41 protein-coding genes are annotated in these 45,982 nt (G+C 57.2%); 20 read left to right on the top strand and 21 right to left on the bottom strand.

Annotated features, from left to right (window positions below; translation table 11 throughout):
• The 20 genes from QEP11_RS09700 to QEP11_RS09605 form a co-directional block, all read right to left on the bottom strand.
• A partial coding sequence (locus QEP11_RS09700; RefSeq protein WP_284336446.1) for an electron transfer flavoprotein subunit beta/FixA family protein occupies positions 1-657 on the bottom strand: 657 nt, incomplete at its 3' end.
• A gap of 41 nt (positions 658-698) precedes the next feature.
• Positions 699-1,889 (bottom strand): CaiB/BaiF CoA transferase family protein, encoded by a 1,191-nt coding sequence (locus QEP11_RS09695; protein ID WP_284336445.1) that lies wholly within the window; start codon positions 1,887-1,889, stop codon positions 699-701.
• Positions 1,890-1,904: 15 nt separating this feature from the next.
• Positions 1,905-2,990, bottom strand: coding sequence for an acyl-CoA dehydrogenase (locus QEP11_RS09690; protein WP_284336444.1), 1,086 nt, complete (start codon positions 2,988-2,990; stop codon positions 1,905-1,907).
• A 12-nt stretch (positions 2,991-3,002) separates the two neighbouring features.
• Positions 3,003-4,181: an acyl-CoA dehydrogenase family protein gene (locus QEP11_RS09685; protein ID WP_284336443.1), complete on the bottom strand. Its 1,179-nt coding sequence runs from the start codon at positions 4,179-4,181 to the stop codon at positions 3,003-3,005.
• 12 nt (positions 4,182-4,193) lie between these two features.
• Positions 4,194-5,387 (bottom strand): acetyl-CoA C-acyltransferase, encoded by a 1,194-nt coding sequence (locus QEP11_RS09680; RefSeq protein WP_284336442.1) that lies wholly within the window; start codon positions 5,385-5,387, stop codon positions 4,194-4,196.
• A gap of 159 nt (positions 5,388-5,546) precedes the next feature.
• On the bottom strand, positions 5,547-6,533 hold the full coding sequence (locus tag QEP11_RS09675; RefSeq protein WP_284336441.1) for a Bug family tripartite tricarboxylate transporter substrate binding protein: 987 nt from the start codon (positions 6,531-6,533) through the stop codon (positions 5,547-5,549).
• A gap of 46 nt (positions 6,534-6,579) precedes the next feature.
• Positions 6,580-8,079, bottom strand: a complete 1,500-nt coding sequence (locus QEP11_RS09670) for an AMP-binding protein (protein WP_284336440.1) — start codon at positions 8,077-8,079, stop codon at positions 6,580-6,582.
• 161 nt (positions 8,080-8,240) lie between these two features.
• Positions 8,241-9,413, bottom strand: a complete 1,173-nt coding sequence (locus tag QEP11_RS09665; RefSeq protein ID WP_284336439.1) for an acyl-CoA dehydrogenase family protein — start codon at positions 9,411-9,413, stop codon at positions 8,241-8,243.
• A 60-nt stretch (positions 9,414-9,473) separates the two neighbouring features.
• A complete protein-coding gene (locus QEP11_RS09660) occupies positions 9,474-10,451 on the bottom strand; it encodes a Bug family tripartite tricarboxylate transporter substrate binding protein (protein WP_284336438.1) in 978 nt (325 codons plus the stop codon).
• A gap of 84 nt (positions 10,452-10,535) precedes the next feature.
• A complete protein-coding gene (gene lpdA / locus QEP11_RS09655) occupies positions 10,536-11,936 on the bottom strand; it encodes a dihydrolipoyl dehydrogenase (protein ID WP_284336437.1) in 1,401 nt (466 codons plus the stop codon).
• A 9-nt stretch (positions 11,937-11,945) separates the two neighbouring features.
• Positions 11,946-13,211, bottom strand: coding sequence for a dihydrolipoamide acetyltransferase family protein (locus tag QEP11_RS09650; protein WP_284336436.1), 1,266 nt, complete (start codon positions 13,209-13,211; stop codon positions 11,946-11,948).
• Between the two features lie 3 nt (positions 13,212-13,214).
• Positions 13,215-14,003 (bottom strand): enoyl-CoA hydratase/isomerase family protein, encoded by a 789-nt coding sequence (locus tag QEP11_RS09645; RefSeq protein ID WP_284336435.1) that lies wholly within the window; start codon positions 14,001-14,003, stop codon positions 13,215-13,217.
• Between the two features lie 36 nt (positions 14,004-14,039).
• Entirely contained in the window at positions 14,040-15,017 is a 978-nt protein-coding gene (locus QEP11_RS09640; RefSeq protein WP_284336434.1) for an alpha-ketoacid dehydrogenase subunit beta, read from the bottom strand.
• A complete protein-coding gene (locus QEP11_RS09635) occupies positions 15,014-16,000 on the bottom strand; it encodes a thiamine pyrophosphate-dependent dehydrogenase E1 component subunit alpha (RefSeq protein WP_284336433.1) in 987 nt (328 codons plus the stop codon). The genes QEP11_RS09640 and QEP11_RS09635 overlap by 4 nt, the downstream gene beginning before the upstream one ends.
• A gap of 37 nt (positions 16,001-16,037) precedes the next feature.
• Positions 16,038-16,997, bottom strand: coding sequence for a Bug family tripartite tricarboxylate transporter substrate binding protein (locus QEP11_RS09630; RefSeq protein WP_284336432.1), 960 nt, complete (start codon positions 16,995-16,997; stop codon positions 16,038-16,040).
• A gap of 12 nt (positions 16,998-17,009) precedes the next feature.
• Positions 17,010-17,411 carry a MaoC family dehydratase gene (locus QEP11_RS09625; RefSeq protein ID WP_284336431.1) on the bottom strand — a complete coding sequence of 134 codons (402 nt, stop codon included), beginning with the start codon at positions 17,409-17,411 and terminating at the stop codon, positions 17,010-17,012.
• Complete coding sequence (locus QEP11_RS09620; RefSeq protein ID WP_284336430.1) at positions 17,408-17,815, bottom strand: hypothetical protein; 408 nt, start codon at positions 17,813-17,815, stop codon at positions 17,408-17,410. The genes QEP11_RS09625 and QEP11_RS09620 overlap by 4 nt, the downstream gene beginning before the upstream one ends.
• Positions 17,812-18,231: a Zn-ribbon domain-containing OB-fold protein gene (locus QEP11_RS09615; RefSeq protein ID WP_284336429.1), complete on the bottom strand. Its 420-nt coding sequence runs from the start codon at positions 18,229-18,231 to the stop codon at positions 17,812-17,814. The genes QEP11_RS09620 and QEP11_RS09615 overlap by 4 nt, the downstream gene beginning before the upstream one ends.
• A gap of 1 nt (position 18,232) precedes the next feature.
• Entirely contained in the window at positions 18,233-19,384 is a 1,152-nt protein-coding gene (locus QEP11_RS09610) for a thiolase family protein (RefSeq protein ID WP_284336428.1), read from the bottom strand.
• A gap of 12 nt (positions 19,385-19,396) precedes the next feature.
• On the bottom strand, positions 19,397-20,545 hold the full coding sequence (locus QEP11_RS09605) for an acyl-CoA dehydrogenase family protein (protein WP_284336427.1): 1,149 nt from the start codon (positions 20,543-20,545) through the stop codon (positions 19,397-19,399).
• A gap of 147 nt (positions 20,546-20,692) precedes the next feature.
• Between QEP11_RS09605 and QEP11_RS09600 the strand changes: the two genes are divergently transcribed.
• From QEP11_RS09600 to QEP11_RS09520, 17 genes are all read left to right on the top strand, one after another.
• A complete protein-coding gene (locus QEP11_RS09600) occupies positions 20,693-22,798 on the top strand; it encodes an acetate--CoA ligase family protein (RefSeq protein WP_284336426.1) in 2,106 nt (701 codons plus the stop codon).
• A gap of 132 nt (positions 22,799-22,930) precedes the next feature.
• A complete protein-coding gene (locus QEP11_RS09595; RefSeq protein WP_284336425.1) occupies positions 22,931-23,719 on the top strand; it encodes an IclR family transcriptional regulator in 789 nt (262 codons plus the stop codon).
• Between the two features lie 130 nt (positions 23,720-23,849).
• Complete coding sequence (gene gcvT / locus QEP11_RS09590) at positions 23,850-24,989, top strand: glycine cleavage system aminomethyltransferase GcvT (RefSeq protein WP_284336424.1); 1,140 nt, start codon at positions 23,850-23,852, stop codon at positions 24,987-24,989.
• A 116-nt stretch (positions 24,990-25,105) separates the two neighbouring features.
• Positions 25,106-25,480 carry a glycine cleavage system protein GcvH gene (gcvH, locus tag QEP11_RS09585; RefSeq protein ID WP_284336423.1) on the top strand — a complete coding sequence of 125 codons (375 nt, stop codon included), beginning with the start codon at positions 25,106-25,108 and terminating at the stop codon, positions 25,478-25,480.
• A gap of 131 nt (positions 25,481-25,611) precedes the next feature.
• Positions 25,612-28,482, top strand: a complete 2,871-nt coding sequence (gene gcvP / locus QEP11_RS09580; RefSeq protein ID WP_284336448.1) for an aminomethyl-transferring glycine dehydrogenase — start codon at positions 25,612-25,614, stop codon at positions 28,480-28,482.
• A gap of 84 nt (positions 28,483-28,566) precedes the next feature.
• A complete protein-coding gene (locus QEP11_RS09575) occupies positions 28,567-30,759 on the top strand; it encodes a PAS domain-containing hybrid sensor histidine kinase/response regulator (protein ID WP_284336422.1) in 2,193 nt (730 codons plus the stop codon).
• 53 nt (positions 30,760-30,812) lie between these two features.
• The gene (locus QEP11_RS09570) at positions 30,813-31,412 is read left to right on the top strand and encodes an RluA family pseudouridine synthase (protein ID WP_349816767.1); all 600 of its coding nucleotides are present in this window, start codon (positions 30,813-30,815) and stop codon (positions 31,410-31,412) included.
• Positions 31,413-31,668: 256 nt separating this feature from the next.
• Positions 31,669-32,790, top strand: a complete 1,122-nt coding sequence (locus QEP11_RS09565) for a high-affinity branched-chain amino acid ABC transporter substrate-binding protein (RefSeq protein WP_284336420.1) — start codon at positions 31,669-31,671, stop codon at positions 32,788-32,790.
• Between the two features lie 106 nt (positions 32,791-32,896).
• Entirely contained in the window at positions 32,897-33,823 is a 927-nt protein-coding gene (gene livH / locus QEP11_RS09560) for a high-affinity branched-chain amino acid ABC transporter permease LivH (RefSeq protein ID WP_284336419.1), read from the top strand.
• On the top strand, positions 33,823-35,070 hold the full coding sequence (locus QEP11_RS09555) for a high-affinity branched-chain amino acid ABC transporter permease LivM (RefSeq protein WP_284336418.1): 1,248 nt from the start codon (positions 33,823-33,825) through the stop codon (positions 35,068-35,070). The genes livH and QEP11_RS09555 overlap by 1 nt, the downstream gene beginning before the upstream one ends.
• Positions 35,071-35,109: 39 nt before the next feature.
• Entirely contained in the window at positions 35,110-35,880 is a 771-nt protein-coding gene (livG, locus tag QEP11_RS09550; RefSeq protein ID WP_284336417.1) for a high-affinity branched-chain amino acid ABC transporter ATP-binding protein LivG, read from the top strand.
• 17 nt (positions 35,881-35,897) lie between these two features.
• Positions 35,898-36,599, top strand: coding sequence for an ABC transporter ATP-binding protein (locus tag QEP11_RS09545; protein ID WP_284336447.1), 702 nt, complete (start codon positions 35,898-35,900; stop codon positions 36,597-36,599).
• 64 nt (positions 36,600-36,663) lie between these two features.
• Entirely contained in the window at positions 36,664-37,422 is a 759-nt protein-coding gene (locus QEP11_RS09540; RefSeq protein ID WP_284336416.1) for an SDR family NAD(P)-dependent oxidoreductase, read from the top strand.
• Between the two features lie 331 nt (positions 37,423-37,753).
• Positions 37,754-38,734 carry a Bug family tripartite tricarboxylate transporter substrate binding protein gene (locus QEP11_RS09535; RefSeq protein ID WP_284336415.1) on the top strand — a complete coding sequence of 327 codons (981 nt, stop codon included), beginning with the start codon at positions 37,754-37,756 and terminating at the stop codon, positions 38,732-38,734.
• 282 nt (positions 38,735-39,016) lie between these two features.
• Positions 39,017-39,160: a hypothetical protein gene (locus tag QEP11_RS09530; RefSeq protein WP_284336414.1), complete on the top strand. Its 144-nt coding sequence runs from the start codon at positions 39,017-39,019 to the stop codon at positions 39,158-39,160.
• A gap of 536 nt (positions 39,161-39,696) precedes the next feature.
• Positions 39,697-40,053, top strand: coding sequence for a PRC-barrel domain-containing protein (locus tag QEP11_RS09525; protein WP_284336413.1), 357 nt, complete (start codon positions 39,697-39,699; stop codon positions 40,051-40,053).
• A 391-nt stretch (positions 40,054-40,444) separates the two neighbouring features.
• Entirely contained in the window at positions 40,445-41,650 is a 1,206-nt protein-coding gene (locus QEP11_RS09520; protein ID WP_284336412.1) for a serine hydrolase domain-containing protein, read from the top strand.
• A gap of 124 nt (positions 41,651-41,774) precedes the next feature.
• Here the strand turns inward: QEP11_RS09520 and QEP11_RS09515 are convergent, their stop codons facing one another.
• The gene (locus tag QEP11_RS09515) at positions 41,775-43,409 is read right to left on the bottom strand and encodes an ABC-F family ATP-binding cassette domain-containing protein (protein ID WP_284336411.1); all 1,635 of its coding nucleotides are present in this window, start codon (positions 43,407-43,409) and stop codon (positions 41,775-41,777) included.
• On the opposite strand from QEP11_RS09515, the gene QEP11_RS09510 reads away from it, so the two are divergent.
• From QEP11_RS09510 to QEP11_RS09500, 3 genes are read left to right on the top strand one after another with little or no spacing between them, the layout of a single operon-like run.
• Complete coding sequence (locus QEP11_RS09510; protein ID WP_284336449.1) at positions 43,311-43,637, top strand: hypothetical protein; 327 nt, start codon at positions 43,311-43,313, stop codon at positions 43,635-43,637. The two genes, QEP11_RS09515 and QEP11_RS09510, sit on opposite strands and share 99 nt — an antisense overlap.
• Before the next feature lie 53 nt (positions 43,638-43,690).
• Entirely contained in the window at positions 43,691-44,296 is a 606-nt protein-coding gene (locus QEP11_RS09505; RefSeq protein ID WP_284336410.1) for an SRPBCC family protein, read from the top strand.
• Between the two features lie 60 nt (positions 44,297-44,356).
• A complete protein-coding gene (locus tag QEP11_RS09500; protein ID WP_284336409.1) occupies positions 44,357-45,580 on the top strand; it encodes an MFS transporter in 1,224 nt (407 codons plus the stop codon).
• The last annotated feature ends 402 nt before the right edge of the window (positions 45,581-45,982 follow it).

Raw genomic sequence — 45,982 nt, 5'->3', positions numbered from 1 at the left:
CTTCAAGGTCTTGATGCGCGGCGCCACATCCACGCCCAACTCTTCAGGCTTGATGGTGTCCAGCTGCTTTTTCTTGGCCTTCATGATGTTGGGCAAGGTCACGTAGCGGGGCTCGTTCAGGCGCAGGTCGGTGGTGATGATGGCGGGGGTAGAAAGGCTCAAGGTTTCCAGGCCGCCATCCACTTCACGCGTCACGTTCACCTTGTCGCCCGCCACTTCCACCTTGGAAGCGAAGGTGGCCTGAGGCAGATCTGCCAGCGCCGCCAGCATCTGGCCAGTCTGGTTGTTGTCGCCGTCAATGGCTTGCTTGCCCAGAATCACCAGAGCGGGCTGCTCCTTGTCAACCACCGCCTTGAGCAGCTTGGCAATGGCCAGGGGCTGCAGCTCGGCATCAGTCTCCACCAGGATGGCACGATCCGCACCAATGGCCATGGAGGTGCGCAGCGTCTCCTGGCACTGGCTCACGCCGCAGGAGACGGCGATCACCTCGGTGACCACGCCTTTTTCCTTCAGGCGCACAGCCTCTTCAACGGCGATTTCGTCAAAGGGGTTCATGCTCATCTTGACGTTGGCGATGTCCACGCCTGTGCCGTCGCTCTTCACACGGACTTTGACGTTGTAGTCCACCACGCGCTTGACTGGAACTAATACTTTCATGTCATATCTCCTGAATATGGGCTGCAACAAAAGGGTCGCAGTTAAATAATTTTTTGATTGCGCAGCGCGTGTACCGCTTCGGCATCCATCGCCAGCAACTCGCCCAGCACCTGCTCGCTGTGACCACCCAAAGTAGGCGGGATATGGCGCACCGGCAGGCGTTGCCCATCCACACGCAGCGGTGGTGCGAACACATGCACCTCACCCGCCTTGGGGTGCGGCAAGGTCTGCAGCAAGCCAGCTTTTTCCACCCGCTCGGAGCGAATGGCCTCCAGGATGCCGAGCACCTCGCCGCAGGGAATACCATGCGCCGCCATACGTTCCAGCAACACAGTTTTGGGGTGACGGCGGATTTCCTCGATCAGCAGCGGCAAAAGCACCTGGCGGTTTTCACGGCGCTGCAAATTCGTGGCAAAGCGCGGGTCATCCACCAGATCGTTGCGCAGCACAACATGACGGCAGAATTTTTCGTACTGGCTGTTGTTACCCACTGTGATGATCAAGCGACCATCGGCAGCCTCAAACATGCCGTAGGGCACGATGGAGGGGTGGGCGTTGCCGTACTTTTCCGGTTCATGTCCCATTTGCAGGGCTTCCAGCCCGTAGTAGGCGCTGACCAGCAGGCCACAATCGAACAAGGCCACTTCCAGCTTGCGTGGCTGGTTGTCGATCTGTCGCTTGAACAATGCTGCCAAAATCAGTTGCGCGGTGTACATGCCTGTGAACATGTCCACCACCGCCACACCGAACTTCAGTGGGGGCGTGTCTTTCTCGCCGTTGAGCGACATCAGGCCGGACTCGCCCTGCACCACCAGGTCATACCCTGGACGCGTACGCTCGGGGCCGTGCTGGTCGTAACCCGCAATATGGCAGTAAATGATGCGCGGATTAACAGCCAGAAAATCCTCATAGGCAATGCCCATGCGTTCAGCATCACCGCCCTTGAAGTTATGCACCACCACATCAGATTGCCGAGCCAGCTCCATCAGAATCTGGCGTGCTTCTGGGCGTTTGAGGTCCAAAGTCAGTGAGCGCTTGTTGCGATTGACGCTGTTGTAGTACGGGGTTTCCGTGTCGCCTATCTTGATCCCCCAATCGCGGGTGTCATCACCGCGGACCGGATGTTCGATCTTGATGACGTCCGCGCCCATGTCTCCCAGCACCTGGCCGCTCAAGGGGCCAGCAAAAACACGGGTCAGATCCAGCACGCGGATTCCTGGCAGCAATTGCATGGTGTGCTCCTTGGCTTAAAGGGCCGCCATGACCTGAGACAGGCTTTGATCCGCATTGTCAAAATAGTGATCCAGCATCACCAGGCGCTTGGCGTAATGCGCGGTATCAAGCTCCCAGGTCATGCCGATACCACCGTGCAGCTGCACGCACTCCTCTGCTACTTTTTGACCATTCACACCCACGGCATACTTGGCGGCACTCAGTCGCATGTGCTGGTCTGCTGCGCCAGCAAGCGTGGCTTCCAGCGCCAGGTCTGCGGCAGAGCGAGTCTGCTCAAGCAACAGCAAGATGCCGACCATACGATGCTGCAAGGCCTGAAACGTGCCAATTGTCTTGCCAAACTGCTTGCGGATTTGCAGATACTCCGTGGTCTTCTTGAGCAGTTGCTCCATGAGTCCCACTGCCTCGAAACACAGCAGCAAGGTGGCATGTCGCTGGCCTTGAGCCAAAGATGCCGCCACGCTTTTGCCATCCAGCAAGGCGTCTGCGGGCAACAACACATCGCGCAGTTGCAATGCAGATACCGAGCTGCCATCCAGGCCTGTACGCTGCTGCGCCTGAACACCTGGGGCACCCAGAGGTAGCAAGGCATAACGCTGATCGCTTCCCGCCTCCACAGCCAGCAGCACATGCGTAGACTCGGCGGCATAGGGCACCACAGGCACCTGCCCCTGAAGCACCCACTGCCCAGCAGCATTGGCCTTTGCTCGCACCACGCTGGCCATCGGATCGTTGTCCAGCGGGACGGTCACAGACCAGTCTCCTGCGACCAGAGACTCGGCGCTCAGGCCTTGCGGCAACTGGGCAAGCTGGCTCACCACATAGCCACCCACCACGTCCTGAAACAGACTGGCACCATGAAAAAGATGGCGACCGAATCGCTGCGCCAGCACCGTCTGAGCACGCAGATCCACACCACCATTGGCCACAGGATTGAACAGAAAGCGCACGCCCAGCTGAGCCAGCTGCGCTTCAGCTTTTTGGCGCAGCACTCCGGGGTTCTTAAGCGCCTGCAAAGAGGCCATACCCGCAGGGTAGTTGACCAGCAGCTTGTCGACCGAGTCTCCCAGCGCCAGCACGTCTTCCATATCGATTTGCATGCGGTGACCTCCTTACAGCCCAAGCACGAACTTGGACAAAATGTTTTTCTGCACTTCGTTGGAGCCGCCAAAAATGGACAGCTTGCGATGGTTGAAATAGTTCTCTGCAGCCGTCAGCAACGCGGTCGGAGCCTCTTCCAGGCCCACAGTTTCTGCGTCGTACAGCGCCAAGGCACGCGAGCCGGCCGCCTGACGCAGCAAGACAAACAGCTCCTGGCGAATTTCCGTACCCAGGATCTTGAGCACCGAACTCTCGGGCCCAGGCACGCCGCCGGAAGCACGCATCAAGATGCGCAAGTTGGTTTCTTTGAGGTTGTCGATGTCCATCCACACCTTCGCCAACTTCTGACGGAATAACATATCCTCAATAAGCGGCTTTCCATTGCGCTGTGCTTGCGCAGCCAAGGCGCGCAGCTTGTTGAACAAGGAGATGCAGATGCCTACGCCGGCAATGCCGGTACGCTCATACGTGAGCAAATACTTGGCACAGTCCCAGCCCCTGTTCTCCACGCCCACGAGGTTCTCCACGGGCACGCGCACATCCTGCAGGAACACTTCGTTGACCTCGTGCTCACCGTTGTACAGATAAAGAGGACGCACCTCAATGCCGGGCGTGTTCATATCGATCAGCAAAAAGCTGATCCCTTCCTGCGCCTTGGCCTGGGTGTCGGTGCGCACCAGACAGAACATCATGTTGGCGTGCTGCCCCAGCGTGGTCCAGGTCTTTTGACCATTCACGACATAGTGATCACCATCGCGCACGGCCGTCGTTTTCAGGGATGCCAGGTCCGAGCCGGCACCGGGCTCGGAATAGCCCTGGCACCACCAGTCTTCACCACTGCGAATGCGCGGCAACCAATGCTCTTTTTGCGCCTGGGTGCCAAACTTCAGGATCACCGGCGCCAGCATGCTCACGCCAAACGGCAGAATGCGCGGCGCGTTCGCAACGGCGGTCTCATAGTCGAACACATAGCGTTCCAGCGGCGACCAGCCCGGGCCACCCCACTCCTGCGGCCAGTGATTGACCAGCCAGCCTTCGGCATCGAGCAGGCAATGCCAGTGCACTTGCTCCTGCTTGCTCAGACCAAGACCGTTGCGGGTGCGCTCAATATATTCATGCGGCACCTTGTTCTGCATAAAGTCACGCACGCGCTGACGCAGAATCTCCGCTTGGGCAGATGTATCGCTCATGGGTACTTACCTTCAGTAGATTTCAAACAGGCCTGCAGCGCCCATGCCACCGCCCACGCACATCGACACCACACCCCACTTGGCTTTACGGCGTCTGCCTTCCATCAGAAGGTGACCGGCCATGCGTGTGCCGCTGATACCAAATGGATGGCCGATGGCAATCGAGCCACCATTGACGTTCAGGCGCTCCAGCGGGATTTCCAGCTTCTGCTGGCAATACAGGGCTTGTGAGGCAAATGCCTCATTGATTTCCCACAGATCAATGTCATGCACACTCAGGCCAAAGCGCTTGAGCAGTTTGGGAATGGCAAACACCGGACCAATCCCCATTTCATCGGGTTCGCAACCAGCCACCGCAAAGCCACGGAATGCGCCCATGACATTCAGGCCACGACGCTGCGCCTCTTTGGCCTCCATCATCACCACCGCAGCCGAGCCATCGGCCAACTGCGATGCATTGCCCGCCGTCACAAAGTTGCCCTCGCCACGCACGGGTTTGAGGGCAGCCAGGCTTTCCAGTGTGGTGTCTGCACGGTTGCAGGTATCCAGCGCCACATCCACCGCACGGCGCGAGGCTTCACCGGTCTCCTTGTTGAGCACTTCCATCTCGGTTTTGACGCGGATGATTTCATCGATAAACACACCGCTGGCCTGGGCCTTGGCAATCAGTTGCTGGCTGCGCAGCGAGAAAGCATCCTGCGCTTCACGGCTGATTGCATAACGTTGGGCCACGATGTCGGCGGTCTCGATCATGGGCATGTACACCGATGGCTTGTGCGCCAGCAGCCATGCATCCAGATCCTTGGCTTCTTCTGCAGGGCTGCGCACCATGCTGCGCGTACCTGTCACGCTTTCCACACCACCTGCAACGGCTACGTCCACACCGTCCAGCACAATGCGGCCCGCCACCATGGCGATTGATTGAAGACCAGACGAGCAAAAACGATTGATAGTGGCGCCACTGACAGTTACGGGCAGACCCGCACGGTGTGCAGACAGGTGGGCCACATTCTTGCCATTGCGTCCATAGGGGTTGGCACAGCCCATGATCACATCATCCACCGCGCTGCCTTCGACGCCGGCACGCTCTACGGCAGCCGCAATCGACAGCGCTCCAAGCTCTGGGCCTGACATGAGATTGAACTCGCCGCGCAGGGCTTTGGTCAGTGGTGTACGGGCATAGGAAACAATAACGGCTTCACGCATAGTATTTTCTCTATTAACAAATTAATTCTTGATAGTGAATTTATTCATCGAATTTTCATGACAAAACCGTATAAACCCTGACAAACTGTCCAAAACAATCACTAGATAGAGAATAAAAAAGCCACCCCAAGGTGGCTTTGACTGCTGCAATGCCCCCTGTCAGTGATCCAAAGAAATATTGGCCTTGCGCGCAATGGATTCATAGGCCTTGATGTCCTGATCAATCAAGGACTGGAACTCGGCGGGCTTGCTGCCTACCGCATCAAAGCCCATGGTTTCAAGACGCCTGGTGAAATCGGGGTTGCGCATGGCCTTGGCAATTTCATCGGACATGCGCTGCACAACGGGCTGGGGCGTTCCCTTGGGAGCCATCAGACCCAGCCATGAGCCCTGCACCATCTCGGGGTAGCCCGATTCAGCCATGGTGGGCACATCCGGCGCACAAGTGCAGCGCTGCGGTAGCGAAACGCCCAGCACTTTCAACTTGCCCGCCTTCACATGCGGCATGCCGCCAGTGGCGGGGTCAAAAATATAGGCCACCAGCCCCGACATCAAATCCGGCATGACCTGCGCGCTGCCGTTGTAGCCAACGTGCGTGCCTTCAAACTTGGCATTCATGGCAAACATGGCTCCCAGCAAGTGGCCGGTCGAGCCGGGGCCTGTCGAGGCATAGCTGGGCTTTTCCTTGCGCGCCCACTCCACAAACTCCGCCACATTGTTGGCGGGATTGCTGGCACTGGCGAACAAGAACAAAGGAATGTTCACCATATGACTCACTGCGACAAAGTCGCCAGGCTTGTAGGGCAACTTTTTTGCCAGCACCTGATTGGTGGTGTAGGCCGCAGGAATGATGCCGAAGGTGTAGCCGTCCGCTGGTGAACGGGCCAGTTGGCCAGTAGCCACCTGGGTATTGGCGCCCGGACGGTTCTCAATGATGATGGTTTGACCCAATGATTTCGCCACGTTTTCCATCAGAACCCGCGTCACTGTGTCTACGGGGCCACCTGCCGTGTAAGGCACCAGCACCTTGACAGTTTTTTGCGGCCAGTCGCTCCCCGCCCAGGCATTGCCTCCAAGCACGGCGCAAGCTGCCGCAGCCAGAGCACCCAGCACGGCACGACGGCCGCGGTTGTATACGGATTTCATGGTTTGTCTCCTAAAGAGAGTGAATGCACCTGAAGGTGTCTAAGAATTAGTGTGCGCAGAGTTGCGCGCGCAGTTCGCGCTTGAGCACCTTGCCGGAGGGGTTGCGCGGCAAGGCCTCGCAAATCACCAGTTTCTTGGGCGTCTTGAATCCACCCAGCTTGCCGCTGCAATACGTGCGCAGCTCTTGCAGGGTCAAGGATTCACCGGGTTTGAGTACCACGGCCACGGTGACACACTCCCCCCATTGCGCATCGGGCAAGCCGATGGCTGCCACTTCTGCGACCTGGGGCAGTTCATACACCACACGCTCCACTTCGGAGGAAGCAATGTTCTCACCGCCGCTGATGATCATGTCCTTCTTGCGGTCGGTCAGAAACAGAAAGCCTTCGCTATCCAGATAGCCCATATCGCCGGTACGGAACCAACGCTCAAAAAAGCTGGCATGGGTCTTGGCCTCATCGCGCCAGTAGCCCTGGGTAACTTTGGGACCGCGCAAGCACACTTCACCCTGCTCACCAGCAGGCAAAGGTTGACCATCGTCATCCAAAATAGCCAGTTCCACATGGGCCAATGCACGCCCGGTGGAGCCTATCTTTTCAATCTCGCGCCCCGCTTCCATCATGGTGTCGCCCGAACAAGTCTCCGTCAGGCCATAGGCATCGACATAGCGCGCCTGCGGAAACAGACCGCTGAACTCGCGAATGCGCTCTTCCGGTGTTCGCTCACCACCGCCAATCAACCACTTCAGACTGTCCAGCTGGTGCTGATGACTTGCACTGCTGTTCAGACAGCGATTGAGCATGACAGGCGCCATCCAAGCCCCCGTGATCTGCTCACGCTCGATCAAGGCCAGCACCTGCTCGGCATCAAAGTCGCGCTCCAGCACCAGCGCACCACCTGCCATCCACAGTGCCACGCCCGGCAGATCATAGGCGCCAACGTGATAGAGCGGCCCCACCACCAGCAATTTGTCATTGCGGCCAATGCCCAGTGCCGTGATGTGGTCCATGCACTTCCAGGCCATGTTGCCGTAGGTGTGCATCACCCCCTTGGGGCGATCGGTCGTGCCGCTGGTGTACATCAGCCGGTACAAGGTGTCGGGTGTGGCAAGGGACAGCGGTGGCACGTCGCCCTCCACCCCATGTGACAGCAGGCGGCTGTCAGCCTGCGCAACCTCATCGAGCACCACTGCAGTGACACCTGCTGGCACATTGCCTGCCAATTCGGCATCGGCAAACAACAGCTTCACCCCAGCGTGCTCAGCGATATACCCCACCTCATCGGTACCCAAGCGGTAATTGATAGGCAGCAGCACAGCGCCCACATGGGAAATAGCCAGTGACAGCTCCAGAAATGCAGCACTGTTTTTCATCAGCAGTGCCACCACTTCGCCGGCTTGCACGCCTTTGACCTGCAGCATGATCGCTGCGCGTTCCACCCGATCCTGCAGCGCGCCATAGCTCAGTCGCTGCGATTGATAGACCAGTGCCAGGCGCTGTGGCTCCGTGCGCGCCCACCAGGCTACGCTGGCTGTGACGGATGTCATCGTTGTCTCCTTACGCGGTATGGATTTGCAATCAGCGTGTCCCTGTGCTTGCTGCGCACCCTGTGCAAACACCTGCGCAGCGTCGAACAGCCTTGCCGAGCAAGCGGCACAGCCGCTGGCAGCAGCGCAGACGCGCCGGAACTCGCGGAATGGGATGTGCCTCAGTAGCCCTTGGGCATCTTCAATTCGTGGTTGGCCACATAGTTCAGCAGCATCTCTTCCGACACGGGCGCAAAGCGGAACAAGCGGCAGTCGCGCCACAGGCGCTCCACATGGAACTCCTTGGCATAGCCCATGCCGCCCATGGTCTGCATGGCACGCTCGGTGGCACGGCCCACGGCTTGCGCTGCAATCAGCTTGGCCGCATTGGCCTCGTTGCTATAGGGCAGATTCATATCGAAGTTGGTGGCTGCCTTGTAGTTCAGCAGGCGTGCGGACTCGACTTCCACGTGGCATTGCGCCAACGGGAACTGCAAGCCCTGGTAGGCGCTGATGGGCTTGTCACCAAACACCTTGCGGTCGTTGGCATATTCGACCGCCAGCTTGATGGCCAGTTCACCAGTGCCCACTAAACCCGCAGTGGTCACCATGCGCTCAGTGTTGAGCACGTCGAGCAGTTCGCGCCATCCCTTGTGCAAGGTGCCGACCAGCTCATCGGGCTCCACGCGCACGTTGTCGAAGAACACGCTGCTGGAGTCCAGGGTGCAAGTGCCCAGCTTGTCGATGGGCGTGTGGGTCAGCCCTTCACGCTTCACATCGATCATGAACATGCTCAAGCCATCGGTGCGCGATGCAGCATCCTGCAGCTTCTTGGTGCGTGCAATCACCAGCATCTTGTCGGCTGACTCCACACCGGTGATCCAGATCTTTCGTCCATTGAGGCGCCAACCATCACCGTCCTCGGCAGCAAACGTCTTGATCTCCAGCGTATTCGTGCCAGCATCCGGCTCCGTCAGGGCCATGCAGAAGTTCATTTCACCGCTGATGATCTTGGGCAGCAGCTCCCTTTTCATCTTTTCGTTGCCGAAACGCGAGATGGACACGCCACCAAAGATGGGGTTGATCATGAACAACTGGCCCACGGTGGAGCCGCCACCTGTAGCTGACAAGGCCTCCACAATCAGTGTCATCTCCATCATGCCCAGGCCGCTGCCGCCATGCGCTTCGGGCAGCGCCACACCGGCCAGACCGGCATCACACACGGCCTTCCAGTACTCCTTGGGGAACGCCTTCTCGGCATCGTGCTTGCGCCAGTACTCCATACCAAAACTCTCGCCAATCTGGCGCGCAGTTTCAATCATCATGCGTTGTTCGTCGTTCAGTCGGAAGTCCATGCTCAGGTCTCTCTTGTCATATAGGTGCCCGACGCGGCGCCATGCGCACCGGGCTGGGTTTTATTCCGCCTGGATACCGGCACTCTTGGCGAGTGCCTTCCAGTTATCGATTTCCTTGGCCAGAAAGGCTTGCGACTGTGCAGGGGTATCTCCCACGGGCTCCAGGCCTTCGCTGCTCAGCCATTTGCTCATTTCTGGGGATTGCAAAATGGCGACAAATTCCTTGTTCAGACGCTCCACCGTGGCTGCTGGTGTTTTGGCGGGCACATACAGGCCATACCAGACTGCGGTATCAAAGCCGGGCACACCGGCCTCCGCCACGGTCTGCATGCCCGGCCACAGGTTGGAGCGCTGGGCCGTGGTCAGGCCCAGTGCTTTCATCTTTCCTGCTTCTGCATACTTCTTGGCAGTTGCCAACGGATCAATCACCAACTGCACCTCGTTGCCCATCAACGCAGTCAGAGCCGCACTCGCACCCTTGTAGGGAACATGTGTGATGGGTGCTTGCGCCATCGAGCGAAACAGCTCGGAGGCAAAGTGCACCGATGTGCCGATGCCAGGCGTGCCGTAATTGACCTTGCCGGGATGAGCTTTGGCATAGGCCACCAGCTCCTGCACATTCTTGACGGGCAAGTCGTTGCTGACCAACACGGCAAATGGCCCGCGCACCACCGTGCTCACTGCTGCCAGATCCTTGGTCACGTTGTAGGGCAGCTTGCTCTTGATCGCGGGCTCGGTGGCAATGGCGCCGCTGTGCAGCAAAATGGTGCTGCCATCAGCCTCCGAACGCACAGTGGCATCTGTACCAATGGCACCGCCTGCACCCGGTTTGTTTTCGACGATCACCTGGCGCCCCATGCGCTCACCCAGTTGCTGTGCCAGCTTGCGGCCCAAGATATCCGAGGTTCCGCCTGCGGAATAAGGCACGATCAAACGCATTTGCTTGCTTGCCGGAATGTCCTGCGCATGGACGACACCGCTCAGCCACGTCATGCTCACTGCGGCCAGTATGGTCAAGGGTTTGTTGAAAGCGCTCATGTTTGTCTCCGTATTGATGTGTTGTGCGCCTGGGTGCTGGTGCACCTCTTGGTTGTGCCTGCTCCCTGTTATCCGGTTGCTGCGTCAGATATGCAAAGCCCTTCCGTACGCGGCAAGAACCGCTTCATGCATGGCTTCCGACAGAGTGGGATGTGGAAACACGGTTTCCATCAACTCCGCCTCTGTCGTCTCCAGCGTGGTCGCCAAGGTGTAGCCATGCACCAGCTCGGTCGCTTCTGGCCCCACCAGGTGGGCACCCAGCAACTCGCCGGTTGCTGCATCAAAGATGGTCTTGATAAAACCTGCCGCTTCATCGATCGCAATGGCCTTGCCATTACCCTCCAGCGGGAACTTGCCCACACGCAAGTCCTTGCGCTGCACACGAGCCTGGGCTTCGGTCAGACCCACCGCAGCGCTTTGGGGATAGCTGTATACACACGATGGGATCGGTGCGTGCTGCTGTCCCCCTTGGCGCAAACCGGCAATATGCTCCACGGCTGCAATGCCTTCATGACTGGCCTTATGGGCCAGCATGGGAGCGCCGGTGATATCGCCAATCGCATACACACCGGGCTCATCTGTCACCCCCCAGTCGCCCACAGCCACCAACCCCTTGTCAAGCTGCACCTGGGTGTTTTCCAGGCCCAGCCCTTCGGAATTGCCCACCAACCCCACTGCTACCAGCACGCGCTCCGCATGCAGGGTTTGCGGTTTGCCTGCCTGCTCCACCGTCAGTTGCACGCCATCGGCCTGTACCTTGCCAGCCACCAGCTTGGCATCAGTCAGAAAATGGATGCCTTCCTTGGCCATGGCCTGCTGGGCAAATGCACTCACGTCTTCATCGCTGGCAGGAAGCACGCGAGCTGCCGCTTCCACCACAGTCACACGGCTGCCCAAAGTGGCGTAGAAACTGGCAAACTCCATGCCAATCGCACCCGCACCAATCACCACCAGCGATTTCGGCAGGGACTTGGCAGACAGTGCCTCGCGGTAACCCCAGACACGGTCGCCATCGAAAGGCAACATTGGCAACGCGCGAGCTCTGGCTCCCGTGGCAATGATGATGTGTTTGGCGTGCAACAACTGCTGGCCTTGGCCGTCCACCACCTGCACCTGCTTGCCCTTCTGCAGGGAAGCCGTCCCCATCAAGACGGTCACACCGGCTTTTTTGAGCAGGTGCGTGACACCGCGGTTCAACCGCTGTGAGACCTGACGCGAACGTGCCACAACCTTCCCAAAATCCACCCGTGGCTCACCCACCGTAATGCCCTGTGCACCCGCATGGCGAATACGGCGTATGGTGTCCGCCGAGTGCAGCAGCGCCTTGGTAGGTATGCAGCCCCAGTTCAGGCAGATGCCACCCAGGCTCTCGCGCTCCACCAGCGCCGTGCGCAGCTTGAGCTGCGCTGCACGCAATGCAGCCACATAACCACCGGGGCCTGCACCAATCACAACCACATCAAAAGTTTGCGAGGTATTGCTCATATGTGCCCCTTAGCCCACCAGCAAACCCAGAGGTTGCTGCAAGGCCTGCACCACCAGCTTGAGGAACTTCAATCCAGAGACACCATCGAGCACACGGTGATCTGCCGACAGAACCATGCCCATCTCGCGACGAATCACCGGCTGGCCGTGCTCATCCGGGCGGAAAACCTCGCGGATACTGCCCACACCCAAAATCATGGACTGGCCCGGGTTGATGATCGAGGTCATATAGGTGACGTCATGCATGCCCGCGTTGGACACGGTGATCGCGCCGCCATGCATGTCCGCGCTGGTCAGGCGACCCGCTTGCGCACGCGCAATCAGCTCGCTGGCCTGCTGGGCTACATCGCCCAAAGAGGCCTTGCCCACGCTTCGCAGCACCGGAACCATCAAGCCCTTGTCGGTGTTCACCGCCATACCTACATCGGAGCTGCTCAGGCTCAGGATGCCGTCCTCCGTCCACACCTGGTTCATTTCAGGCATGGCTTCCAGCGCCTGCCCCACCGCCGCCAGCACAAAGTGGTTGAGCGTGATCTTCTGGCGGGTTTGTGCGACGTTGAGTTGCTGGCGCAGTGCCATCACGGCACTCATCTCTGCCTCTACGGCCAGATAGAAGTGCGGCACCTGCTGCTTGGCTGCCGTCAGGCGCTGGGCGATGGTGCGCTCCAGATTCGACGGCGCGCGCAAGCTGCCATGGGCCATGGACTGCGACGCAGTTGCAGTAGCTTGCGAAGCGGGCTGCGTGACAGTTGTGGCTGCGGGTGCAGATTTCTGCGCGGCCAGCACATCACGGGCACGAATACGACCACGCGGCCCCGACCCCATCACCTGGCGCAAATCAAGCCCTTGCTGCGCAGCAAGCCGACGGGCCAAAGGAGTGACCGGCACACGCTGACCAGATGCTGCCACCGGGGCCGACGTGGCTGGCATAGCAGCCAGCACTGCCGAAGGACTCACTTCCGTTTTGACTACGGGTGTCACGCGCTCCATCGCATCTGCGCGTGCAGAGGGTGCTGCAAGCACTGCTTCACCAGCCTGACCATCGTCCCAGTATCCAATCACCGTGCCGCAAGACAGAGTCTCTCCCACCTGGGCCGTGATTTCCAGCAACGTGCCGTCGGCTTCTGCCCCCACTTCGTTGGCGGCCTTTTCAGACTCCACCACAAACAGACCTTGATCGACCTTGAAGGCCTCTCCGGGTTTGACCATCCATTCCACCAGAACACCCTCGGTCATGGTCAGACCGAGCTTGGGAATCAGGAGTTCACGGCGCATGGTTTACTTCCCTGTGAACTGCGCTTTGCGCTTTTCCAGGAAGGCGCTGCAGCCTTCGTGGGCATCCTTGCTGTCCAGCACGAGACCGATGATGGCCTGCTCATGCGCCAGCGCAGCCCCCAGTGGCATCTCAGCGCCATCGCGCAATGCACGCTTGAGCAGCTTGAGCGTCAGCGGCGACTTCTCCGCAATCTGACCAGCCAGCTTCATGGCCTCATCCAACAATGCAGCACGTGGTACGGCACGGTTGCACAGACCCAACTCCACGGCTTCTGCTGCCGTGATCTGGTTGCCCGTAAACATCAGCTCCTTGGCACGGCACAGAGGAATCTGGCGAATGATGCGCTGCGAGCCACCGGCACCGGGAAACAGGCCCAGGTTGATTTCGGGCAGGCCCAGCTTGGCTTCTTCAGCCACCAGACGGATGTCCAGGCACAGCAGCAGCTCTGTGCCACCGCCCAGCGCCCAGCCGTTGATGGCCCCAATGGTGGGCTTGTCGGAAATTTCAAAGCGACGGAAAACACGGTGAATGACTTCCGCGAATTCTTCGTAGTGCTGCAGACCCTGTCGGCTGTTCAGGTCGGCGATGTCGCCACCTGCCACAAACGCCTTCTCGCCCGCTCCGGTGATCACGATGGAGCGCACGCTCTCGTCGCGCTCCAGCTCTGTCAACGCCGCCTCCAGTTGCAGCAGCGTGGGAGTGTTCAGCGCATTCAGGGTTTTGGGGCGGTTGATGGTCAGCAGGCCTACGGCGCCAACGCGTTCACACAGGATGGCTTTTTCTTCGGACATCTTCGGTCTCCTTGAATGGGTGGTATCGGTAGGCATTCAGGCCAGGGTTTTGCGTACTGCTTCGATCACGCGATCCACGGTGACCACATAGCCCTGTTCCAGCGAACTGGCGAAGGGAGCTGGCATGAAAGGAGCCGCCACACGCAGCACAGGCGCGTCCAGCTCATCAAAACCTTCATCGGCGATGGTGGCGACAATCTCTGCGCCCACGCCATAGGACTGCACGGCCTCGTGCACCACTACCGCACGGTGTGTGTGCGCCAGCGATGCCAGCACCGCAGCCTTGTCCCAGGGCTGAATGGAGCGCAGGTCAATCACCTCTGCCTCCACGCCTTCCTTGGCCAGCTGCTCGGCCGCTTTCAGGCATACAGGTACTGTGGAGCCATAGGTCACCAGGGTCACATCACAACCAGCACGCGCAATACGGGCCTCGCCGATGCGTGCGGTCTGGGCAGTGTCCACCTGGCCCTTGCTGGCATACATGCCCTTGTGCTCGATGAACATCACGGGGTCGGGGTCGGATATGGCTGCGCGCAGCAAGCTGTAGGCATCCTGTGGGTTGGACGGGCACACCACCTTCAAGCCCGGAATATGCGCCAGCCATGCTTCCAGGCACTGCGAGTGCTGGGGACCTGCACTCAAACCACCACCATGCGGCGTGCGCAGCACCATGGGCACCGAACCCTGACCACCAAACATATAGCGGGCCTTGGCGGCCTGGTTGACCAGTGCATCCATGGACAAGGTGATGAAGTCCATGAACATGATTTCCACCACCGGCTTGAGCCCAGTCAGCGCCATGCCGACAGCAGCCGAGGTGATCGAAGATTCCGAAATCGGTGTATCAATCACACGCTCCGCACCAAAAGCATCCAGCAGGCCACGCGTGGCCTTGAAAGAGCCACCGGCTGCGGCCACGTCCTCGCCCAGCACCACCACCTGGGGGTCTTGTTCCATGCTGTCGCGCAACGCCTGCGTGACGGCATTCACATAGCGCATTTCTGTGGTACTCATGCGTGGCTCTCCTGCACGGTCTGGGTGTAAACGTCTTGAATGGCTGTTTCCATGGTGGGCAATGCGTCGGCGCGCGCTGCTTGCACAGCGGCTTCCACGAGAGCGCCGATTTCTGCATCAATGGCAGCGGTATCCACGCCTGCAACATGCAGCTGCGTGCGGGCCGCAATCAGCGGATCGCTTTCGTGCACCGACTCCAGCTCACCGCTGTCGCGATATTTCTGCGCGTCACCTTCAAAGTGACCGCGCACTCGGGTGGTGCTGCACTCCAGCACATAGGCCCCCTTGCCGGCACGGATGTGTGCAGCGGCGGCCTGCGCTGCATCAGACACTGCCAGCACGTTGTTGCCATCAACCTTGGTGTAACTCACACCGAAAGCGGCTGCCAGCTTTTCCAGACTGGCCGTGAACTGGCGCGAAGTGGGCGAGAACTCCGACCAGCCGTTGTTCTCGCACACCAGCAACAGCGGGCTCTTCCACAGAGATGCCATGTTCAAGGTTTCATGCAGAACGCCTTCCGCCATGGCGCCATCGCCAAAGAAAGCCACGGCCACTCCACCTGTCTTTCGTATCTGGTGCGCCATGGCGCTGCCCAGTGCAATGGGAATACCTGCCCCCACAATGCCATTGGCTCCCAGAATGCCGAGACTCAGATCTGCCACGTGCATGGAGCCGCCGCGGCCTTTGCACAGCCCACCTTCGCGGCCCATGATCTCCTTCATGAATCCACCAACATCCATGCCACGCGCCAGCACGTGACCATGACCACGGTGGGTGGTAGCCAGAGTGTCCTGTGCCTGCAGGGCACTGGCCACACCACTGGCCACCGCTTCCTGGCCAATGCTCAGGTGAATGAAACCGGGCACCTCGCTGTTGGCGAACAAGCGTGTCAGCGCCGTTTCAACATGACGGATCTGGCACATGCTGCGGTAAAGCGCTGTCAGGCGCTCCACGGCATTCACATCTTTTTGATTACTCTTCATTGCATCGGTCTCCATGCAGTTCTCAAATTCGGCAGGCTCAGTCCAGCAACTGAAAATTGCTGTTCTGGATCAGGGCTTTCCAGTCCGCCGAGTCTTGGCGCTCGGTGGCTCGCAGTTGATCGGGCGTTCCGCCTTCAGCCTTCATTGACAGACCCTCAATCCGTTCAATGACTTCTGCAGAGGCCAGCACCTTGTTGGCTGATGCGTTCAAAGCCTGGATCACATTGGCAGGCGTTTTGGCGGGCGCGTAGATCGCAAACCACTCCACTCCGGAAAAGTCTTTGAAACCCTGTTCGGCCAGGGTTGGTATGTCGGGGTATGCAGGCAGGCGCTGCGAGGAAGTACTGCCCACGATCTGAACCTTGCCGTCCTTGCGCATGCTCTGCGCCACATTGGGCAGCATGAAAATCATGTCCACCTGACCTGCCAGCAGAGACTGCATGGCAGCCGGGGAACCCTGAAATGGCACATGAAAAAGCTTGATCTGCGCAGCCTTTTCCAGGCGCAAGCCCCAAAGGTGCGCCAGACTGCCCACGCCCCAGGTGCCGTAGCTGACTTGCTCGGGCTGCTGCTTGGCACGCTCAATCACGGCTTGTCCGGTCTTGGCCGCTGCTCGCTGTCCGCTGACCAGAAACATGTTGAAGCTGCCAAGCATGGCCACAGGAGCGAAGTCCTGGGCGGCGTCGTAAGGCACTTTTTTGTACACCCAGGGATTGATCGCCTGCGTGTCCATGGAGCCCAGTGCCAGCGTGTACCCATCTGCGGGTGCCTTGCTGACGATGGACATGCCAATCATGCCGCTGGCTCCGGGGCGGTTCTCGACGATCACTGCCTGCTTCATATCCTTGGACATGCCATCGGCCACGATGCGTGCCAGCGCATCCGCAGGCGAGCCCGCCATATAAGGCACCAGCAGTTTGATCGGCTTGTTGGGATAGGCCATGGTCGTGATCGCCCAGCATCCCAACATCAACGACAGTGCAGCTTGCTTCAGCATGGACGGGACCCTTTAGAGAGAAGTTGCAGTCATCTGGGCTGTGCCCACAATGCGGTCCGTACCGTCACTGCCGCGCACCCAGACTTGCAAGCTGCCACTTGCATCGTCTTGCAGCGCCACGCCGGCAGTGATCTCATCGCCGATGTACACGGGCTTCACAAAGCGCACATCCAGTGCGATATCGTTCAAGGCCTGTGCACCAAAGTTGCGTTGCAGGCACTGCCAGATCAGGCACAGCGACATGGTGCCGTGTGCAATTGGTCGCCCCATAGGGGTCTTGGCTGCAAAAGCCGCGTCCACATGAATAGGGTTGAAGTCATTGGTCAACTCTGCATACGCCTGGATGGCTTCCCGGGTCACAGTCAGGCTGACGGTGTGCATGGCGTTCATGGTGGTGGAGTGCTCCATAGTCATGCCGCCCAGATCAGGGTGATCAAGCCTTCAAACAAAGCACGTCCTCCCTCGCCACTGCCGGTGACGCCCAGTTCGACGTAACGGCGTTCGCGACGCCATTCCTTGCTCACACAGCGCACAGCCACACGGATGGACTCTCCGGCATGAGGCGTGCAGCGCATCTTCAGATGCTGCCTGGCGTGCACATTGCCCGGTGGGCGCGGCGTGACCACTTCCAGGTAGGCGCGCATCATGTTGACCACCACCATGCTTGCTCCCTCGGCTGCACCATTGGCCCCGTCTTGCTCGCCGGCACCAAAAATCGCTTGCCAGCGCTGGGCCTGCTCGGCGCTATAGACCTGCTCACACTCGCCCATCAGAGCGCCCGGGACGAAGTCTTCAAAAAGAATCGGTGACGCACTCATACGGTTTGCTCCACCAGGGCTTGCACCACCGGCAAAGCCATGCCGTGCACATCCTGGAAACCAATCCGTACGCGGCTGCCAATTTCCAGCCTTTCACGGGCCTGAGCCAATGCATTGGCCATGACTCGAAACCCTTCGTCCATGTCCACAATGGCAATCACATAGGGCACCATGTCCTTGAACACGGGCAGCGGTGCGCGGTAGACAGTGGTGAATGTCAGCACCACGCCCTCGCCTTGCGAGACCTTCCAGTCCAGCTGCGTGCACTGGCATTGCTCACACAGACTTCGGGGAATCAGCTGCACATGGCCGCAGTCCTGGCAGCGCTGGTAGCGCAGTTCACCTTGGGCAGCGCCATCCCAGTAAGCCTGGGTTTGCGCATTGGGGCGAGGAAGTGGATAGTTATGGCTCGTCATCTCAGGCTCCCAGAACCAAGGAACAGTGGGCAGACAAAATACCGCCGTCGCCGTGCACAAAGGCCAGCTTGGCATCCTTGACCTGGCGGGCATCGGCTGTGCCCCGCAACTGGTGTACGGCCTCCACGGCGTGAAACATGCCACCTGCAGCGCCGGAGTGCGCATATGACATCAAGCCTCCGTGCGTGTTGCACGGCAGCTTGCCGCCCAGACCCAGCTCGCCTGCAGCCGCAGCCACACCAGCCTGCCCTCGTTCGAAGAAACCAATGGACTCCAGCTCCACCGCCAAGGTGATGGTGAATGAGTCATAGATCAGCGCCACATCGATGTCACTGGCCTTGACACCTGCCCGTGCAAACGCCGTGGTGGATGAAGTCTTGCAGCCAAAATCCACCAGACTGGGCGCAGCCACGATGTGCTCGTGCGTATGGCCCTGGCCTGCACCGAGAATTTCAATGGCCTTGCCACGGGTGTCGCGTGCCGCATCTCGACTGCTGACCACCAGCGCTGCGCCGCCATCGGAGATCAGGCAACAATCGAGCATGTGCAGGGGATCTGCAATCATCTTGGAAGCCAGCACATCCTGCACCGTGATCGGATCACGCTTGTGCGCCTTTGGATGACGGCCCGCATGGCGTCGGTGTTCCACCGCAATCGCAGCCAGTTGCTCCGAACTCACGCCATACTGGTGCATATAGTGCTTGGCCACCAGGGCGTACGACGCAGGCACGCTGATGCCAAAGGGACGCTCGAACTGGGGGTGTCCCACTTCAGACAATGCGGCCACAGCACCATCACGTGACATTCCGGTCAGGCGGTTGTCTCCGGTGACCACGAGCACATGCTTGCATTGACCGCTGGCAACCAGGGCCGCCGCCTGCATCACCATGATGCAAGCGCTGGCCCCCCCTGCCTGAATGGCCAGACAGGTGCCTGGGTGGATGCCCAGGTATTCACAGAAGACCGAGGCCAGCATCAGATGCGGCTCGCTGAAGGAATAAGCGCACAGGACGCCATCGATGTCCGAGAGCTTCAGGCCTGCATCGGCTACAGCCCCCATGGCGGCTTCGGCATGCAAACCCATGCAACTGCTGCCCGGCAACTCACCCACCGCCGTGTCGTAGGCACCCGTGATAAAGGCGTTCATGGTCATGAGCGCAACTCCTTAGGGCTTGAAGCCCAGATCGCGGGCGATGATGTTGCGCTGGATGTCACTGGTGCCTTCACCAATCACATATACAAATGCATCGCGGTGAATGCGCCCCACTGGGTACTCACGCATGATCCCTGCACCACCATGGATGCGGATGGCCTGTTCACTGACCTTGAGTGCCGTCTCCGTAGCAATCAGCTTGATCTTGGCCGCTGCGGCAGCTGTCAGGCGATCCTGATCCACCAGCCATGCGCCGTGGTAGACCATCCACTTGGCCGCTTCAATGTCAGCGGCCATATCGGCCAGCTTGTGCGCCACGGCCTGGTAGTCGCCAATGCGCCTTCCAGCCACAATGCGGTCATCAGCAAAAGCCTTGGCCGCATCAAAAGCCGCACGAGCCATGCCCAGCGCATTCGCAGCCACCCCGACACGGTTTTCGCTCAGGCATTCCAGCAGCAGCGGATAAGTGCCGGTCTGCTCACCCAGCAAGCAGTCATCGGGCACAAAAGCATCTTCAATGTGGATTAGCGCTGTCTCCGAACCACGGATGCCCTCTTTCCTGAGCTTGTGGATATCAAAGCCCCTGTGCGGCAGCTCCACGATGAACAGGCTGATGGCATCGGGCTTGAGCTCTGGTGATGTACGTGCTGCCACCATCAGAAAGTCAGCAATGGGAGCATTGGTGATATAGAGCTTGCTGCCGCTGAGCTTCCAGCCACCTTCGACCTTTTCAGCCTTGGTCTTCATGGCGCGGATATTGGAGCCACCATCAGGCTCCGACAACGCAAAGCCGGCAACCTTGTCACCCGACAGCGCGGGCTTGAAGAAGCGCTCTTTCTGGCTGGGTGTACCAATCTTCCAGATAGGCCAGATCGACAAATGAGTCTGCGCCGACCAGCTGGTAGCGAACGCCTGGCTCATATAGCTCAGCTCTTCGCGCACGATGCAATCGCTGACCTTGTCCATATCGCTACCACCATCGGCTGCGGGGTAGCGCACTCCCAGCAAACCCAGTTCGCCCCAGCGCTTGAAGACGTGTTTGGGAAAGTGCTCGTTCTCTTCCGCTTCTTCCACCAGAGGAGCCAATTCTTCACGACAAAGGCGCTGCACTGTGTCACGGACAGCTTCGTGTTCGGGTGAGAATGAAAAGTTCAAGCTCATTTCAAATCCAGAAATAGTTTTCTTGATTGAGAATTTAATGCATCAGATTCGAAATTTCCTTAGGGTAAAACACCTATAAATTCTCCATGCAAAAGATTTTTTAATGTAAAAAGCATATTTTTTTCTTTATGAAGAATAGGTACCCACATGCAGTCAGCTTCGGATTTGAAAAAAGAGACACCTATCCATCGCCTTGAAGCGCTGCTTAATGCGCAAAGCGTGGCGGTGGTTGGCGCAAGCGCGGATCCCGGAAAAATCTCTGGCCGCCCTATCGCGTACATGCTTGCGCGCGGTTATCAAGGTCGTCTTTACCCCGTCAACCCTGGCCGCACCGAAATCCAGGGGCTGCGCTGCTACCCCAGCATTGCCGACATTCAGGAGCACATTGATCTGGTGATCGTGGGAACAGCTGCCGCTCATGTGGAAGCAGCCATTCGCGAGGGCATTGCTGCGGGCGTCAAAGCTTTTGTGGTGTTCTCTTCAGGGTTTGCCGAGCTGGACGACGCTGGGCGGGCCCTGCAACAGAGACTGACAGAGCTGGCCGAGACATACAGCGTGGCCATCATCGGACCCAACTGCCTGGGTGTGGCCAACAGTCGCACGGGGCTGATCGCCTCTTTCACCACCGCGCTGGAGAGCCACCAACTGCACCAGGGACACTTTTCTTTCGTCAGCCAAAGTGGCGCCTTGGGCGCTTACTGGATGGATATCGTGCTGCGCAGCGGGCTGGGCTTCAGCCAGTGGATCACTACCGGTAACGAGTGTGATGTGGATGCTGCCGAAGCTATTGACTACCTGGTGGATGATCCGCATACCCATGTCATCGGGGTCTATCTCGAAGATATCCGCCGCACCCAGGCATTCCGCGCCGCTCTGCTGCGCGCTGCACAGGCCAACAAGCCGGTCATCGTGATCAAGTCAGGCAGCTCCAATGCCGGAGCTGCGGCCGCAGCCTCCCATACCGGTGCCCTAGCCGGCGACGACGCCCTGTACGAAGCATGCTTGCAGCAGTACGGCGCCATCCGTGTCAGCAGTCTGACCGAGATGATGGACACAGCACGCTTGCTGCTGCACAAGGCAACGCCGCTAGGGCCGCAATTGGCAGTCATGAGTGTGTCTGGCGGCGCGGGAGTGCTGATTGCAGATGCCAGCGAGCCTTATGGACTGCAACTGCCACCACTGAAAACATCCATCAAGGAGGCTCTCAAGCAAATCCTCCCAAGCTTTGTACACCCCAGCAATCCCCTGGATATCACCGGCAATGTCCTGCAAGACACCCCCATGATTGCACGAGCCATGCAGGCGCTGAGCAGTGATCAGGACGTTCATGGCATCGTGCTGTTCATTGGCATGATGCACAGCATCGCTGATGCTTTTGTGCAGGCACTCTCGCAAGCACGCCAGCAGGCGCACTGCCCCATCATCGTGATCTGGGTGGGGGCGCTCGACAGCAGCGTGCAAGCCCTGGAAGCAGCAGGCATTCCGGTGTTTCTGGACATTCCGCAAGCCACACAAGCCATGTCTCGCTGCCTCGGCATGACACGCGCCCGCACCGCTTTGCTTGCGCAAGCGCCCACCCCACCGTCCAAGGAGCTTCAGGCTGAAGCACTGCCGACTATGTCCGAATGGCAAGGCAAGCAGTTGCTGCAACAACACCGGGCGCTGCCTGTACCCCGTGGCTGGCTGCTGCAAGCGGACAGCAAAGTGCCCGATGACTTGCCCTTCCCCATGGTGGCCAAACTCCAGTCTGCGCAATTGCTGCACAAGAGCGATGCAGGCGGCGTCATACTGCGCATCCCCGATGCGGACAGCTTGCAAGAAGCCAACAAGCAACTGCATGCACTGGGGCAAAAGCTGGGGCTGCCGGTAGAGGGTGTGCTGGCAGAGCCCATGCTTGCGTTTGACCACGAACTCCTGCTGGGTTTGCGTCGTGATGCCCGCTTCGGCCCGGTGCTGACACTGGCGCGCGGTGGCGTGGAGACCGAGCTGGATCCCGATGTGGTCAATCTTTTGCTTCCAGCCACTGCTGCAGATATCCGCCAGGCACTGCAGCGTCTGCGGTGCGCCAAATTGCTCGCCGGCTATCGCGGCAAAGCTGGCATCGACATGACAGCCGTGAGCCAGCGCATTGCGGATTTGTGCGAATGGTTTGCTCAGCAGCCGCTGCTTGAGCTGGAAGTCAACCCGCTGGTTATCCGGGGTGATCAGGTATGGGCACTCGATGCCTTGATCACCCCCATGCGCAGCGCCTGAAGCCCTGTGGGTGCCAAAGCGACACCACGTGTTGGCACCACAGGAAGGCGATTGCTAGAATTTGCTCAACCCTTAATCACACGGCATGGACTTGACCCTGCCGTGGTCTCTCTGTTCCGTTAGGTTTGTTCAATGACTGACTCTCAACCACCAGAGAAGCTGGTGGGAGCCCTGAGTTCCGGGCTCAAAGTCCTGCGCTATCTGTCCAGCGCCTCCAGCCCACTGGGCGTTACACGCATTGCCAAGGAGCTCAATCTCAACGCAAGTACTTGCTTCAACTTGCTCAAAACCCTGGTACATGAACGCCTCGTCACATTTGACGAATCCACCAAAACATACAGCATCGGTTTAGGTTTGGTAGAGCTTGCCAAAGGCTCTTTGGGCAAAGCATCTTATGTCCGGCAAATGCGTCCGCATTTGCTGGAGCTGGCAGACAGGCACAACATCACGACCACGCTATGGCAGCGCACCACGGGAGATAGGGTGGTCCTTGTAGATCTGGCCGAAAGCGATTCCCCCATGCGCATTCACATGAGTATTGGTCAGCGCCTGCCCATGTATATTGCTGCACTTGGACGTTGCATGGCGGCCCATACAGACCTTCCTGCGGCTGAGTTGCGCCGCAAACTCAGCGAGCTACGCTGGGAAGACGGCCCCAGCTTCGACGCCTATATGCAAGAAGTAGAGCAAGCGCGCAACAATGGTTATGCTGTAGATTTTGGCAACTATGTCAAAGGCGTCGTCACCGTTTCTGCCCCCATTCTGGACAACCACCTGCAGCCAGTCATGGCAGTGAGTGCTGTCGGATTTACCACCCAGTTTTCTGACACAGGCCTTAAAGCCCTCGGAGAGGATTTGCGCCAACGCTGCGAAGAAGCATCGCTGGCCATCTCTGGCGGAGCTTCCAGACAGCACAATTAGCACTTGTTGCACAAACCTGGAGGTTCCCAAGCCTCCCGGAAAACCATGATTCGGCGGCGCAACACATGTGCGATAGCGCAAAAAGCTCCACCTAGAATATGGCGTATTCGCTCAAAGCAGGAAATCGCCCATGTCAAGCACCGCCCCCTCTGACGCGCCAGCACTGCAAACGCCCCTGCACGCTCTGCACCTGGAGTTGGGTGCCCGCATGGTTCGTTTCGCAGGCTATCTCATGCCAGTGCAATACCCGTCGGGGCTGGTTGCAGAGCACCAGCACACCCGTGAAAAGGTCAGTCTGTTCGACGTCTCGCACATGGGGCAAATCAGTGTCAGTGGCCCTTCTGCTGCCGTGGCGCTGGAGCAGGTTCTGCCCATTGATGTGATTGACCTTGGCCTGCATCGCCAGCGATATGCCTTGCTGCTGGCAGAAGACGGTGGCATTCTGGACGACCTTATGGTGGTCAACCGCGGCGATGACTATCTGCTCATTGTCAACGCCAGCCGCAAACATGAAGACCTTGCATGGATACAACAGCGAATTGGTCATGAATGTCGCGTGCAAGCATTACCTGACATGGCACTGGTTGCTCTTCAGGGCCCAATGGCAGGCACGGTCTTGCAACGCCCTGTACCTGCAACCAGTCTGCTGAACTTCATGCAGGGCACGCCATTTGACTTCAAGGATGCGCGTGGCTACATCACGCGCAGTGGCTATACAGGTGAAGACGGATTCGAAATCTCCTTGCCCGCCACGCACATCGAGGCTTTTGCACGCTGGGTACTCAAGCAAACAGACGTCATGCCCGCAGGCCTGGGGGCCCGCAATACCTTGCGCCTGGAAGCTGGCTTGTGTCTATTCGGCACCGACATGGACAGTACAACCACGCCCACGCAAGCAGGCTTGAACTGGAGCATTCCCAAGGTACGCCGCACAGGTGGCCAGCGGGCCGGAGGCTTTGTGGGCGCAGATACGGTACTGGCTCAGATAGAAGGACGTGTGCCTGTAAGCAGTATGCGAGTTGGCCTGCAAGCCCTTGAGCGCATACCTGTGCGCGATGGCTCCGTGCTTCATGCGCTGGATGGCGATGCCATTGGCATGGTGACCAGCGGATCATTCGCACCCAGCCTGGATCGCCCAATTGCCATGGGATACGTTCCACCTGCATATGCCACTCTTTGCACACGCCTGAATGCCATGGTGCGAGGCAAGCCGGTGGCGATGGAAGTTGTCCCTCTGCCTTTCGTAGGTACCCGCTACCGCAAAAGTTAGGCCCGACACACATGCTTATGCGCCACAGTCACGCCAAACCGCTACAGTGTCATCCACTGCAAACATGCAACCGCATGTCCTGCCTGTTAGTCATTTGAATACCGGAGTTTGCCCCTATGAGCATCAAGTTTTCCAAAGAACACGAATGGATCAACGCAGCCAACCCTGAGGCTGCTGTTGTCGGAATTACCGTGCACGCCCAAGATGCCCTCGGCGACGTCGTATTCGTGGACCTGCCTGCAGTGGGCACCACTTTCAACCAAGGTGATGTCACCGGAGTGGTCGAGTCCGTTAAAGCTGCTGCCGACGTGTACATGCCTGTGACCGGAGAAATCATTGAGGTGAACGAAGCCTTGCGCGCAGACCCTTCGCTAGCCAATACCGACCCACTCAACAGTGGCTGGTTCTTCAAGGTCAAGCTCAGTGACCCCGGGCAGCTGGATGGCCTGATGGACGAAACTGCCTACGGCGATTTCGCTTCCAGCAACTAAATCACCTGAACCGCAACACGCCACTGGCTGTTGCGGTTTTTTTATCTGTATTCACCATGTGCTGGGCATGCGTGACAGCCCTGCATTGGAGAGCTTCTGCGATCAGCAATGGATATGAGGGAGTTTGGATGATGAATCAGCGACTGCAAGCACCCCTGAATGAGCTGCAAGACAGCGAAAACTTTGCGCGCCGCCACATCGGGCCTAGCGCTGTGGATGAAGCGCACATGCTTGCATCCATCGGACAGCCATCTGTGCAAGCCCTCATGAATGCCATCGTCCCGGGCAACATCCTGCGCCAGACACCCATGGATTTACCTGCTCCTTTGAGTGAGCAGGAAGCGTTGCAAGAGCTCAAAACTATCGCCAGCCGTAACCGTATTCTCAAAAGTTTCATTGGCCAAGGTTATTACGGCACCCACACACCTGGCGTCATACAGCGCAACATTTTGGAAAACCCAGCTTGGTACACCGCCTATACGCCGTACCAAGCCGAGATTTCCCAGGGCCGCCTGGAAGCTTTGCTGAATTTCCAGACACTGGTCTGCGATCTCACGGCCATGCCTGTCGCCAACGCCTCCATGCTCGATGAAGCTACGTCGGCTGCAGAAGCCATGGCATTGGCACGTCGCTGCTCCGGCAACAGCTCTGCTGTTTTCCTTGCCCACCCTGACGTGCACCCTCAGACACTGGAGGTGTTACGCACCCGGGCCGAGCCCATGGGCTGGACAGTGAACATCCCCGGCGACCACGCAGCTTTTCTGCTGGCGCTGCAAAGTCCACACTTCGGAGCACTCGTGCAATACCCCAGCAGCACCGGTGGCATTCATGACTGGCATGAATCCGCCGAGCGCTGTCATGCCCAAAAAGCTCTGCTGATTGCTGCCACCGACTTACTGGCCCTGACTTTGCTGACCCCTCCCGGTGAATGGGGAGCAGACATCGTGATCGGCAGTAGCCAGCGCCTGGGAATGCCCATGGGCGCAGGTGGTCCTCATGCAGCCTTTATGGCCTGCCTGGATATGCATAAGCGCTCTTTACCTGGACGTCTGGTCGGTGTCAGCGTGGATGCACAAGGCGCACCGGCTTTACGCCTTGCTCTTCAAACACGCGAACAACATATTCGCCGCGAAAAGGCCACCTCCAATATCTGTACCGCCCAGGTATTGCCAGCTGTGATGGCAAGCATGTTCGCGGTCTACCATGGCCCCGATGGCTTACGTGCCATCGCGCAACGCACGGCAAGCCTGACAGCCTCCCTGGCCCAGGGCCTGGAAGCGCTTGGTTTTAGCCTCGCGCACAACACCGCTTTCGACACGGTGACCGTACATCTTCCAGACAATGCCTTGAACATCGCTACCCGGGCGTTGCTGGCAGGCGTCAACCTGCGCAAAGTGTCAGACACTGCGCTAGGCATCGCGCTGGATGAAACCAGCACTGCTGCCGATGTCGCCCTGCTGTTGCGTCTGTTTGGAGCTGCGCACAACCTGACCATTGACCCCCATGCCGCCCCCCGCATTCCCGCTCGCTTGCAACGCAGCAGCGCATACCTGACGCACCCCGTTTTCCATAGCCACCGAAGCGAAACAGCCATGCTGCGCTATATCCGCAGCCTGTCGGACAAAGACCTGGCTCTGGATCGCTGCATGATTCCCTTGGGCTCATGCACCATGAAGCTCAACGCCACCAGCGAGATGCTGCCCATCACTTGGCCTGAATTTGCGCAGATTCACCCCTTTGCCCCCGCCGACCAGCAGCAAGGTTACGCCCAGCTGGATCAGCAGCTGCGCAGCTGGCTGTGTGCCATCACCGGCTACGCAGGCGTGAGCTTGCAACCCAACGCAGGCTCCCAAGGTGAATATGCCGGTTTGCTCGCCATTCGCGCCTGGCATGCTTCACGCGGGCAGGCTCAACGCACTGTCTGCCTGATCCCGTCCAGTGCCCACGGCACCAACCCCGCCAGCGCGCAGATGTGCGGCATGCAGGTAGTGGTCGTGGCCTGTGATGTGCAAGGCAATATCGACATGAACGATCTTCAGGCCAAGTGTGAAGCGCACAGCGAGAAGCTGGCCTGCATCATGATCACCTACCCGAGCACCCACGGCGTTTTCGAAGACTCCGTGCGGCCCCTGTGTGAACTTGTGCACCAGCACGGCGGACGTGTGTATGTCGATGGAGCAAACATGAATGCGCTGGTAGGGCTGGTTGCACCCGGGGCTTTTGGCGGCGATGTCAGCCACCTGAACCTGCACAAAACCTTCTGTATTCCCCACGGCGGTGGTGGACCTGGTGTTGGCCCTGTCTGTGTTGCAGAGGACCTGGTTCCGTTTTTGCCCGGTCATGCCACAAGCGGCCAGCCCAGCCCCGTGGGTGCAGTCTCAGCGGCGCCTTATGGCAACGCATCCGTGCTGCCCATCAGTTGGATGTACATCCGCATGATGGGTGCCAATGGTCTGCGCCATGCGACTGAAACTGCCATATTGAACGCCAACTACATCAGCGCACAACTCAAGGATGCCTATCCGACACTGTATGCCGGACCCAGCGGCTTTGTGGCACACGAGTGCATTCTGGACTTGCGTGCTCTCAAGGAAAGCAGCGGTGTCACAGCGGAAGACGTGGCCAAGCGACTGATTGATTACGGTTTCCATGCCCCCACACTGTCGTTCCCCGTCCCCGGTACATTGATGGTTGAACCCACGGAAAGCGAACCACTGCAGGAGCTGAACCGGTTTATTGACGCCATGCTCGCGATTCGAGAAGAAATCCGCAACATTGAAGTCGGTCTATGGCCACGCGATGACAATCCGCTGAAAAATGCCCCACATACTGCCGAGCTGTTGTTACAAGAACCATGGCCCCACGCTTACACCCGTACTCAAGCCGCAGCGCAACAGCAATTGGCCTCTAAATACTGGCCTCCAGTTGCGCGCATTGATAATGTGCATGGCGACCGGAACCTGGTCTGTACCTGCCCTCCCATGGAGACTTACCTGAGCTAAGGCGGCAACTATCTGCGCCTCTCCTGTGCCATGCCAGCCAAGCACTTAAACTGCATGGTTGGTCCTAGCTCTGTGTTGCTTTCAATGCGTCGTCCTGACCTGTCATTTCTGATCAACCGCGAAATCGCCCCCACATCGCCAGAGCTTCTGCCTGACTTGCAGACAGATGAGCAGGGGATTTTGCCGCCCTGGGACCTTCCAGAAGACATCCCCAATGACGATCCACTGGCCGCATTGATCGCCGAGCTGCGCAATTACCAAAACGAGCTTGAGATCCAGAACAAAGTCCTGGATTACAGCCAGGTGGTTGCCGAAAGTGCTTCTGAGCGGTTCGAAGCGCTGTTCTCCAGCGTTCCGCTTCCTTTGCTGGTGCTTGACGAACATGACATGGTCATCCAGGCCAATGCTATGGCGCACAGTGCCTTTCAGGATGAAGGCCGTGACCGACTGCTGGTTTCCTTTCTGCCTTATGTCTGTCCATCTGACACGGAGCGTGTCTCCCAAGCTTTTGATGCTGCGCGGCTTGCTGGTCGCAGTGAAGCGCAGGAAGTCATCTTCACGCTGGGCAACGGCCAGCAGATTCAGGGTGACCTGCACATTGCTTGCATCCAGATTCCTCAGCGTGAAGGTCCGCCAATTGCCCAATTCATGTGTGCGCTGGTAGACCAGGGCCCCTTGATTGCAGAGCGTCACCAGTTGCGAGAGCGCAACGACCAGTTGCTCGCCAGCGAACAGCGTCTGGAGTCCGTCATCAACTCGTCGCTTGATGCCATCATTTGCGTGGATCAAGAGCAGCGCATCACTGTTTTCAACCCCACAGCGGCCACACTCTTTCTCTGCTCAGCAACCGATGCGCTGGGCTCCAAACTCGAGCGTTTCTTACCCGATGCGGTACACGCCCTTGACTTGGCGCCTATCACCAAACAGGCCATGCTCGGAGAGATGACCGCGCGCACGGCCACCGGCAAAAAATTGCCAGTAGAAGTGTCCATGTCATTCGAGCGCTTGCCCGATGGCGAAGTTACTACTGTTTTTGCCCGCGATCTGACCCGGCACAAACGAGCCGAAGCGCAACGCAACGAACTGGAACTGCAACTGCGTGAATCCCACAAAATGCAGGCTCTGGGCACGATGGCCGGGGGAATCGCCCACGACTTCAACAACATCGTGGGCGCTATCTTGGGCAATGTGGAGCTGGCAAAAGCAGACTGCTGCCACAACACGCAGGCGTTGGAGAGCCTGCGGGAAATTGAGAAAGCTGGCCGCCGTGCGCGCGATCTGGTGCGCCAGATCCTCACTTTCAGTCGCAACGAACCGCCCAAGCGCTATGCCGTGCATGCGCGAGAGGTGATGCACGATACCGAACGCCTGCTGCGCGTCACCCTACCGCCGGCCATTGAATTGCAGGTCCACGCACCGCAGGATCTGCCCTGCATGCTGGCAGACCCTACCCAGGTCGAGCAAGCTCTCTTCAACCTCATTACCAACGCAGTGCACGCGCTGGGAGAAAACCGTGGCCTGATCAGCATGGAAGCCACCTTGAGCTCGTCAGAACAAAGGCTGTGCGACCGTTTGAACCTCATGGTGGGCGACTATGTAGTCATCTCCGTGCAAGACAATGGACCGGGCATTCCCCCCGAAATACAGCAGCGCATCTTTGAGCCTTTTTTTACCACCAAGCCCGTGGGTCAAGGCACTGGCCTGGGGCTGGCAGTCGTGCACGGGGTGATGCGCACCCACGGTGGTGCCGTGGATGTTGTCAGCCGCCTGGGTACAGGCAGCCGTTTTACGCTGTATTTTCCGGTTGCCGCTTCAACCATGTCTTCGGAGCGTACTCCCGGCCTCCCTCCGAGCGGCATGGTGCCTGCGCTTCCTTCTGCAAGCGCCGCCCCAAAGCCTGATGCTGCCAAGCATGTCATGTATGTCGATGATGATCAGGCTCTGGTCTCCCTGGTTCAACGTCTCTTGCGACGGCGAGGTTATCAAGTCACCGGCTTTTTGGATCCTCGAGAAGCCACTGAAGCCTTGCGCCTCAATCCACATGCCTATGACTTGGTGATCACAGACTACAACATGCCGGGCTACTGCGGCGTGGATCTGGTGCGTGACTCAAAAAGCATCCGTCCTGATTTGCCGGTCGCACTGGCCTCTGGCTACATCACTGCAGAAATTGAAGCCCAGGCGCTTGCCGCTGGTGCCACGGCACTCATCTACAAACCCAATGATGTGGATGAGCTATGCGAAACGGTGGACCGACTGATTCACCCAAATTTCTGAGTATTTTGAAGTATCCCCGCCCCACCTGTCTCTATGAAGACGCGTATCTGCTTGTGCTCGACAAACCTGCAGGCCTCCTGTCGGTTCCTGGTCGGGGCCCTGACAAGCAAGACTGCCTGATCCATCGCGCCTTGGAGTACTGGCCAGATGCTCTGGTCGTTCATCGCCTGGATATGGCAACCTCCGGCCTGCTGGTCTTTGCACGCACCAAGGAGACTCAGCGCCTGTTGGGGGACGCATTTGCAGCGCGTGAGGTACACAAGCGCTACACAGCCGTTGTACATGGCGACGTACAAACCGACACATGGCTCACCGTTGATGCACCATTGATCTGTGACTGGGAGAGACGCCCACTTCAAATAGTGGATCACCTTATCGGCAAGCCCAGCCAGACCCGCTACCTGCGCCACCCAGACCAAAGTGATGTAGCTGCAGGCTGCACCAAACTCTGGCTCGAGCCCATTACAGGACGCTCGCACCAATTGCGCGTGCATATGTCCCACATTGGTCACCCCATGGTTGGAGATGGCTTGTACGCACCTGCGGACATCGCTGCTCTCAATGAGCGCCTGTGCCTTCACTCCACGAGCCTGCAATTGCGTCACCCGGTTCTCGGCACACACCTCTCCATCGAAAGCCCTGCACCATTTTGAAGCACCCTAGAGCTTCCTTGATGTGCAGCCACAACGGGAAATGCAGTTTTATTGCGACCTTAAGACACGCATTTATCTTGATTTTTAACAGCGTTCAGCAAAGTTTCCTGCAGCTCTCGTTGCCATAGATACAAACCCGATTGCGTCCCGAACACGCTCATTTTTAAGCTTGCGCTCTCAGCATCAGGCATGCAATTTGCAAACCACTTCCTGAAGCAAGTGCTTGGTGCAAAACTTACTGAGAGGACAACCAATAATGCGTACTTCGTTCCGTTTGAAAGCTGTAGTGGCAACTTTGGGCCTGCTGGGTGCAGCAGTGACAGGCCAAGCGCAAGCACAGATCAAGTTCGCCATGGTGATCCCCACCACAGGTCCACTGACACAGTACGGTGACATGGTCAAAGAAGGGGTATCCACTGCAGTGGAGCAAATCAACGCGGCAGGCGGCATCAATGGCAAGAAAATTGAAGTCACCGCCGTGGACGATGCCTGCGAACCCAAGCAAGGCCCCGTAGCTGCCAATCGTGTTGTCAACAGCAAAATTGGCTACATGATTGGTCCCGTTTGCTCGGGCGCAGCCATTGCCGCTGCCCCCATTTATGACAACGAAGGCGTGGTGGTGGTCACTCCATCGGCCACTTCGCCCGCACTGACCGAAGGCAAGAACTTCCACTACATCTTTCGCACCATTGGCCGTGACGACCAGCAAGGCCCATCGGCTGCCAAGTTCATCATAGAAAAAGCCAAACCCGCAAAGGTTGCAGTGCTGCATGACAAGCAATCCTACGGCCAGGGCATTGCCTCTTCCGTGCGTGATGAGCTGCAGAAAGCCAAGGTCAATGTCGCCCTTTTTGAAGGCATCAACGCAGGTGACAGCGACTACTCTGCCATCATCACCAAGCTCAAGAGCACAGGTGTAGATTTCGTTTACTACGGTGGCTACCACCCTGAAATGGGTCTGCTGCTGCGCCAAGCCTCAGAACAGGGGCTGAAAGTGCGCATGATGGGCCCTGAAGGTGTAGGCAACCCCGAAGTGAACGCCATTGCAGGTAATGCCGTGGAAGGCATGCTGGTGACTTTGCCTGCAGACTTCTCGAGCAATCCACAAAATGCTGCCATCGTGAAGGCTTTCCAGGACAAGAAGCGCAATCCTTCTGGAGCCTTCCAGCTGACGGCCTATGCCGCTACCCAGGCTATTGCTGAAGCCATCAAAGCCGTGGGTGATGACCCAAAGAAGGTGGCAGACCACCTGCATAAGGCAAAGATTGATACCGTTATTGGACCTGTCTCCTGGAACAAGCAGGGAGATTTGACCTCCTTCGACTTCCAGATTTTCCAATGGCATAAAGACGGCAGCAAGACTCCTGCTGCGAAGTAATCCATCGGCAAGCACCAAGCCCACAGCGCTTTTATTCAAGCCTGTGGGCTTTTCAGTTCAAAGCTTGCTTTGCTGCGCTTTCACATCTCGCTAGGCCTTCGCGCACATGAACGACTTCCTCCCTCAGCTGATACAGCAGCTTTTTAATGGTCTCTCACTCGGAGCCATCTACGCCCTGATCGCCATCGGCTACACCATGGTCTACGGCATCATCGGCATGATCAACTTTGCGCACGGCGATATCTACATGATTGGCGCCTATGTCGGCCTGGTCACCCTCTCGGCTGTCGGCATACAAGGTGCCGTCCCTATCTGGATGGTGATTGGGCTGATGCTGATCGTGGCAGTGGTCATCACCGGCATCTACGGATTTGCCGTGGAACAGGTTGCCTACAAGCCTGTTCGCAACAGCCCCCGCTTGGTGGCCTTGATTTCGGCCATTGGTATGTCCATCTTCTTGCAAAACTGGGTTGCCCTGGGCCAGGGTGCCCGTGACGTGGCCGTCCCCTCCCTGTTGCCTGGCGCATTCCAGTTTCAGATGGGCAATGGCTTTGAAGTCTTTGTGCCCTACACCCGCATCCTGATCATTGCGGTTGCAGTGGTGCTGATGATTTTGCTCACCATCTATATCAAGCGTTCTCGCATGGGACGTGCTTCACGCGCCTGCTCCCAAGACATGCACATGGCCAGCCTGCTGGGCATCAACACCAATCGCGTGATCTCGTTCACCTTTATTCTAGGCGCCATGCTGGCTGCCGTGGGCGGTGTGCTCATCGCCTTGGCCGTTGGCAAACTCAACCCCTTCATCGGCTTTATTGCGGGTATCAAGGCCTTCACCGCAGCAGTGCTGGGCGGAATTGGCAGCATTCCTGGCGCCATGCTGGGTGGCGTGATTTTGGGTGTAGCCGAAACTTTGGCCGCAGCCTACATCTCGTCCGAATACAAAGATATCGTGGCATTCAGCCTGTTGGTGCTGATTTTGCTGTTTCGCCCCACCGGCTTGCTGGGCAAACCTGAAGTGGAGAAAGTCTGATGCAGCGCCTTCTCCATAACCTTGGCCCAGCCTTGATGGCAGCCGTCATTACCGCACTCGTCGTCACCCCTATCTTCGGTCTGCAACTGCAGCGCGTGGGTGGTCAGATGAGCCTGGAGCCACACTGGAATTATGTGATCTGGGCTGCGCTGATCGTCTTTGCGGTGCAACTGCTCAAACCAGCCCTTAAAGGCGCAACCAAAGGTCTCAGCCTTCCGCGCGTCCCTAGTCTCTCACCCAAGCTGCGCAACGCCTTCATATTTGCAGCCCTGCTGGTGGCCGTGTCATGGCCATTCTTTGCGGGCCGCAATGCAGTGGACATTGCCACGCTCGCCATGATTTACGTCATGCTGGGCCTGGGGCTGAACATCGTGGTCGGCTTTGCCGGTCTGCTTGACCTGGGCTTCGTTGGTTTTTATGCAGTGGGCGCGTATACCTATGCCCTGCTGTTCCACTGGGCCGGCTGGTCCTTCTGGGAAGCACTGCCGCTAGCTGGTGCTGCGGCAGCCCTGTTCGGTTTTGTACTGGGCTTTCCGGTGCTGCGCCTGCGTGGGGACTACCTGGCCATCGTCACCTTGGGCTTCGGTGAAATCATCCGCCTGCTGCTTATCAACCTCAATGACTGGACGGGTGGCCCTGATGGTATTTCTGGCATTCCCAAGCCCACCGTCATGGGTTTTGAGATGACCCGCAATGCCAGCGTGGAAGGTGGGACGACTTTCCACCAGCTGATGGGCTGGGAGTTCAACTCCGTGCACATGGTCATCTTTCTTTATCTGATGGCACTGATGCTGGCCGTTGTCACGCTGTGGATTTCCAACCGTCTCATCCGCATGCCGATCGGCCGTGCCTGGGAAGCCCTGCGCGAAGACGAAATCGCTTGCCGCTCGCTGGGGCTGAACCCCATGCACATCAAGCTGTCAGCCTTCACACTGGGTGCCATGTTTGCCGGTTTTGGTGGTGCCTTCTTTGCCGCACGCCAAGGCATCGTCAACCCCGAGTCCTTCACCTTCATTGAGTCGGCACTCATTCTGGCGATTGTGGTGCTGGGCGGCATGGGGTCTCAGCTCGGTGTCATCGTGGCTGCCATTTTGATCACAGTGCTGCCCGAACTTGCGCGTGAGTTCTCGGAGTACCGCATGTTGATTTTTGGTCTGGTCATGATTTTGATGATGGTGTGGCGCCCGCAGGGCCTCTTCCCTGTCGCCCGTGCCCACGTTGAAGTGCCGCAAAAGCGCAGCACCTGAGCCACCATTTCATGCACCCATTAAAGAAGAAATTTCAGCATGCATAGTAGCCATTTGTTGGACGTGAAAGACCTGAGCATGCGCTTTGGCGGTTTGCTCGCGGTCGATGGCGTCAATATCGAACTGGGCGAGAAGCAGATTCTTGCCATCATCGGCCCCAATGGAGCCGGCAAAACCACGGTGTTCAACTGCATCAGTGGCTTCTACACACCCACCAGTGGCAAGGTGGCCCTGCAAGGCGAGAGCATCGCCGGACTGGGTAGCCATACGGTGGCCCGTAAAGGCGTGGTACGCACATTCCAGAATGTGCGCCTGTTCAAGCGCATGACCGTGCTTGAAAACCTGCTCGTTGCGCAACACCAAAAAGCTAGGGTGTCAGTGTTGTCCGGCCTGTTCAACACGCCCAACTTCCGCCGCCAGGAGGCCCAAGCCATTGAGCGCAGCCTGCATTGGCTCGACTACATGGGCCTGCGCGAGTTTGCCAACCGGGAGGCTGGCAACCTGGCCTACGGCCACCAGCGGCGCCTGGAAATTGCCCGCTGCATGATTACTGACCCCAAAGTATTGATGCTGGATGAGCCAGCAGCGGGCCTCAATCCTCAGGAAAAGCTGGACCTGCAAGCCCTGATTCGCCAACTGCGCGACCAGTACGGCGTGTCCATCCTGCTCATTGAGCACGACATGGGATTGGTCATGGGTGTGTCCGAGCGCATCACCGTCATGGAATATGGCAAACCCATTGCCCATGGCACGCCAGAAGAAGTAAGAAACAACGAGCGGGTCATCAAGGCCTACCTGGGAGAGGCCTGATGAGCACATCCACCCCCATGCTGAAACTGCAAGACATCAGCACGCACTATGGCTCCATCTGTGCAGTTGACAAAGTATCCTTGCACGTCAACCAAGGTGAGATCGTCAGCCTGATCGGCTCCAACGGTGCAGGCAAAACTTCGTTGCTGATGACGGTCTGCGGAAATCCCCGCGCTACCAATGGCAGCATTCACTTTGAAGGAGAGGACATCACACTGCTGCCCACCCACCACATCATGCAGCGCGGCATTGCCATCTCTCCTGAAGGGCGCCGTATCTTCCCCGACCTAACCGTCGTGGAGAACCTGCAGATGGGCGGCTTCTTTCTCAACAAACAGGCGATTGAAGCGGGTATCGAGCATGTGTTTCACCTGTTCCCCCGCCTCAAAGAACGTGCGCACCAGCGCGCTGGCACGATGTCGGGTGGCGAGCAGCAAATGCTGGCCATTGGCCGAGCATTGATGTCCAAGCCCCGTTTGCTGCTGATGGATGAACCCACACTGGGTTTGGCTCCGCTGATCATTGCGCAGATTTTTGAAATCATTCAGACCATCCGCAATGAAGGCGTGACCGTTTTCCTGGTGGAGCAAAACGCCAACCGCGCTTTGCAGATTGCTGACCGTGGCTATGTGCTGGAAACCGGCAAGCTGGTGCTGGAAGACACCGGTGCCAACCTGCTCAAAAACGACGCTGTTCGCAAAGCCTATCTGGGCGGCTGACTGTGCCGCTTTGCCACGTTGCCCCTGAGTTCATGCACTGTTGACTGCTATTACGATACAGCGCATGAAACCTCAGCTCTTCATCCTCACCGGTGGCTCCCGCGGCATGGGCTTGGCAATGGCCAAGCAAATTCTCAGCCAGGGACACCAACTGCTCACCATTGCACGCCAGCGCAATGACGTCTTGGACAGCGTTGCACAGGCACACCAGGCGACAATCACTCAGTGGCAACACGATCTGGCCATGCCCGAGCAGGCTGCCCAGCAATTGCTGCAGTGGCTGTCCACGTTGAGCAGCAGCGACTTCCAGCGCATAGTGCTGATCAACAACGCCGGAGTGATCCCCCCTATTGCACCGCTGTCGCACAGTGACTGGCACGCTATCAGCCAAGCGCTTCGCGTGGGTCTTGAAGCCCCCATGCTGCTGACCTCGGCCTTCCTTCGTGCTACAGACAGCTGGAACATTCCGCGCCAGGTGCTCAATATCTCGTCCGGAATGGGTCGCCGCGCCATGGCGTCCCAAGCGACTTACTGCGCGGCAAAAGCCGGCATGGATCTTTTCTCGCAGTCCGTGGCCCTGGACGAAGCAACCAAGCCCAATGGCGCAAAAATATGCTCTCTGGCTCCCGGTGTTATTGACACCGACATGCAGGCGCATCTTCGCAGTGCCAGCGAAACCGCATTCCCTGACGTGAGCCGCTTTGCCAACCTTAAAAGCAGCGGCAGCCTGACCTCGCCCGAAGAAGCTGGCGCACGCGTGCTGGCCTGGCTGGAACGCAAGGACTTTGGCAACCCAGTGATTGCGGATGTACGCCAAGCCTGAGCAAATGCCGAAACGGAATGCATTTTTTGCAAAGTTTGGCTTCCTGCAAAGCTTTACAGCGCTAACATCAGCACATCCCAAGAACCTGTTTGTGCCAAGTGGGCCACACAGTGCCGCGCTATCTGATCGGTAGCAGCAGCCGTGATCAACCTGCAGGCCACCCCTGCAGGCGATGCGCAAACTTGGTTTTATACAGGTACTCCATGCCTGATGGTTCAGCACCCCTGCACCGTCAATGGTGCCCACACATTCGCTCGAAAGCGGTGTTGCTGCTGCATTGCTATGCACAACAGTGCCCCTGTTTTAGATATCTGTGCTTTTGGAGACCTCCATGTTCCGCAAACTGATCACCTGCACCACATTGGCTTTCATTGCAGGTGCTGCAGTGCCTGCCTTGGCAGAAACTGCCAGCCAATACCCTAGCAAGTCTGTCCGTCTGGTGATTCCATTTCCTCCAGGCGGTGGCACCGACATTCTGTCGCGCGTGGTTGCCAACAAGCTGACTGAAGCAACATCCTGGACCATTGTTCCTGAGAACAAAGCTGGCGCGGGCGGCACGATTGGCATTACCGAAGCGGCCAAGGCTCCTGCAACTGGCTACGACATGGTGATGGGCCAAAAAGACAATCTGATCCTGGGCCCGTATCTGTACAAGAACCTGCCCTGGAATCCTGTCAAGGATTTGACACCGGTTGCCCATGTGGCTTACACGCCCGTGATCATCGCCACCAGCGTCAACTCTCCCTACAAGACAATTCAAGACGTGATTGCCGCGGCCAAAGCGCACCCTGAAAGGATCACTTACGGCTCGCCCGGCAACGGCACAAGCATCCATATTGCTGGTCACATGTTTGAAAAAGCCACGGGCGTGAAGCTGACCCACGTGCCTTACAAAGGCTCCAACCCTGCGTTGATGGATGCCATTGCGGGTAACGTCGATTTGCTCGTCTCGTCCATTCCTTCAGCAATTGGTCAGATCAAAGCTGGCAAGCTGCGTCCCTTGGCCGTTACCTCGGCCAAGCGCTCCACCTCCTTGCCGAATGTAGCCACCTTGCAGGAGCAAGGCATGAAGGACTTTGATGTCAGCACCTGGTATGGTCTGTTCATGCCTGCTGGCACACCTGCTGACATTGCCTCCAAGATGAATGCCGAAGTCAACAAACTTCTGGCATCCAAGGAAGTACAAGAAGCAATTCTTGCCCAGGGCGCTGAGCCCAAAGCCATGAGCATTGCGGAATTCGACAAGATGTACCGTGCTGACTTTGCCAGTTCCAAGGCAGTTGTTGAAGCCTCCGGCGCAAGCATTCAATAAATCGCAACTCAGCCTCTCAAGAACTGTACTGCGCACAACCTTGCAAAAAGCCCAACTCCACAGAGTTGGGCTTTTTTTTATGCATGTGCACATACTCGTCAATAAGGCTTTTGCACGCGCTTAGGAACATCGCACCCTTCATTGAAATTTCGAACGTTCAAACTTGTGCCAGAAGTAACAGTTGGTAGTTGTCACGGCAATTTCACGAAAGTAGTCAACCATTCACATCAAGAAGACGTTCAATAAGAACGCACCACCCCACTGACTTGAAAGGAAAGCACCATGACTTTTTTGCAATCCGTTATTCAACTTCAGTCTTATGAACAAGAAACTGCACCTCAGCCTGCCCCTCGTGCACCTGAAGAGGTCATCAGTCTGCTGGCTCAAGAGGCCCCACAAGGCGAATACAGCGTAGATGCGTTCTAAGCTCTGAATCGGTAGCTCAGACAACCGCCCTTGAGGCGGTTTTTTTGCGCACATGGCAAACCATAGCTGTTGCAAGCACGCATTTCATACAACTACGTCTTCAGCCAGCAATTCCAAATGGGTTGAGAAGCTTTGGAATTCTGTAAAAAACCTTCAAGAGTTTGAATGTTAGTAACTGCAAACATGCACCACAACTGTGACAGCCCATGACCTACACAAGGGGCTCAGGACATCGGCCATCCTTACATCCAAGGTAAGCAATTTTGCTTGCCTGCCAACCTGAAGGAGTAATGGATATGTCGCAAAACAACCAGCAGCAGAGCCCTAACCAAAAGGTACAACAGCAGCAACAGCAGCAGCAAAACCCCAACCAGCAGCAGCCTGGGCAACAAACGCCAAAGCAAGGTCAGCAGCAACAGCAGGCGCCCAATCAAAAAAATCAGCCTGGACAGCAACAGCAGCCTCAAAAACGCCAACAGGGCTAACTGCCCAACTTGAAAAACTCAAAGTCTTCTTACCTCGTGAAAGGAGTAGGCATGCACACAGCCAATACAGCCTCGTCTGTGATTTCATCTTCCCGAGTCAACGGAACGAACGTCTACAACCCCGCAGGTGAAAAACTTGGCTCTATCGACTCACTGATGATCGACAAGATCAGCGGACAGGTTCGATATGCAGTCATGGAATTCGGAGGCTTTTTGGGCATGGGCACTGACCTGTATCCCCTGCCCTGGAACAGCCTCAAATACGAACCAAGCCAAGGTGGGTATGTGGTCTCTGTGAGTAAAGAGCAGCTTCATAGTGCTCCTCGCTATGACAACAGCACATTGCCAGAGTACAACGATGAGTACGGTCGGCGTGTGTACGACTACTACGGCGTTCCTTACGTTTAACTCACACGCAATCGCTTTCGCGCGATTTTGACCACATCAAGTGGTTGCAAAGGGCCAGCAGCTGCTGGCCTTTTACTTGATAAATGCCCTGATTGAGAGACCCTCTATGCTCGGTCTGGAGCACATTGGTTGCAGCCGTCACTGCGGCTGTGTGTTTTTGTGATCGCTACGCGGGCAGGTCTCTCCCAGCAAAACGCCACCATAAACAACAAATCTACCGTGAAGGGAAAGCCCGCTATCGCCACACGCCCGCGGACCTCACACTTGCATTCACGCATTGTCTGAAGTGCAGCCTCTTCCTAACGCTACCAACACGTTTGCAGTTTGCAGACAATGCACTGCATGACCCAGCGCACTGGCGGCAGATTTTTCCAATAAAAAGGAGACGGGCTTGGTTTTGAAGAAATTGGTGTTGAGGACCCTGCTAATTACCGGTGCAGCCGCACTGGTCGGATGGTTCACACTGGACAAGGAAACAAGGGGGCTTTTAGCCACCGTGCCAACCAATCGTGATTTGCTGTTCTGGACACAGCCGCAACGTGACGCAGCGTTCCGCGCATTGGATCGTGTCCCCTTACTCGCTAAAGCAAACGTAGTTTCAGCCAGCAACAAACCGTCCCCTCTCCCGCCAGGGCCGCCACTTGATCTAAAAATCGATGTGCAAGCATATATGGCGGGCCAACGTAGTGCCGCACTGCTGATAGTGCACCAAGGGAAGCTGCGACTGGAGCGTTATGGCCTTGATTTTGAAGGTTCAGGCCGCTGGACCAGTTTTTCCGTCGCCAAGTCACTGACCTCCACGCTGGTAGGTGCTGCAGTAAAAGACGGTTTTATCAAGAACTTGGATGACAAAGTAAGCGTCTACATTCCAGACCTGAAGGGTTCTGCATATGACGATGTAAGTGTGCGGCAACTGCTCACCATGACCTCCGGCGTGAAGTGGAACGAAGACTATGCGGACCCAGACTCGGATGTGGCCAGGTTCAACAACCACCAGCCCGAGGAAGGAGTGGAAGCACTGGTGAGTTACATGCGCAAGCTACCGCGTGAAGCGGCACCCGGCACCCGCTGGCTGTACAGCACAGGCGAGACCAATCTGGTGGGAACTCTGGTGCAGCAGGCCACCCAAAAACCATTGGCCACTTATCTATCTGAAAAGATATGGGGCCCCGTCGGTATGGAACAGCAAGCCACCTGGCTTTTGAGCAAAAGCGGTCAGGAAATTGGCGGCTGCTGCGTGCAGGCCTCGCCACGCGACTATGCCCGCCTGGGCCTGTTCATTCTGAATGGTGCCCAGGTCAACGGACAAAGTATCGTGCCTGAAGGCTGGTGGACTGAAGCAACCACCAAACGCACCGAAATTGGCCTTCCAGGCCGGGGCTACGGTTACCAGTGGTGGACCTACGACGACGGTAGCTACGCGGCCCGCGGTATTTTTGGTCAAGGCATCTTTATAGATCCACAGCGCCAGTTGGTGATCGTCTCGAACGCCAACTGGGCTGGTGGAGCGCGAGACCCTCAGGCCACTGAAGCACGTGAGGCCTTTTACCGCGAAGTGCAAAAGGCGATTGATGAGGAACTCCTCATTCCATCTTAGGGATAACTCAAGCAACAACGCAGTACGTTAAAACTCTACCCAAGTGCGCTCCAACTCGGAACCACATGCAACGAAACAACTGACCCCCATCCCATAGTCACGTACTTTGCGACGTAACTTGCTATCAGATTCCATCTTTAACCCTCTGCTCTGCAGGCAGCAGTTTCCAGCCACCAGAGCTTGCCACCAGCCAATCAGTCAGCCCAAGTTGTCCCAGAAAAACTTTATCGTGCGATACCACAAACAATGCGCCTTGATAAAGGGACAAGAGTTTTTCCAAGGCCTGCATGGACGGGAGATCCAGATGATTGCTTGGCTCATCAAGCATGAGTAACTGTAGTGGCTCATCTGCGTAGAAAACACAGGCCAAAGCTGCTTTAAGCCGCTCTCCACCACTAAGTGCCCCGCTGGGAGCGTTGATCTTGTGTGCATCCAGTCCCAGTTGTGCCAAGCGCATACGTAAATCGCTTTCGCTCAGACGTTGGCTTATCACCTGCAACTGCTCTAGCACCGAATGCTGCGCATCCAAACTTGCCAGCCCCTGGTCAAAATAGGCAATGCTGGGGGTAACCTTCACATCTCCCGCGAGTGGTGCGATCTGACTTGCAAGAACTTTGAGCAAGGTGGATTTGCCACAGCCGTTTGGTCCCTGCACACCAATACGCTGTTGCCCGGTCACCACCAGGTTAATGCGCTGTGTGGCCTCTGGTACAAATGGCAGTATCACATTCTCCAGTTCAGCAATACGCTTTTGAACGGCATCTACATTGACAGGATGCGCGTGAATGTGCTGCTCGTCTCCCACCTGTAACGCTGCTTCACGCACACGCTGCGCCAATACAAGCTGAGTGCCAGCCTGCTGCGTGCGCAGTTTTCCAAGCGATTGTTCGCTGCGCTCCTTCTGTCGATCCAGCAAGATCTTTGCTTGATTAGCCTTCTTGCGGCTGCTGTTGCCACGCGCTAGGCGCTTCTCTTGACGCTCACGCTGCACACGCATCACCTGAACTGCACGCTGCCGCTCAAGTTTCATATTGTCCAGCTCGGCAAGCGCGCTCTTTTGAGCCTGTGTTTTCGCCTGAGCATAGAGCGCATAGTTGCCGCCATAGCTGCGCAATCCCAGCGAAGATAACTCGACAATGCGCTCCATGGACATCAGCAACTCGCGGTCATGACTGATAACCAGCAAACCACGCTTCCAGTGCTTGAGCCATTCAATTAAGCGCTGGCGGGCTTCATCGTCTAGATGGTTGCTAGGCTCGTCAAGGATAAGAAAATCAGCTTCTGACAGCTGCGCACCAATCAATGCCACACGCATGGATTCACCACCACTCAGCATGCTGCTTGGAGTGCTTGCATTCAGATGTTTCAGCCCCTGCAGCCCTAGTGCCTGCTGAAGCTTCGACTCTATGAACCAGTTCTCACCAATGGTATTGAAATCCGCTTGCGCACAGCTCCCCGCCTCAATGCGCTTCACAGCATCCAATACATTTTGCACGCCTGCAAGATCAGCAACTGTAGTGTCGTTTCGCATACAAACCTGCTGAGCAAGGTAATGCACCCTGCCTGTCTGTATGCAGCGCCCACTGCTTGGCTCAAGCAAGCCAGCAAGAATTAGCGCAAGCATGGTCTTGCCACAGCCATTGCGTCCAACCAAACCTGTATGGCGTTGATCAAAATTTTCGTTGAGTTCGGAGAAAAGCGTTTCGCCATTGGGCAAACCAAAAGACACGCTTTCCAAGGAGAGGTAGGTGTTCGCCATAAATATTCCATTGATGCAAAGAACTCCCCAGCGTTATGGGGCGATGAAGATTTGCCGTTGTGTCAACGGCTGCATCAATGGCGCATGGGACTTGGCTCCTTAGGGATATATGTTCAACGGCGCATTTTAGAAATATCTATGACAGGTCGCAAAGCGCCGCTGTTCGCAGTACAACGTTTTCTTTCGGAAATGACAACATGCCAGGTTAGGCGCTTGACAATTATCTGAGTCAAAAGGCAAGGTGGGGAACAAGACGGCTTCTACCACTCTGAAGGAATATCATGAACTACGTGCAATTAGCATGCTGGTGTACAGCAGCAATTACCTTGAGCGCATGCGCGGCCACCACGGACCTGACCTCTTCTTCCACCTTCAGTCAAGCCACCCAGGCGCAGCATCCACGATTCAGCGCGGGAGGATATGCTCAGGTGGACATTCAGCGTCCGCTCTCCGAAACTTTCGCCACACTGACCAACGCCAATCTGTGGCCGACCATCAATCAAGGCATAACCAAGGCCATTACTCCTGAGAAAGTGGTGATAAAACAAGGCATACGCTTCAAAGAATCAATTGCCAGCCCCATCACTGGAGTGAATGATTGGACAAATGAATGGCTGGTTGAGTCCTTTGAGCCTGGAAAACGGTTTGTGATCTCCGGCATCGACCATTTCAGCAGCATTCCTATTCACTCTCGCATCACCTATGAGTTTGCAGCCAAAAATGAGTACACCACCACGTTCAAGCGTGGTATCGAGGTTGCGATCGACCAAAGCTTTATCCAAAACGCGAGTAAAGCTGAAGTAGAAGCTCTATACAGATTTCTGGGATCCCAGTGGGAAATGGCTAATCACCTCAAACTCTTCATGGAGAGCTATCCAGTCCGCTGAAACATTGCGCCATGGTGCCCAGCACCCACAATGGGGATGACGAATTGACTCAAACAATCCATGAAGCCTGCTGAAAAAAAACCGATCGCCGCATCCGCACACGGTGCACGCTCCGTACCACGCAGTGTGTGGGCCCTGGGTTTTGTCTCAATGTTCATGGACATCTCTTCGGAAATGATCCATGCCCTTTTGCCACTTTACATGGTGGCCGTCCTGGGCACCTCTGTGCTGGCAGTGGGACTCATCGAAGGCATTGCCGAAGCGACTGCTTCCATCGTCAAAGTTTTCTCTGGCGCACTTAGCGACCGCTTTGGCAAGCGAAAGCTGTTGGCGGTGATTGGCTATGGGCTAGCGGCAGTCACCAAGCCCGTTTTCCCTTTGGGGGCAGGCCTTGAATGGTTGGTTGGAGCGCGTTTTCTGGATCGAGTTGGCAAGGGAATTCGCGGCGCGCCACGCGATGCTTTGGTGGCCGACGTAACGCCTACTCATTTGCGCGGTACAGCGTATGGACTTCGACAGACACTCGACACGATTGGTGCTTTCACCGGCCCCTTGCTGGCAATTGCACTCATGTGGTGGACTGCGGACAATTACCGCCTGGTTTTTTGGTTTGCAGTACTTCCTGCTTTTATTGCCGTCGCGGTGCTTGTGCTGTTTGTGCGTGAGCCCCCACGCCCTGCTGCTGCACGCCCCGCCAAGCTGCCGCTGCGCAGCAGTGAGCTTGCGCGCCTTGGCACTACCTACTGGTGGGTGGTTGCTATCGGTCTGGTGTTCACCCTGGCCCGCTTTAGTGAGGCATTCCTGATTTTGCGAGCCCAGTCTGCAGGGCTCCCTGCTATGTGGGCTCCTTCTGTCATGGTGGTCATGGGGCTGGCCTATGCTTTATCTGCCTACCCGGCTGGTGTGCTCTCCGACCGTGTTCGCCGCTTGGATGTACTACTCGTGGGTCTGGTGCTGCTGATTGCTGCAGACCTGGTCCTTGCGCTTATGCCCGGGCTTTGGGGATTGGGTATCGGTGTTGCACTATGGGGTTTGCATATGGGATTTACCCAAGGTTTGTTCAATGCCTTGGTTGCGGACACTGCACCTGCGCAGCTTCGAGGCACAGCATTTGGCATGTACCATCTGCTCACTGGAGTTGCACTGCTTTTAGCCAGTGTGATTGCGGGAGCCCTGTGGGACAGCATCGGCTTTCAGGCAACTTTCGCATGCGGTGCTTTCTTTGCAATACTCACAGCCCTGGGCCTGTGCATACTTAGAAAAGATGCACGCATCCATCTTTGATCTACAAACACGCATGAATGGTTAGCCACATCTTGTTCAAAGCGATAAAGATAAATCGACGCTCTCTGTGGTGCATGCCGGTTTATGCAAGATCTACAGGCCATGCCAGTCCAACTGCCTCACTCAATTGGTGAGCGATCAGCCGCAATTTTTTATTTTGTGCACATTAATGCTAATGGCAAGCGTTTCTCAAATGCTTGAACAATCAAGCTTATTCCCTGCATAAAATGCCCACTCCCCAAGGAATTCACCTGCTCTCACTACGTATTGAGGCAGATTTAGCGCAACAAGCGCTTCTGTCATAGCGTTGACTCTTCTTCACTTGAACTTCCAGCCCCTACACGCCCCGCCCGACCCGTGGTTTCTTTTGCTCATTGACAGTGAACATTGAAGAATTGTCGG

The organism is Comamonas halotolerans, assembly GCF_030162935.1.
GTDB classification, from domain to species: domain Bacteria; phylum Pseudomonadota; class Gammaproteobacteria; order Burkholderiales; family Burkholderiaceae_C; genus Comamonas; species Comamonas halotolerans.
The sequence above is the reverse complement of the archived record's forward strand: the minus strand, read 5'-3'. Positions and strand labels throughout refer to the sequence as shown.

What these genes read in the sequence shown, in the direction of transcription:
- QEP11_RS09690 (WP_284336444.1), bottom strand. Translation starts at nt 2,990, where the DNA reads ATGCAAATCGATATGGAAGACGTGCTGGCGCTGGGAGACTCGGTCGAC.
- QEP11_RS09670 (WP_284336440.1), bottom strand. Translation starts at nt 8,079, where the DNA reads ATGACATCCGTCACAGCCAGCGTAGCCTGGTGGGCGCGCACGGAGCCA.
- QEP11_RS09630 (WP_284336432.1), bottom strand. Translation starts at nt 16,997, where the DNA reads ATGCTGAAGCAAGCTGCACTGTCGTTGATGTTGGGATGCTGGGCGATC.
- QEP11_RS09505 (WP_284336410.1), top strand. Translation starts at nt 43,691, where the DNA reads ATGAACTACGTGCAATTAGCATGCTGGTGTACAGCAGCAATTACCTTG.
- QEP11_RS09665 (WP_284336439.1), bottom strand. Translation starts at nt 9,413, where the DNA reads ATGGACTTCCGACTGAACGACGAACAACGCATGATGATTGAAACTGCG.
- QEP11_RS09565 (WP_284336420.1), top strand. Translation starts at nt 31,669, where the DNA reads ATGCGTACTTCGTTCCGTTTGAAAGCTGTAGTGGCAACTTTGGGCCTG.
- livH (WP_284336419.1), top strand. Translation starts at nt 32,897, where the DNA reads ATGAACGACTTCCTCCCTCAGCTGATACAGCAGCTTTTTAATGGTCTC.
- lpdA (WP_284336437.1), bottom strand. Translation starts at nt 11,936, where the DNA reads ATGAGCAATACCTCGCAAACTTTTGATGTGGTTGTGATTGGTGCAGGC.
- livG (WP_284336417.1), top strand. Translation starts at nt 35,110, where the DNA reads ATGCATAGTAGCCATTTGTTGGACGTGAAAGACCTGAGCATGCGCTTT.
- QEP11_RS09625 (WP_284336431.1), bottom strand. Translation starts at nt 17,411, where the DNA reads ATGACTATGGAGCACTCCACCACCATGAACGCCATGCACACCGTCAGC.
- QEP11_RS09600 (WP_284336426.1), top strand. Translation starts at nt 20,693, where the DNA reads ATGCAGTCAGCTTCGGATTTGAAAAAAGAGACACCTATCCATCGCCTT.
- QEP11_RS09525 (WP_284336413.1), top strand. Translation starts at nt 39,697, where the DNA reads ATGCACACAGCCAATACAGCCTCGTCTGTGATTTCATCTTCCCGAGTC.
- QEP11_RS09515 (WP_284336411.1), bottom strand. Translation starts at nt 43,409, where the DNA reads ATGGCGAACACCTACCTCTCCTTGGAAAGCGTGTCTTTTGGTTTGCCC.
- QEP11_RS09535 (WP_284336415.1), top strand. Translation starts at nt 37,754, where the DNA reads ATGTTCCGCAAACTGATCACCTGCACCACATTGGCTTTCATTGCAGGT.
- QEP11_RS09555 (WP_284336418.1), top strand. Translation starts at nt 33,823, where the DNA reads ATGCAGCGCCTTCTCCATAACCTTGGCCCAGCCTTGATGGCAGCCGTC.
- QEP11_RS09615 (WP_284336429.1), bottom strand. Translation starts at nt 18,231, where the DNA reads ATGACGAGCCATAACTATCCACTTCCTCGCCCCAATGCGCAAACCCAG.
- QEP11_RS09530 (WP_284336414.1), top strand. Translation starts at nt 39,017, where the DNA reads ATGACTTTTTTGCAATCCGTTATTCAACTTCAGTCTTATGAACAAGAA.
- QEP11_RS09545 (WP_284336447.1), top strand. Translation starts at nt 35,898, where the DNA reads ATGCTGAAACTGCAAGACATCAGCACGCACTATGGCTCCATCTGTGCA.
- QEP11_RS09675 (WP_284336441.1), bottom strand. Translation starts at nt 6,533, where the DNA reads ATGAAATCCGTATACAACCGCGGCCGTCGTGCCGTGCTGGGTGCTCTG.
- QEP11_RS09650 (WP_284336436.1), bottom strand. Translation starts at nt 13,211, where the DNA reads ATGCGCCGTGAACTCCTGATTCCCAAGCTCGGTCTGACCATGACCGAG.
- QEP11_RS09610 (WP_284336428.1), bottom strand. Translation starts at nt 19,384, where the DNA reads ATGACCATGAACGCCTTTATCACGGGTGCCTACGACACGGCGGTGGGT.
- QEP11_RS09540 (WP_284336416.1), top strand. Translation starts at nt 36,664, where the DNA reads ATGAAACCTCAGCTCTTCATCCTCACCGGTGGCTCCCGCGGCATGGGC.
- QEP11_RS09640 (WP_284336434.1), bottom strand. Translation starts at nt 15,017, where the DNA reads ATGAGTACCACAGAAATGCGCTATGTGAATGCCGTCACGCAGGCGTTG.
- QEP11_RS09595 (WP_284336425.1), top strand. Translation starts at nt 22,931, where the DNA reads ATGACTGACTCTCAACCACCAGAGAAGCTGGTGGGAGCCCTGAGTTCC.
- QEP11_RS09645 (WP_284336435.1), bottom strand. Translation starts at nt 14,003, where the DNA reads ATGTCCGAAGAAAAAGCCATCCTGTGTGAACGCGTTGGCGCCGTAGGC.
- QEP11_RS09620 (WP_284336430.1), bottom strand. Translation starts at nt 17,815, where the DNA reads ATGAGTGCGTCACCGATTCTTTTTGAAGACTTCGTCCCGGGCGCTCTG.
- QEP11_RS09680 (WP_284336442.1), bottom strand. Translation starts at nt 5,387, where the DNA reads ATGCGTGAAGCCGTTATTGTTTCCTATGCCCGTACACCACTGACCAAA.
- QEP11_RS09605 (WP_284336427.1), bottom strand. Translation starts at nt 20,545, where the DNA reads ATGAGCTTGAACTTTTCATTCTCACCCGAACACGAAGCTGTCCGTGAC.
- QEP11_RS09500 (WP_284336409.1), top strand. Translation starts at nt 44,357, where the DNA reads ATGAAGCCTGCTGAAAAAAAACCGATCGCCGCATCCGCACACGGTGCA.
- QEP11_RS09660 (WP_284336438.1), bottom strand. Translation starts at nt 10,451, where the DNA reads ATGAGCGCTTTCAACAAACCCTTGACCATACTGGCCGCAGTGAGCATG.
- QEP11_RS09695 (WP_284336445.1), bottom strand. Translation starts at nt 1,889, where the DNA reads ATGCAATTGCTGCCAGGAATCCGCGTGCTGGATCTGACCCGTGTTTTT.
- gcvH (WP_284336423.1), top strand. Translation starts at nt 25,106, where the DNA reads ATGAGCATCAAGTTTTCCAAAGAACACGAATGGATCAACGCAGCCAAC.
- QEP11_RS09685 (WP_284336443.1), bottom strand. Translation starts at nt 4,181, where the DNA reads ATGAGCGATACATCTGCCCAAGCGGAGATTCTGCGTCAGCGCGTGCGT.
- QEP11_RS09510 (WP_284336449.1), top strand. Translation starts at nt 43,311, where the DNA reads ATGGCGTTGATCAAAATTTTCGTTGAGTTCGGAGAAAAGCGTTTCGCC.
- gcvT (WP_284336424.1), top strand. Translation starts at nt 23,850, where the DNA reads ATGTCAAGCACCGCCCCCTCTGACGCGCCAGCACTGCAAACGCCCCTG.
- gcvP (WP_284336448.1), top strand. Translation starts at nt 25,612, where the DNA reads ATGAATCAGCGACTGCAAGCACCCCTGAATGAGCTGCAAGACAGCGAA.
- QEP11_RS09635 (WP_284336433.1), bottom strand. Translation starts at nt 16,000, where the DNA reads ATGAAGAGTAATCAAAAAGATGTGAATGCCGTGGAGCGCCTGACAGCG.
- QEP11_RS09575 (WP_284336422.1), top strand. Translation starts at nt 28,567, where the DNA reads ATGCGTCGTCCTGACCTGTCATTTCTGATCAACCGCGAAATCGCCCCC.